This is a genomic window from Streptomyces sp. PL-29 (assembly GCF_058344425.1).
Genome location: NZ_CP136996.1, coordinates 5,200,282 through 5,242,500, shown reverse-complemented (window position 1 = coordinate 5,242,500; position 42,219 = coordinate 5,200,282). Strand labels below are relative to the sequence as shown.

Sequence of the window (42,219 nt, the reverse complement as noted above, 5' to 3'; positions counted from 1 at the left end):
GGGTGCACACACACGAAAGAGCGGGCCAGTCACGGTCGGAATAAGACCGACTGACCACAACGTCCTCGCTGTGTTTAATTGCCTGCCCGCACCCGAAGGCCGAACAGGACTTTTCAAAGGAACCTCATCCACCGAAGTGGACGGGGTATCAACTTCTGGCGTTGATTTTTGGCACGCTGTTGAGTTCTCAAGGAACGGACGCTTCCTTTGTACTCACCCCAGCGATACTCGCTGCGGGCTTTCCTCCGGGCTTTCGTTCTGCTGTCTTGCGTTTCCGACTCTATCAGACTCTTTCGTGTCCGATTTCCTCGGCGCTTTCCAGGTTTCCGCTTTCGCGTTTCCCTTTCCGGCGATTCCAACCTTACCAGACCATTTCCGCGCCTTGCTTCTCGAAAGTTGCAATCGGCTTGGATTGGAATTCTGAGGCCGTTGGAGGGCCTTTCCCTTTCGGGCGGATCAGACCATATCAGGTTTCCCCGGGTCTGATTGCCACCGGCCGCACGACTGGGCCCGGACACACGTGTGTTCCGGGTTGCCTTGCTGGGTGGAGACGTAAACGTACTGGAGCGGGGCCCCCGGATGCAAATCCGGTTGCCCCGCTCCGGTGACGGCGCTACGGCGAGGGCCTGGATCAGACCTCGACGACGACCGGGAGAATCATCGGGCGCCGGCGGTAGCTGTCCGAGACCCACTTGCCCATCGTGCGACGGACGAGCTGCTGGATCTGGTGCGGTTCGGCAACCCCGTCGGCCGCGGCGCGGGCGATGGCTTCCTCGATCTTCGTGACGACCGGGCCGAAGGCCGCGTCGTCGATGCCGGAGCCGCGGGCCTGGATGTTCGGGCCGCTGACCACTTTGCCGGTGGTGCTGTCCACCACGACGTAGACCGAGATGATGCCCTCGTCGCCGAGGATTCGGCGGTCCTTGAGGGAGGACTCGGTGACGTCGCCGACCGAGAGGCCGTCCACGTAGACGTAGCCGGCCTGCACCTTTCCGGAAATACGGGCCTTGCCGTCGACGAGGTCGACGACGACGCCGTCCTCGGCGATGACGATCCGGTCCTTGGGGACGCCCGTCATGGCACCGAGTTCGGCATTGGCACGCAGGTGGCGCCATTCGCCGTGGACCGGCATCAGGTTCCGCGGCTTGCAGATGTTGTAGAAGTACAGCAGCTCGCCGGCCGAGGCGTGGCCCGAGACGTGCACCTTGGCATTGCCCTTGTGGACGACGTTGGCGCCCCAGCGGGTCAGGCCGTTGATCACGCGGTAGACGGCGTTCTCGTTGCCCGGGATCAGGGACGACGCCAGGATCACCGTGTCGCCGGGGACGATCCGGATCTGGTGGTCGCGGTTCGCCATGCGGGACAGCGCCGCCATCGGCTCGCCCTGGGAGCCGGTGCAGACCAGCACGACCTCCTCGGGCGGCAGGTCGTCGAGCGTCTTGACGTCCACGACGAGGCCCGCCGGGACCCGGAGGTATCCCAGGTCGCGGGCGATACCCATGTTGCGGACCATCGAACGGCCGACGAAGGCGACCCGGCGGCCGTACTCGTGGGCGGCGTCGAGGATCTGCTGGATGCGGTGCACGTGGCTGGCGAAGCTGGCCACGATGATCCGGTGGTGGGCGTTGGCGAAGACGTTCCGCAGGACCGTGGAGATCTCGCGCTCCGGCGGGACGAAGCCCGGGACCTCGGCGTTCGTCGAGTCGGACAGCAGGAGGTCGATGCCCTCCTCGCTCAGGCGCGCGAAGGCGTGCAGGTCCGTGAGCCGCTTGTCCAGCGGGAGCTGGTCCATCTTGAAGTCGCCGGTGGCGACGACCAGGCCCGCGCCCGTGCGGATGGCCACGGCCAGCGCGTCCGGGATGGAGTGGTTGACCGCGATGAACTCACAGTCGAAGGGGCCGAGGCCCTCGCGCTCCCCCTCCTTCACCTCAAGGGTGTAGGGGCGGATGCGGTGCTCCTGGAGCTTGGCCTCGATGAGGGCCAGCGTCAGCTTGGAGCCGATCAGCGGGATGTCCGGCTTCTCCCGCAGGAGGTAGGGGACGGCGCCGATGTGGTCTTCGTGGCCGTGGGTGAGGACGATGCCCTCGATGTCGTCGAGGCGGTCCCGGATGGACGAGAAGTCCGGCAGGATCAGGTCGATGCCGGGCTGCTCCTCCTCGGGGAAAAGGACACCGCAGTCGACGATCAGGAGGCGGCCGTCGTACTCGAAGACGGTCATGTTGCGGCCGATCTCGCCGAGGCCACCCAGGGGGGTGACCCTGAGGCCGCCCTTGGGCAGCTTCGGCGGCGGACCGAGTTCCGGATGCGGATGGCTCAAAAGTGTCTCCTCACCACGCACGCCACGTACCCGGAAGGCACGTGGCGCGCATGTCATTCGTGCACTTGCTGTTGTCTGCTCTGTATTTGTTCGGTGGTGCTTATTGAGTTGTGAAGTCTGTTGTCAGAGCTGTACCCCGCCCGCGGCAAGATCGATCTTGAGCTGGGCCGTCTCTTCGTCGGTCAGTTCGATCAGCGGGAGTCGCAGCGGGCCGGCCGGCAGGCCCTGGAGCTTCAGCGCGGCCTTGGTCGTCATCACACCCTGGGTGCGGAACATCCCGGTGAAGACGGGGAGCAGCTTCTGGTGGATCTCGGCAGCCTTCTGGACGTCTCCGGCGAGGTGGGCCTCCAGCATCGCCCGCAGCTCGGGCGTGACCAGGTGGCCCACGACGGAGACGAAGCCGACGGCGCCCACTGACAGGAGCGGCAGGTTCAGCATGTCGTCGCCCGAGTACCAGGCGAGGCCGCTCCGTGCGATCGCCCAGCCGGCCTGGCCGAGGTCGCCCTTGGCGTCCTTGTTGGCCACGATACGGGGGTGCTCGGCCAGCCGGACCAGGGTTTCGGTCTCGATCGGGACACCGCTGCGGCCGGGGATGTCGTAGAGCATGACCGGCAGCTCGGTGGCGTCGGCGATCGCCGTGAAGTGCCGGTAGAGGCCCTCCTGCGGGGGCTTGCTGTAGTACGGGGTCACGGCGAGCAGGCCGTGTGCGCCGGTGCGCTCGGCCTGGCGGGCCAGCTCCAGCGTGTGGCGGGTGTCGTTCGTACCGATGCCGGCGACCACGTGGGCGCGGTCTCCGACGGCTTCGAGGACGGCTCGTACGAGGTCGTTTTTCTCCGCGTCGGTGGTGGTGGGCGACTCGCCGGTGGTGCCGTTGATGATCAGACCGTCGTTGCCTGCGTCCACCAGGTGGACGGCGAGCTGCTGCGCGCCGTCGAGATCGAGAGCGCCATCCGCCGCGAACGGCGTGATCATGGCGGTGAGGACCCGCCCGAAGGGGGTCTGCGGAGTCGAGATCGGAGCCATGGGTAACACGCTACTCGCTGCCATGCTCGCGGTGTCCCCTCGGGGGACGTCAACAGGGTGTTGGACGCCGGCACTGCCTGCTCGGGGGTTCAGGCAGTGCCGGGTCCGTTTGATCAGCCTAGATGAAGTTTACGAAACGTCGCAATACGGACACTTCGGACTTGACTCCGTACATCTGTACGCTGCGGGCACATCGGCCTGCAACGGCCCTTACGGGGCAACGCGACCGTTGCCGTTGTACGCGGCGTACGTCAGCGGCATGAGCCGGGCCCAGTGCTGCTCCATCTTCTCGCCGACCATCTCGATCTCCCGCTGCGGGAAGGACGGGACGGTGGCGAGCTCGTGCTGGGTGCGCAGACCGAGGAAGTGCATCAGCGAGCGCGCGTTGCAGGTGGCGTACATCGAGGAGAACAGGCCGACCGGCAGGACCGAACGGGCCACCTCTCGGGCTACGCCCGCGGCGAGCATCTCCCGGTAGGCCTCGTACGCCTGAACGTACGAGTCCTCCATGACGCGCGCGGTCAGCTCTTGCTGCGCCTGGGTGCCCTCGACGAAGACGTACTTGCCGGGGCGGCCCTCCTGGACGAGCTTGCGCTCGGCGTCGGGGACGTAGAAGACCGGTTCGAGCTCCCTGTAGCGGCCCGACTCCTCGTTGTACGACCAGCCCACGCGGTGCCGCATGAACTCGCGGAAGACGAAGATCGGGGCGCTGATGAAGAAGGTCATCGAGTTGTGCTCGAAGGGGCTGCCGTGACGGTCCCGCATCAGGTAATTGATGAGCCCCTTCGAGCGCTCCGGGTCCTTCTGGAGCTCCTCCAGCGACTGCTCGCCGGCCGTGGAGACGCGAGCCGCCCAGAGCACGTCGGAGTCGGCGGCGGAGTGCTTTACCAGCTCCACCGTCACGTCGCTGCGGAAGCTGGGTTTCAGATCTGAAGCGGCGGTCTCGCTCACCGGGGGTCCTTCCAAACGTGCGTCCTGGGGCGCGCCCACTCTACGGCGCGCCTCGCCGGTCCCCGTGCACGCTCACCTGCCGCCGGTGCACCGGCGCAGCTGACGCGCAGCCACGAATTCCGGTCGATGTCCGCATATCCGGCACGGATTGGGCGGCCCGTACGTCCTACAGGACAGAACGCACCCGCATCGAGCCCGAGGAGATTGCCTCTCATGTTTCGCCGGAGCGAACCCGTCCCGTTCGCCTTCGTCGCCGAGGCCGACCGCTTCCGCAGCAATGTCACTCCACCGCCGCGCGAGCGCCTGGGCAGGGCCCAGTTGACCGCCCGTAGTCTGGTCGGCCTGACCGTGGTCGCGGGGCTCGCCGGCTCGCTGCTCTTCGGGATCCCCGCACTGCAGCCGAACAAGGCCCCGGAGAAGTCGCAGCAGTCGACTGCGTCCGAGGGGCGGTAGCCTCACGGGCACAGCCCTACCGAACGTGCATGTGAGTGAGGTCCAGCCGTGCCCCTGCCCTTCCTGACGGCCGACGGCGTGTCCGACGCGGACGACGACGGCGACGAGGTCCTGGCCCACGCCGACGACGACCGCTGGCAACGCCCCTACCGGCCCGGCCCCTGGCGCGTGGCCATCTCCGCGGTGCTGCTGCTGCTGTCCGCCTTCATGCTCCTGGCCACCATGATCGTCGCCTTCGCCGGCGGCGGCTGGGCCGGCGCGGGCGCGTGCCTGGTCGCCGCACTCGCCGTCCTCGCTTCGGCGCTGCAGATGCTGCGCGTGGGCGTATGGGTCAGCCGTACGGGCCTGCGCAGGGTCGGCTTCTTCGTCACCCGGACGATCGCCTGGAACGCTGTCACCGAGATCCGCACGGTGCAGCAGCCGGTGCGCTGGCTCGGCCTGCCGCGGACCGTTCAGGGGCAGGCACTGACGGTGTCCGCCCGGGGCGTCGAGGAGCCGCCGGTGCTGCTGACCGACCACAGCGCCGACTTCCTGTCACGGGCCGAGGCCTTCGACCGGGCCGCGGACGCGGTCGAAGCCTGGGCCGAGGAGTACCGGCCGGTGCCCGCCTGACCCCGGGTCGCGGGGTACGACGGGACACGCCGCGAAGGGCCCGTACAGGTGTCAGACCTGTACGGGCTTCTTGTCGTGCAGGGCGATCGCCCGCTGCATGGCCTTGCGCGCCCGCGGGGTGTCCCGGGCGTCCTGGTAGGCGACGGCCAGCCGGAACCAGCTGCGCCAGTCCCCCGGCGCGTCCTCGGTCTCGGCCTTGCGGCGTGCGAAGACCTCGTCGGCGGAATCCCGCAGGATCCGGCCGTACTGGTCGCGCTCCAGCTCGTCCACGGGCAGTCCGCCCTCGGCCTCCAGCTCAACGGCCAGCTGGTTGGCCCTGGTGACGAACTGCGTGTTCTTCCACAGGAACCAGACGCCGATGAACGGCAGGATCAGCACGGCCACCCCGAAGGTGACGGTGAGCCAGGTGCCCTGTCGGATCAGCAGCAGTCCCCGGCTGCCGACCAGGACGAAGTAGACGACCAGCACGGCGGCCGTGATGAAATACGTGATCTTCGCGCGCATCGTGAATCAGTCCGGTCAGCCCAGGTCGAGGAAGTTTTCCAGGCCGAAGGTGAGGCCCGGGGTCTGCGCCACGCGGCGCGCGCCGAGCAGGATGCCCGGCATGAAGCTGCTGTGGTGCAGGGAGTCGTGGCGGATGGTCAGGGTTTCGCCCTCGCCGCCGAGGAGGACCTCCTGGTGCGCGAGCAGGCCGCGCAGGCGGACCGCGTGGACCGGTACGCCGTCGACGTCCGCCCCGCGCGCACCGTCGAGGGCGGTGGCCGTGGCGTCGGGCTGCGCGCCCAGGCCGGCCTCGGCACGGGCGGCCGCGATCAGCTGCGCGGTACGGGTCGCCGTACCGGAGGGGGCGTCGGCCTTGTTGGGGTGGTGCAGCTCGACGACCTCGACGGACTCGAAGTAGCGGGCGGCCTGGGCGGCGAACTTCATGGTGAGGACGGCACCGATGGAGAAGTTCGGCGCGATGAGCACACCGGTCTTCGGGGAAGCGGCGAGCCAGGTGTCCAGCCGGGCGAGGCGGTCCTCGGTCCAGCCGGTGGTGCCGACCACCCCGTGGATGCCGTGGCGGACGAGAAACTCAAGGTTGTCCATCACGGAGGCGGGGGTGGTCAGCTCGACCGCGACCTGGGCGCCGGTCTCGGCCAACGTCTGGAGGCTGTCACCGCGGCCGAGCGCCGCAACCAGCTCCATGTCCTCCGCCGCCTCGATGGCCTTGACGGCCTCGGAGCCGATCCGGCCCCCGGCCCCGAGGACTGCCACGCGCAGCTTGCTCATAGTCACTTCCTTACCTGTGTACGGAATCGAGGGGTGTCTTGCCGATCAGGCCGGATCGGGCGCCAGGCCCCGCGAGCCCGGCATGATCGGCGAGGCACCCCCTAGGCGACGACCCCGTCGAGGCGGGCGGCCTGCTTCTCCTTCAGCGGGCCGATGACCGCCAGCGAGGGCCGCTGGGCCAGCACGTCCTGGGCGACCGCGCGGACGTCGTCCGGGGTCACGGCAGCGATCTGGGCGAGCATGTCGTCGACCGACATCTGGTCGCCCCAGCACAGCTCGCTCTTGCCGATCCGGTTCATGAGCGCGCCGGTGTCCTCCAGGCCGAGGACGGTGGAGCCCGAGAGCTGGCCGATGGCCCGCTTGATCTCCTCGTCGCCGATCCCGTCGGCGGCGACCTTGTCGAGCTCGTCGCGGCAGATCCGCAGGACGTCGTGGACCTGGCTGGGCCGGCAGCCCGCGTACACGCCGAAGAGGCCGGTGTCGGCGAAGCCCGAGGTGTACGAGTACACGCTGTAGGCCAGGCCCCGCTTCTCGCGGACCTCCTGGAAGAGGCGGGAGGACATGCCGCCACCGAGGGCGGTGTTCAGCACACCGAGCGCCCAGCGGCGCCCGTCCGTGCGAGCCAGGCCGGGCATGCCGAGGACCACGTGCGCCTGCTCGGTCTTGCGGCTCACCAGGTCGACCCGGCCGGCGGAGCGGATGCGCCGGGTGCCGGTGCGCGGGCCGATCGGCTCCGCGTCGGTGCGGGTCAGGGCGCCGGCCCTCTCGAAGGCGGCGCGGACCTGGCGTACGACCTTGTTGTGGTCGACGTTGCCTGCGGCGGCCACGACCAGGTGGGTCGGGTCGTAGTGCTTCTTGTAGAAGCGGCGGATCCGGTCGGCGCCGAGGGCGTTGATCGTGTCGACGGTGCCCAGGACGGGCCGGCCCAGCGGGGTGTCACCGTACATGGTCTGCGCAAACAGGTCGTGGACCATGTCGCCCGGGTCGTCCTCGGTCATCGCGATCTCTTCGAGGATGACCCCGCGCTCGGCGTCGACGTCCTCCTCGCGGATCAGCGAGCCGGTGAGCATGTCGCAGACCACGTCGATGGCGAGCGGCAGGTCGGTGTCGAGCACCCGTGCGTAGTAGCAGGTGTACTCCTTCGCCGTGAAGGCGTTCATCTCGCCGCCGACCGCATCGATCGCGGAGGAGATGTCGAGGGCGCTGCGCCTGGCGGTGCCCTTGAAGAGGAGGTGCTCCAGGTAGTGCGTGGCGCCGTTCAGCGTGGGCGTCTCGTCGCGGGAGCCGACGTGCGCCCAGATGCCGAAGGTGGCGGAGCGGACGGAGGGCAGCGTCTCGGTGACGACGCGCAGTCCGCCGGGCAGGACGGTGCGGCGCACGGTGCCGATGCCGTTCTGCCCCTTGAGCAGGGTTTGGGTACGGGCGACGGCCCGCCCCTCCGAAGAGGGGCGGGCCGTCACACGGGAACTACGCGACGTCACTTGTCGGAGTCGTCCTTGTCAGCCTCGTCGGCGGCGTCCTCGCCCTCGATCACCGGGATCAGGGAGAGCTTGCCGCGCTGGTCGATCTCGGCGATCTCGACCTGGACCTTGGCGCCGACCCCGAGCACGTCCTCGACGTTCTCCACGCGCTTGCCACCGGCGAGCTTGCGGATCTGCGAGATGTGCAGCAGGCCGTCCTTGCCGGGGAGCAGGGAGACGAAGGCACCGAAGGTGGTGGTCTTGACGACCGTACCCAGGTAGCGCTCGCCGACCTCCGGCATGGTCGGGTTGGCGATGCCGTTGATCGTGGCGCGGGCGGCCTCGGCGGCCGGTCCGTCCGCGGCACCGATGTAGATGGTGCCGTCGTCCTCGATCGTGATCTCGGCGCCGGTGTCCTCCTGGATCTGGTTGATCATCTTGCCCTTGGGGCCGATGACCTCACCGATCTTGTCCACCGGGATCTTGACGGTGATGATCCGCGGGGCGTTCGGGGACATCTCGTCCGGCGTGTCGATCGCTTCCATCATCACGTCGAGGATGTGGAGACGGGCGTCGCGGGCCTGCTTGAGGGCGGCGGCCAGGACGGAGGCCGGGATGCCGTCGAGCTTGGTGTCCAGCTGGAGCGCGGTGACGAACTCCTTGGTGCCGGCGACCTTGAAGTCCATGTCGCCGAAGGCGTCCTCCGCACCGAGGATGTCGGTGAGGGCGACGTAGTGGGTCTTGCCGTCGATCTCCTGGGAGATCAGGCCCATGGCGATACCGGCGACGGGGGCCTTGAGGGGCACACCGGCGTTCAGCAGCGACATGGTGGAGGCGCAGACCGAGCCCATGGACGTCGAGCCGTTGGAGCCGAGGGCCTCGGACACCTGGCGGATCGCGTAGGGGAACTCCTCGCGGGTGGGCAGGACCGGCACGATCGCGCGCTCGGCGAGCGCGCCGTGGCCGATCTCGCGGCGCTTGGGCGAACCGACGCGGCCGGTCTCGCCAACGGAGTACGGCGGGAAGTTGTAGTTGTGCATGTAGCGCTTGCGGGTCACCGGGGAGAGGGTGTCCAGCTGCTGCTCCATGCGGAGCATGTTGAGGGTGGTGACGCCCAGGATCTGGGTCTCGCCACGCTCGAAGAGCGCCGAGCCGTGCACGCGCGGGATGGCCTCGACCTCGGCGGCGAGGGTGCGGATGTCGGTGATCCCGCGGCCGTCGATGCGGACCTTGTCCTTGATGACGCGCTCGCGCACCAGGGCCTTGGTCAGGCTGCGGTAGGCGGCGGAGATCTCCTTCTCGCGGCCCTCGAAGGCCGGGAGGAGCTTCTCGGCGGCGATCTCCTTGACGCGGTCCAGCTCGGCCTCGCGGTCCTGCTTGCCCGCGATGGTCAGCGCCTGGGAGAGCTCGCCCTTGACGGCGGCCGCGAGGGCCTCGTAGACGTCGTCCTGGTAGTCCAGGAAGACCGGGAACTCGCCCTCGGGCTTGGCGGCCTTGGCGGCCAGGTCGGCCTGGGCCTTGCAGAGGACCTTGATGAACGGCTTCGCGGCTTCGAGGCCCGCGGCCACGATCTCCTCGGTCGGCGCCTCGGCGCCGCCCTTGACGAGGGCGATGGTCTTCTCGGTGGCCTCGGCCTCGACCATCATGATCGCGACGTCGCCGTCCTCCAGGGTGCGGCCGGCGACCACCATGTCGAAGACGGCGTCCTCGAGCTCGGTGTGCGTCGGGAACGCCACCCACTGGCCGCGGATCAGCGCGACGCGGACGCCGCCGATCGGGCCGGAGAAGGGCAGGCCGGCGAGCTGCGTGGACGCGGACGCGGCGTTGATCGCGATGACGTCGTACAGGTGGTCCGGGTTGAGCGCCATGACGGTGGCGACGACCTGGATCTCGTTGCGCAGGCCCTTCTTGAAGGACGGGCGCAGCGGGCGGTCGATCAGGCGGCAGGTGAGGATCGCGTCCTCGGAGGGGCGGCCCTCACGGCGGAAGAAGGAGCCGGGGATCTTGCCGGCCGCGTACTGCCGCTCCTCGACGTCCACCGTCAGGGGGAAGAAGTCGAGCTGGTCCTTGGGCTTCTTCGACGCGGTGGTGGCGGACAGCACCATCGTGTCGTCGTCCAGGTAGGCGACGGCGGAGCCGGCGGCCTGGCGGGCCAGGCGGCCCGTCTCGAAGCGGATGGTGCGGGTGCCGAAGGAACCGTTGTCAATGACGGCCTCGGCGTAGTGGGTCTCGTTCTCCACTAGCGTTTTCTCCATTTTCGTCGTCTCCGTCCGCCGCCCGTGTGGCGGAGGACGGTTGCGGAGAAGCGCTCCTGGGGTGCTGGCCGGTCTTCGATCGAAGCACCCGGTCCGTTGCCCGTGCGGGGCATTCCGGGTGCCACTACCGAGGACCGGCGGCGTGGGAGGGCGCTCCTCCTCTTCAGTTGTGCACGTCTCGTCGTCGGACGTACACGTGCGTCCGTTCCAGACTACAAAGGGACCGGTCCGTACCGCACGTACAGCAAAGGGAGCGGCCCCCGGATGTGGGAACCGCTCCCTTCACGGCGTCTTACTTGGCGCCGGCCGCACCGCGGCGGATGCCGAGGCGCTCGACCAGCGTACGGAAGCGCTGGATGTCCTTCTTGGCCAGGTACTGCAGCAGGCGGCGACGCTGGCCGACCAGGATCAGCAGACCACGACGGGAGTGGTGGTCGTGCTTGTGGGTCTTGAGGTGCTCGGTCAGGTCCGAGATGCGGCGGGACAGCATCGCGACCTGGACCTCGGGGGAGCCGGTGTCGCCCTCCTTGGCACCGAACTCGGTGATGATCTGCTTCTTCGTAGCGGCGTCGAGCGGCACGCGTACTCCTCGTTTGGTCTTCGTTGCCACCGAGTGCCCCAGGTCTGAGTCTCTGGGGAGCTTCCGTTACTCGGGAGGCGGGGTCCGCTGAGCGCAGTCCACAGACCCTCCGAGGGGAATCCGGGAGACGCGTACACAAACGGCCGTCACACAGCGTACCAGGCTGCCGCTCCGCCCCGTCTCAGCTGGTGAGAGCCCGGGCCCGGGCGTACACGTCGAGCACGGCAAGGGTCAGCGGCACCAGGCTGAGCAGGACCGCCGCCTCGGTGAGGTCGAGCAGCCTTCCCCAGAAGGGTGACAGGCCCTTGCGGGGGATGACAAGCGCAATTCCCGCGAGGAGGGCGGCGCCGGCGGCGACGGCCGCGGTGAGCCAGATCGTGCGGAGGTCCAGTCCGCTGCGGTCCTGCTCCATCACGAGGGCGTCGAGCAGGGCCTGCGGCGGGTGCAGCGACAGGCCGAGGATCAGCAGCGCGACGGCGGCGAGGCCGGCGGCCAGGGCGCACACGACCTGGGAGGTATAGCGGAAGAGGCGGGCGCGCAGCAGCATGGCGAGCCCGGTGGCCAGGGCCAGCAGGCGGCCCCAGGTGTTGTCGGAGAAGCCCAGGACGGCGGCGGCGCCGATGACGACGGCGGCACAGCCGCCGACGAGGCCGAGCAGCATCTCGTGGCCCCGGCGGGCCTGGGCGGCGATCGCCTCGGCGTCGAGCGGGGCACCCTGCTCGTTGTGGTCCGCGCCGGCCTGGTCGCCGTAAGGCTCGGTGTCGTAGCGGTCCGGGGCCACCGCGTGATCGACGTACTCGTCGACCGCGCTCTGCGGGGCCGCGTAGCCGATGGGCAGGCGGGCGAAGCGCGCGGAGAGGCCGGGGAGGAAGGCGACGAGGCCGATGGCGACGGGCGCGCAGACGGCGGCCGCGTAGGTAGCGGAGGCCTCGGTGGCGATCGCGGCGAAGGTCGCCAGGGTGCCGGTGGCGGCGACGAAGGTGGCCGCGACGAAGGGGGCGTCGCCGCTGGGGGTGAGCGCGACGAGGGCGACGGAGGCGACCAGGACGCAGACGCACCCCAGGAGGAACTGCAGTCGGCCGGGCCCCTGGCCGGTGGCGGGGCCGATGATCCCGGATCCGGCGATCAGCAGGTGCGGGAGGGCTCCGAGGCCGAGGGCGACGGCGGAGAGGCGGTCCCGGTAGACGCGGGCGCGCACCCCGGCCACGGCGGTGAGCAGGATGCCGACGGCGCCGGCGATGACCCCGGGCAGGCCGTGCATGTCGTGGCGGACGGGGTCCGCGTACCAGAGGACGAAGCCCAGCATGACCAGCAGCACGGCGGAGCCGGCGAGACCCGCGGCGCGCAGCATGTCGTCGCTCCAGCGGTGCCGGTCACGGACGACGGCCGAGGCAACGGCGTCGGAGACGTCGTCGAAGACGGCCGGCGGCAGGGACTCGGCGAACGGGCGCAGGCTGAGCACCTCGCCGTCGAGGACCTGCTGGGCGGCGAGGGTGCGGGCGCCGTCCAGGACGGTTCCGGAGCGGCGTACGAGATGGAAGCCGGTGGGGGCGCCGACGGGCTGGGTCTGGCCGGTGAGGCGGAGCAGCTCGGGGTAGACGTCGGCGACGGCGATGTCCTCGGGGAGAGCGACGTCGATGCGGCTGTCGGGGGCCACGACGGTGACCCTGCAGAAACCCGTCGTCCCGGCCGTACTCACCTGCGTGACCCCCTTGGTTGGTGTCCGCGTCCGTACTCGATTCGCGGATGCGCATGCTGCGCGCGACACCCTACCGGGCGTATGAGCGACAGTCGGCAAGTAGGATCACCGTCGCGCTGGGGATACCCCCTGCGCGCCCGGGACTTGGGGGCGCCGGTTGCGACGTCCCGTCCGTTTTCGAGGGATTGATGCTCCGGTGAGCCAGATCGTCGTCAAACGCCCGCCGCGGTCCCTGCCGCCCGAGGTCCCCTCGGAGGAGCTGCGGCTGGAGGCGCCTCCCGAACTTCCGCGCGGGCAGCAGGAGGGCATGCTGATGCAGCTCCTGCCGATGCTCGGCATGGGCTCGTCCGTCGTCTTCTTCTTCATGCCGGGTGCGGCCCCCTTCATGCGCATCATGGGCGTGCTGATGCTGGCGTCGACGGTGGGCATGGTCGTGGCACAGCTGGTGCGCTACCGGCGCGGTACGCAGGGGCAAATGGCCGATGTACGCCGGGACTATCTCAAGTACCTCGCCCAGACGCGCCGTCAGGTGCGGCGGACCGCCCGGGCGCAGCGTGACGCGCAGCTGTACCTGCACCCGTCTCCGGAGCAGTTGTGGTCGGTGGTGGCCGACGGATCGCGGCTGTGGGAGCGGCGGGTCGGCGATCCGGACTTCGGCCAGGCCCGGCTGGGGCTGGGTGCGCAGCGTCTGGCGACCCCTCTGGTGGCGCCCGAGACCGCGCCGGTGGACGAGCTGGAGCCGCTGACGGCGGGCGCGATGCAGCGCTTCCTGAAGGTGCACTCCTCGCTGGACGGGCTGCCGATGGCGGTGTCGATGCGCGCCTTCTACCACGTGGCCGTGTCGGGGGAGCCGGAGTCGGCGCGCGGTGCGGCGCGGGCGATGGTCGCGCAGCTGGCGACGCTGCACTCCCCCGAGGACCTGATGGTGGCCGTGGTGGCCGCGCCCGGTGCGGTGCCCTCGTGGGACTGGACGAAGTGGTTGCCCCACACCCAGCTGCCAGGGCAGGTCGACGGGGCGGGTACGAAGCGGCTGTTCGGCGACGACCTCGCCGAACTGGAGGGGATGCTGGCGTCGCGGCTGGAGGGGCGCCCGCGGTTCAGCCGCGACGTGTCCCCCGTACTGGACCAGCCGCACCTGGTGGTGGTGCTGGACGGGGGCATGGTGCCCCCGGACTCGGTGTTCGCGGCGGCCGAGGGCCTGCAGGGCGTCACCATCGTCGAGGTGGTCGCGGGCGAGCTGGACGAGCCGCGCGGCGGCCTGTCGGTCGTGGTGCGTCCGGGCCGGCTGCTCCTGGAATCGGGCGGCGGCCTCGCGTACGAGGGCGTGCCGGACAGTCTGTCGCTGCCCGCGGCGGAGGCTCTGGCACGGCAGCTGGCGCCGCTGCGCACGGGTGGCGGGGACGACGACGAGCCGCTGCTGGCGAACCTGGACTTCACCGACCTGCTGAACCTGGGTGACGCCGCCGCGGTCGACGTGGCGCGGACCTGGCGGCCGCGGTCCGCCGGCGAGCGGCTGCGCGTGCCGATCGGCGTCGGCGAGGACGGCGCCCCGGTGATGCTGGACCTGAAGGAGGCTGCGCAGGAGGGCATGGGACCGCACGGCCTGTGCGTGGGTGCGACCGGTTCCGGCAAGTCGGAGCTGCTGCGCACGCTGGTGCTGGGTCTGGCGGTCACCCACACCTCGGAGACGCTGAACTTCGTGCTCGCCGACTTCAAGGGCGGTGCGACCTTCACCGGCATGGGCCAGATGCCGCACGTCGCCGCGGTGATCACGAACCTGGCGGACGACCTCACGCTCGTGGACCGCATGGGCGACTCGATCCGCGGCGAGCTGCAGCGCAGGCAGGAACTGCTGCGTTCGGCGGGCAACTACGCGAACATCCACGACTACGAGAAGGCCCGCGCGGCCGGCGCCCCGCTGGAGCCGCTGGCTTCGCTGGTGCTGGTCATCGACGAGTTCAGCGAGCTGCTGACGGCGAAGCCCGACTTCATCGACATGTTCATCCAGATCGGCCGCATCGGCCGTTCGCTGGGTGTCCACCTGCTGCTGGCGTCCCAGCGGCTGGAAGAGGGCAAGCTGCGCGGCCTGGACACGTACCTGTCCTACCGGATCGGTCTGCGGACCTTCTCGGCGGCGGAGTCCCGCACCGCGATCGGCGTGCCGGACGCCTACCACCTGCCGTCGGTGCCCGGTTCGGGCTATCTGAAGTTCGGTACGGACGAGATGGTGCGCTTCAAGGCGGCGTACGTGTCGGGCACCTACCGCTCGGGCGGGCCGGACCTGTCGGTGGGGCAGTTCCCGGTGGAGCGGCGGCCCGCGCTGTTCACGGCGGCGCCGGTGCCGGTGGTGTACGCCGCCCCGGACCCGGCGTACCTGGCGGCGCAGTCGGCGCGCGAGGACGACGCGCTCGCGGACACCGTGCTGGACGTGATCGTGAGCCGGCTGGAGGGACAGGGGGTGCCGGCGCACCAGGTGTGGCTGCCGCCGCTCGACCAGGCTCCGCCGCTGGACCAGCTGCTTCCGGCGCTGGCACCGAGCGCGGAGCGCGGGCTGCACGCGGAGGGCTACACACGGCCGGGCGGGCTGATCGTGCCGCTGGGCCTGATCGACAAGCCGTTCGAGCAGCGGCGCGAGGTGCTGTACCGGGACTTCTCCGGCGCGGCGGGCCACATGATGGTGGTCGGCGGCCCGCAGTCGGGCAAGTCGACGCTGATGCGGACGCTGATCTCCTCCTTCGCTCTGACGCACACCCCGCGCGAGGTGCAGTTCTACGGTTTGGACTTCGGCGGTGGCAGCCTGTCGGGGGTCTCCGACCTGCCGCACGTGGGCGGTATCGCCTCGCGTCTGGACCCGGAGCGGGTGCGGCGCACGGTCGCGGAGGTGGGGGGCATCCTCAACCGCCGCGAGGAGTTCTTCCGCGCGAACAACATCGACTCGATCGCCACCTACCGGCGGCGGCGCGCGGCGGGCGATCTGCCGAACGAGCCGTGGGGCGACGTGTTCCTGATCGTCGACGGCTGGGGCAACTTCCGCGGCGAGTACGAGGTCCTGGAGCAGGTCGTCACGGACATCGCGGCGCGCGGCCTGGGTTACGGCATCCACGTGGTGATCACCGCGGGCCGGTACATGGAGGTACGGGCGGCGCTGAAGGACCAGATGCTCAGTCGGCTGGAGCTGCGGCTCGGCGACACGATGGACTCGGAGTTCGACCGGAAGGTCGCGGCGAACGTCCCCACGGGGATGCCGGGCCGCGGTCAGGTGGCGGAGAAGCTGCACTTCCTGGGCGCGCTCCCGCGGATCGACGGCTCGCACGAGGCCGAAGACCTCTCGGAGGCCACGGCTGCCTTCGTGGAGGCGGTCCGGCAGAACTGGGCGGGGCCGGCGGCTCCCGGCGTACGGCTGCTCCCGCGGCTGCTGCACAGCGACCACCTGCCCAAGGGTGGGGAGTTCCCCGAGCGCGGGATCGCGATCGGCATCGACGAGACCGATCTGGAGCCGGTGTTCGTCGACTTCGAGACCGACCCCTTCCTCCTCGTCTTCGGCGAGAGCGAGTCCGGCAAGACGAACCTGTTGCGGCTCATCGCCAAGCAGATCGCGGAGCGCTACACACCGGACCAGGCTCGGCTGGTCGTGGGCGACTACCGGCGGACCCTGCTCGGGGCGCTGCCGGAGGAGCACCTGCTGGAGTACGCGCCGATGGCGAGCTCCCTGCAGATGCACATGGAGGCGCTGGGCGGGGTGTTCTCGCGGCGGCAACCTCCGCCGGACGTCACCCCGCAGCAGCTGCGCGACCGCAGCTGGTGGACGGGACCGGACGTCTTCATCATCATCGACGACTTCGACCTGGTGGCCACGAGCCAGGGCAATCCGCTCGCGCCGCTGGTGGAGTACCTGCCGTTCGCCCGCGACACGGGGGTGCGCTTCATCATCGCGCGCAGCTCGGCGGGCGCCTCCCGATCGATGTACGAGTCGTTCATGCAACGGATCAAGGAGCTGGGCGCGCAGGGCGTCGTGCTGTCCGGTGATCCGGCCGAGGGCGATCTGGTCGGCACCGTCCGGCCGCGTCCGATGCCGCCGGGCCGGGGCTACTTCGCCTCGCGCCGGAGGGGAACGTCGCTGGTCCAGCTCGGCCGGATGCCGGGCGGCATGTGAGGTCGGGGGAATCCCGGGCGCCGGCCGGATCGGGGGGAAACCCGTCCCGACCGGCGGCGGCTCCCCGATAATCGGCGGGGAAGACCGCTCCACCGAAGGAAGGGCCGCCCATGGGCACTCAGCAGGAGAAGGACGAGCTGTACGCGCTCGACATCAGTGGCGTGGAGTGGGAGGGGCCGCCGGGGACCAGCCCGGACGAGGAGCGGGTGGAGATCGCGCGGCTTCCCGACGGGGCGGTGGCGATGCGGTCTTCGCTGGACCGAGAGACGGTGCTGCGCTACACGGCCGCCGAGTGGGAGGCCTTCGTACTCGGTGCCAGGGACGGCGAGTTCGACCTGGACCGGCACGAGCCCTGAGGCGGCAGGACACGCCGAAGGGGCGCGCCCGGTACGGGTGCGCCCCTTCGGCGTGTCGGGACGCCGGACACCGGCTCCCGCAGGGCTCAGTAGGCCTCGGTGAAGAGGGTCGAGGCCCGCTTGTCGGTGGCCCGGTAGTCGTCCTTGCCGCGCTCGATGAGCTTGGCGACCTTCTCCAGCTCCGCGTGCATGGTGTCGGCCTTGGCCTTGTACTTCTTCTGCAGGGCGACGTACTCCCGGTGCGCCTCACCGTCCCAGGTGTCCGTGACGACCTTCACGGCCTGCTCCATCTCGGCCAGGTCCTTGAGGATGTTCCCGGAGACGACCCGGATGCGGTCCGCCATCTGCTGAACGGTCTCGTACCGGACCCGGGTCCCGTCGTTCGCCGTCATGTTCTTCTCCTTCTCGCTACGGCCTCGTGGATGGGGGGCGTTGATCAGATGCCGTCGAGGCCCGAACGCGGGCCCGAGGCGGACGTCGGCTGGACGGCGTTCTTGAACGCGGCCCGCACCTCCTCGTCCTGCGCGTTGCTGAGGTTCTTGGTCTGCGCCACTGCGTTGTGCAGGACACCGAGGAGCCGGCGGATCTCGTCGTGGCTGTCGTTGAGCGTCGTCTGGGCCGTGATGAAGCCCGAGGCGCCCACACCGGTCCAGCCCGCGCTCACGGTGGCGATGATGTCGGCCAGCTCGCGGGCCTGCTTGGAGACGGCGGTTCCCGTCTCCTGGATCTTGTTCTTCGCCTGGACGACCGGATCGTCCGCAAGTCCGAAGGTGTTCGTGCTCATCGAAGCTCCTCACTTCTCAATTCGCCGGCAGAACCAGCGGATTGCGCAGCGGGGAGGGCGTGCCCGGCGCGGCTGTGAGTCACGCGCTCGGTGCAGTCCCCCTCCGCTTCACGCGATCCCCCGATCACACTCGTGAAGCTGCTGCCACTCTAGTCAGTTCACGAAACTGTCCCAACACCGGTGGTCTGCTTCCTCGGACGAACCATGGCTGTTCACTGCAAACGGCGTCGGCGGCTGCGCGCGTCGCGGACGACGGTCGCCGTGCCCGCGATGACGGCGATCAGGACGGCGCCGATGCCGAGAGCGTACGTGCCGTAGCGCTCCTGCCGTTCCTGGGCCGTCTCGGTGAGCCGGAGGGGTGCGGCCTGCGGCGCCGCCGCCGGAGCCGGGCCGGGGTCCGGGACGGGCGCCTTCGGGGCCTCCTGGTCCTGGCTGAGCGCGCGCACCGGATCCACCACTCCCCAACCGACGTAGTCGTCACGCCCGTTGACGGTGCGCTCGGCCGTGTTCTGGATCTGCCAGACGATCTGCTGGGCGGACCAGTCCCGATGCTCGGCGCGCAGCAGGGCAGCGACCCCGGCGACATAGGGCGCGGAGAAGCTGGTGCCGTTGTCGATGCACTGGCCGAAGCCGGGGACGGTGGAGACCATGTCCACTCCGGGCGCGGCGACCCCGATGAAGTCGCCGGGCTGGGAGAAGGCGGCGCGCTCGTTGTTGCGGTCGGAGGCGCCGACCGCGAGGACGCCGGGGAAGGCGGCCGGATAGGTTTTGCGCTTCTGGCCGCTCAAGCCATCGTTGCCCGCCGAGGCGACGACCACGATGTCGGCGGCGACGGCCTTCTGGACGGACCTGCCGAGCTCGGATTCCGCGGTCAACGGGACGTCGGTGTCCTGCGAGATGTTGATGACCTGGGCGCCCTTGGCCACCGCATGGTCGATCGCCTGACTCAGCGAGAGGGCGTTGCCCTTGCCCTGCCCGTCGTTCTGCCGGATGGGGATGATCGTGGCGTCCGGGGCCAGGCCGACGAAGCCCGTGCCGGCCTGGGGGCGGGCCGCGATCAGCCCGGCGACCTTGGTGCCGTGGCCTACGGTGTCGGTCGTGCCGTCACCGCCCTTGGGATCGACGAAGTCCCTGCCCGCACCGACGTCGACGGCGCCGCTGAGCTGCGGGTTCGCCCGGTCCACACCGGTGTCGATGACGGCCACCCGGACGCTCGCGCCGCTCTTGTCCTTGCCCTTGGTCTGCGCCCAGAGCTCGTCGAGGAGGAGCCGCTGGAGGGCCCAGGGGCGGTCTTCGATCTGCTTCTTCATGGGGAAGGTGCACTCCCCCGCGCCGTCCAGGCGCAGCCCGTACGGGGCGTGCGGCGGGGCGGTGCGGGTCGGGGCGGCCCCGGCCGCAGAGGCGGAGGCGGAGGCGGAGGTCAGGGTGAGGGCGCAGGCCGCGATGAGCAGCGCGCGCCGGGGCTTGCGGTTCTGGGGCATCGGCGGCTTCCTCACGAACCCTGGGGCTGGCGAGCGGAGTTGGTGTCGAGCCGGGGCCCCTTGGAGAGGAACTCCGACCAGGCGATGGGCACCATGGCCGGGGTGACACCGCCGTAGCCCAGCCTGACCTGTGCCTGGCTGGCCTCGGGGCGACCGTCCCCGCCCGCCTTGGACTGGTCGGGGGCGCCGATCCCGGACTGCTCGGCGTCGCTGTCGCCGTTGGCCTGGACGGCGTACCGCAGGCCGGTGTCGGTGACCAGGAAGAGGGAGCCGCCGGCCGTGGTCTGCTTGCCCTGCACCTGGGTGTAGAGCAGGCCCGTGCCGGGGGTGACGTACGCGCTCGTGCCGCTGGCCGTGATGTCGACGGGGTAGCTGGTGCCGGCCCAAGTACTCAGGGTTTGGTTGCCCTGGCCGTCGACCGAGCGCAGGACGTTGCAGACGGTGTCGCGGTTGTTGGACCCGCTCGTCCGGGTGCCTGCGGACGGCGCCGTCCGGTTGATCCGCTCGGTCTTCGCCTGCGGCCACCTGACGTCGCCGGCGAACGGGGTGGCATCCGGGTCGAGGGACTGGAGGTCGACCTCGCGGGCCTTGCCGTGCATGTTGAGGCCGTCGGTCGCCGGCGCCGAGATCAGCAGCCAGGCGACGAAGTCGGAGACCGGCGCGACCTTGCCGGGCAGGACCACATAGTGCTGGGCGCCGGAGCCGGTCTGGGCCTTGAGCACCATGCCGACCTTGTTGTCGGCGGTGGTCAGACCCTTGACGTCGGCGGCGGCTCCCGCCCTGCCGGGCAGGGGCGGGAAGGCCAGGTCGGCACCGGAGTTGAGGGTGCCGAGCCATTCGGGGGTCACCTGCTGCGGGGTGGCTCCGGTGCCGACCAGGGCGTTGGTCATGGTGCCGGCGGCCGGGCCGCCCTCGGGGAACCTGTACTTGGTCCCGCTCGCGTCGACCAGGTACCGCTCCTTGCCGGGGCCGGTGCTCTCCACGTACAGCGACTGGGTGTCCGCGAGCCTGCGCGCGTCGTCCGTCACGGACGCCTCGCGGTCCGCGAGGACGAAGGTGGCGGTCTGGACGCCGCGGCCGTTCCCGCCGGGCTGCTGGCAGACGGCCCAGCGCTTGGCCTTGCCGGCCTCGGACTTGGAGGGGAGCCGGTCGGGGGCGTACGGGATGCCGATGATGGGGCCGCGTGGCGGCGTGCCTGCGTCCAGGACCTTGTCCTCGACCTGGACCACCTTGAACTTCTGCGGGTCCAGCAGGAGTCGGGCCGAGGCCAGGTTCAGCACCGGGTGCAGGCGGGTCTGGTCCTTGCCGTCCACCTTCGTCGTCAAGACCACGTACCGGGTCGTGGAGTCCTTGCCGACGATGACCCTCGTTCCGGGCTCGTCCCAGCCCTTGGGGGCGGTCGGCTTGAACATGCCCCAGGCGCCGAACCCGGCGAGCACGAGGGCTCCGACGATCATCCCCGGCAGGACCGCGCGCAGGGGACGAGGGGCTCCCTCCTCGGTACCCGTGGCGGAGGGCTGGAGGAACGCGGCCACCGTCCGCCGCTTCGCAAAGGTGTACGCGTTGAGCTCATCGCGTCGTGATGCCATGACCGTCTGCTTCTCCCCGCACGGCCCGGCCGGTGAGTACGGTCCCCGGGCCTCGATAGTCGGACCGGGCACCTACTATGCCTCTTGACGGACGGTACGCAGGGGCCGGGTAGGGTGAGGCAGCCGCTCAGGACCTTCCGCACCGGGGTAATCAGGGCTTGTTGGGGTGGATTGGGGAGGTTCCGGGGTTCCGCGACGGGTGTCGCGCAACGCCGGAAGTCGTCAGGTCCGGCCCGTGAGAGGGGAAGTGCGCGAGTGATGGCCACGGCGACGGAGCCGCAGACCGGCGCGCCCGCACCCGCACGAGGTGGGGTGGCACCGCATCCCCGGTCGAGCCCCGGCCGGTTCGGCCCGTTCCGACTGCAACAACTCGTACTGCTCCAGCTCGCGGCGGCCGCGCTGCTCGTGGCGTGGGTGGTCGACCCCCTGCTCCTGGTGCCGGCCGGTGTGCTGGCGCTGGCGCTGGTGGTCCTCGCGGTCGTACGCCGCCACCAGCGCTCCCTGCCGGAGTGGATCGGCGGTGTGCTCGCCCTGCGGGCCCGGCGCCGCCGGGCCGCGGCCTCCACCGTGCCCGCGGGCACCGAGCCGGGGCTGGCCCCACTGGTGGAAGCCGATCCGGCGCTGCGCACGCTGACCTTCAGCGATCGCGACCGGCGGCCCGTCGGCATGGTCGGCGACGGCACCTTCCTGACCGCGGTGGTCCAGGTGGACACCGACGCCACCGCGCTGCGGCCCGAGCGGGCGGCACGACCACTGCCGCTCGGTGCCGTACGGGACGTCCTCGAAGTGGACGGCATCCGACTGGAGTCCGCCCAACTGGTGCAGCACACCCAGCCGGCACCGGCCCCTCACCTGCCGGCGCAGTCGATGGCCGCGCGCAACTACGCCCCACTGCAAGCCCGCACGGGCACCCCGGCGGTGCGGCTGACCTGGATCGCGCTCAAGCTCGACCCGGAACTGTGCCCCGAGGCGGTCGCCGCCCGCGGCGGCGGACTGGCCGGCGCGCAGCGGTGTGTGGCGCGGGTGGCGGACCAGCTGGCGAGCCGGCTGGCCGGGGCCGGGTTCAAGGCCACCGTGCTGACCGAGCAGGAGCTGACGGCAGCTCTGGCCACGTCTTCGTGCGCGAACCCGATGGCGATCACCCAGGCCGGGCGCTCCGCCAGCACCGGGCGGCGCACCGAGGAGACCTCGCGGACCTGGCGCTGCGATGACCGCCGGCACACCACCTACTGGATCGGCCGCTGGCCCCAGTTGGGCGGCGCCGGGGCGGCGGCGCTGCCGCAGTTCGTGGCACTGCTGACGTCCATGCCCGCGCTCGCCACGAACTTCAGCCTGACGATGGCCGCTGCGGAGCGGCAGGGCGTGACGCTGACCGGACACGTACGGGTGACAGGGCGCAGCGACGAGGAACTTGTCGCTGCACGAAGGGAGTTGGAGAGGACGGCGCGGGGCGTGAAGACCGGGCTGGTGCGGCTCGACCGCGAACAGGTGCCGGGGCTGCTGGCTTCGCTGCCGCTGGGAGGCGCGCGATGAGGGGCGGTTTCGGGCTGGTCGGCCCGCGGCGGGAGCGACAGGTGGTGCCCGCAGCGGACCTGGACGCGCTGGCGGTGCCCGTCGGGGACGACGGCGTCGTGATCGGCGTCGACGCCGAGGGACGGTCGGCGGTGCTCGGCATCAACCGGCCGACGCCGTACGAGGTGACCCTGATCGGCGGGCTGTGGACGGCGCAGGTGCTGGCGCTGCGCGCGGCGGCCACCGGTGCGCGCGTCGCCGTGGAGACCGGGCGCGGACAGGTGTGGTCCGGGCTGGCCCGGGCCGCGGGCGGCGGGCAGCAGTGCGTGACCCTGCACGAGGTGGGCCGGATACCGCCGCAGGGCGCGTCCGCGGGCAGCCCGGTGCTGGTGATCCGCGACTGCGGGATGCGGCCGCCGCGCGGTCGCGTGGTGGCCGGCCCCTGGCAGTCGGTACTGACCCTGCTGCCGTACCTGAGCCCGACGGCGCCGAGGCTGCTCCAGCAGGCGTCACTCGTGGGCGTGCAGCGGGTGTCGCCGGACGAGGCGGAGCAGATCGGCCGCCTGATGCAGCTGCCCGCGCAGGCCATTGCGTCGCTGCCGACCCTGGGTGACGGGGTGACCCTGTGGTGCACGCCACGAGACCGGCAGTTCGTGATGACCCAGGGGACCGAGGCGGAGACCGGCCTGTTGGGCGCGGCCCGCCGCATCGACTGACAGGGCGGGCCCCGGGCGACCGCCTGCCCTCCCCGCGGAGCGGGACGCGGCGGACAGGGGTGGCGCACCCCGATTAGGCTGGACGCCGGCGTGGCGTGGGTGGACGCCGGAGCAGTGTTCGACAGACCAGGAGGACCAGTGAGCGGCGATCGGAACGAGAGGCGCGGCGGGACGTGGGACGTCCCGACGGACGATCAGTCCGACGCGGAGCCCGAGATGACGGGCGAGTTCACCATCGACTACACACCACCGGCCTGGTACACGCAGAGCACGGGGTCGGCCGCGCCCGCGCAGGTGCCGGGGCTCCCCGAGGGGAGCGGCTTCGAGCCGCACCGACCGTCGGACCTGGAGTCGCCCTCGACCATGCGGATCGCTCCGCCGGCGCCGCGGACAACGTCCGCCGGTACCGGTACGCCCCCGCCGTTCCCGCTCCCCGGCACGTCCGAGGCTCCGGCACCGGCCGCGGAGCCGCCGTACGCGGCCCCCGAGCCGATCACGGCCCCCGAGCTGCCGTACGCGACACCGGCACCGGCACCGGCGCCCGTCGAGGCAGCCCCCACCCCGCCCGCGCCCCCCGCTCCGGCCCCGACCGCTCCGGCACCGGCCGCTCCGACCCCGGACCCGTACGCCGCCGCACCCGCACCCGCACCGGCGCCCGTCGAGGCAGCGCCCGAGCCGCCCGCGCCCCCCGCTCCGGCACCGACCGCTCCGGCACCGGCCGCTCCGACCCCGGACCCGTACGCCGCCGCACCCGCACCGGCACCAGCCCCCGCCGAGGCAGCGCCCGCGCCGCCCGCGCCCCCCGCTCCGGCCCCGACCGCTCCGGCACCGGCCGCTCCGACCCCGGACCCGTACGCCGCCGCACCCGCACCCGCACCAGCCCCCGCCGAGGCAGCGCCCGCGCCGCCCGCGCCCCCCGCTCCGGCACAGGCACAGGCCCCCGCGCCCGAGCCGTACACGGACCCGGCACCAGTTCCGGCCCCCGTGGAGGCGACTCCTCCGGCGCCCGAGCCCGCGGCGCCGTTCCCGGCGGCCGCGGCCGGGCCCGCCGTGGCAGACGCCGCTGCCTCGGTCCCCGAGGCCCCGGCTCCCTTCCCTGCGTTCGCGGCCCCGGCCGAGGAGGCCGCCCCGGAGCCGGCCGATGCCGTGCCCGCGGCGTTCGCGGCCCCTGCTCCGCCGGCGCCGCCGGCACCTCCGGCCGAGGCCCCGCCGTACCCCGCGCCCGCGCCCGCCGCGGAGCCGGCCATCGCCGCTGCCCCGGTCGAGGGGGAGAGCCCCTTCGGCGCTCCGCCCGGTGAACTGCCCCCGCTGCCGAACGCGTTCGCGCACCAGGGCGGCGCCTACGGCTTCCCGCCGCCAGCGCCCGCGCCGCAGCAGCCCCCGCAGCCCCAGCCCGATCCCCGTAACGCCGGTCAGTGGCCCGTCGGCGGCCCGGGCCAGCAGCCGCCGCAGCCCCAGCCGCACGACCCGCGGTACGCGGCCGGCCCCACCGGCGGCGGCGCGCCGCTCGGCTACACCGCCGCCGTCGAGCTGTCCTCGGACCGGCTGCTGCGCAACAAGCAGAAGCCCAGGAGCAACAACAACGGCGCGGGCGGCGGCCTGTTCCGCTTCGGCGGCAAGGCGGCCGAAGCGGAGCGCCGCCGCAAGCTGGAGCTGATCCGCACCCCGGTCATGTCCTGCTACCGCATCGCCGTCATCAGCCTCAAGGGCGGCGTCGGCAAGACCACGACCACCACCGCCCTCGGCGCCACCCTCGCCACCGAGCGCCAGGACAAGATCCTGGCCATCGACGCGAACCCCGACGCCGGCACGCTCGGCCGCCGTGTCCGGCGCGAGACCGGCGCGACGATCCGGGACCTGGTCCAGGCGATCCCGTACCTGAACTCGTACATGGACATTCGCCGCTTCACCTCGCAGGCGCCCTCCGGCCTGGAGATCATCGCCAACGATGTGGACCCGGCGGTCTCCACGACCTTCAACGACGAGGACTACCGCCGTGTCATCGAGACGCTGGGGCGGCAGTACCCGATCATCCTGACCGATTCGGGCACCGGTCTCCTCTACTCCGCCATGCGCGGCGTCCTGGACCTGGCCGACCAGCTGATCATCATCTCGACCCCGTCCGTGGACGGCGCCAGCAGTGCCAGCACCACCCTCGACTGGCTCTCCGCCCACGGGTACGCGGACCTCGTCTCCCGTTCCATCACCGTCATCTCCGGCGTCCGCGAGACCGCCAAGATGATCAAGACCGAGGACATCGTGCAGCACTTCGAGACCCGCTGCCGAGGTGTCGTCGTGGTGCCGTTCGACGAACACCTCGCGGCCGGCGCCGAGGTCGATCTCGACATGATGCGACCCAAGACCCGTGAGGCGTACTTCAACCTGTCCGCCCTGGTGGCCGAGGACTTCCTGCGGGCCCAGCAGCAGGCGCCGCAGAACCACTGGGGGGCGCCGCAGCAGCCCCAGCAGCCCCACCCCCAGCAGCCGCAGCACCACCAGCCGCAGCCGCCGCCCCAGTCGTACGGACAGCCCCAGGGCCAGCCCCCGTACCAGCAGCCGGCCCCGCAGCCGGGGCCCTACGGCCAGCCGTACCCGCAACAGCCGCAGCCCGGCCAGCCCTGGCAGCAGCCGCCGCGCGACCCGCGGCTGGGCTGACGGCAGCGCCGTTCGGGCCGACCGCTACGGGCGAGGGCCCGTACCGCCCCGGGACAGGTGGCGGTACGGGCCCTCGCCCGTAGCGGCGTCAACGCGTCAGCGCTTGATGTCGTACGCGTCGGTCAGCACCCGTGCCCGCTTGACGTCGTCGGCGATCGCCTCCAGCAGCCCGTCCAGCGACTCGAACTTCGCCATCCCCCGCACGTACGCGAGGAAGTCGACGGCCACGTGCTTTCCGTACAGGTCCAACCCGACCCGGTCGATCGCGTACGCCTCGACCGTCCGCTCGGTCGCGTCGAACTGCACGTTCGTCCCCACCGAGATCGCCGCGGGCATCCGCTCGCCGTCCGCCGTCAGCCAGCCCGCGTAGACCCCGTCAGCCGGGATCGCGGTGTGCGGCTGCGTCTCCACGTTCGCCGTCGGGTAGCCGAGTTCCCGCCCGCGCTGCGCTCCGCGCACCACCACGCCCTCGACCCGGTGCGGACGCCCCAGGACCTCGGCCGCACCGTCCATGTCGCCCTCGGCGACCAGCCGGCGCGCCAGCGTCGACGAGAAGGGCACGCCGCCGCCCGCCTCGCCGCGCTCCACGAGGTCGACGACCTCGACCCGGTAGTCGTACGTGGAACCCAGCTCGCGCAGGAAGTCGACGTTCCCTGCGGCCCGGTGGCCGAAGCGGAAGTTCGGGCCCTCGATCACGGCCAGGGCGTGCAGCTTGTCGACGAGCACCTTCACGATGAAGTCGGCCGGGGACAGCTGCGAGAACTCCGCGGTGAACGGCAGGATCAGCAGCGCGTCCACGCCCAGTCCGGCCATCAGCTCGGCGCGGCGGTCGTAGGGGGCCAGGATCGGCGGGTGGCTGCCGGGGCGGACGACCTCGCTCGGGTGCGGGTCGAAGGTGACGACGACGGACGGGACGCCGAGCTCGCGCGCAGCGGCCACGGCCCGTCCGATGATCAGCTGATGTCCCCGGTGCACGCCGTCGTAGGAGCCGATGGTGACGACGCTGCGTCCCCAGTCCTGGGGGATGTCCTCCAAGCCACGCCACCGCTGCACTGTGACCGCTCCTCGCCCGAACCCGGTTGGTCCTTGAACTGATTGCCGATTGCAGGTCTAAGACTGCCATGCCGGGGGCCGGTGCCACGCATCGGCATCCGGGCCGGACGGGCCCGGCGGGGCCGCCGGACCGTCCTCATGTCACATCCGCGGCGGCCCGGCCGAGCGTCTCCACCGCCCGGCGGGCACCCGGCCCCAGCAGGGCCGCCGCCTCCGTGGCCGCCTGGGCCAGCCAGCGGGCAACGAGCTCCCCGAAGGTCGGCTGGGCCAGGGCCAGCTCCACCGTGCGCCGCTCGAAGACGGCCGGACCGCCGGGAACCCCCAGCAGCTGCCGCCCGGTGCGCCGCAGCAGTTCCCGCGTGCGTTCCTCCGGGCGTACCGCGGCACCGGCCGCGACCGCACCGAGGAAGGCGTCCAGCACCCGCGGGTCCTTCTCCTCCCGCAGCAGTACGGCGGTCAGATCGCCGCGCAGCGCGTGCGAGTGCTCCCCGCCCGGCGCGCCCAGCACGACGGCGAGCTCCGCCCTCACCCCGGCCGGCGCGGTCCGCAGCAGGTCCAGCACGAGCGGGCGCAGCGCGGGGCCGGCTGCAGGCCCCTGCTCCAGCCGCCGGTTCACGAACGCCGCGGCGTGCGGCGCGTCCCCGGGGCTACGGGCCAGGTGCTCCCTCACGAGCTCGGCCGCGCGCCGGGCCAGCCCCGGCGTGTTCAGCTCGGCCAGGGACCGCAGCACCTCGCCGTCGGCGCGGTCCCGCAGGGCGGCGAGTACCGCGTCCTGGTCCGGCAGCACAGGCAGGGCCGCGACCAGCGCGGCTGCGGGCAGCCGGGAGCCGGGCTCGGGGTCGCGGAACGACGCGAGGGCGTCGGGCAGGTAGCGGGCCCGCACCTGCGGGTCGCGCAGCAGCACGGCGAGCGCACTGCCGTGCAGGGTGGCGTCACCGGGGCGGGCGAGTAGCGCCCGGGCCGCGCGGCGCAGCAGCTCCCGGTCGGCGGGGGTGCGGACGTGCGGGGCGGTGGCGAGGCCGTAGGCGGCTGCGGCGACCCTGCGCGAGGGCCGTTCGTCGTGTGCCCAGCGGTCCACCGCCCGGCACAGCGCGGAGGGCTCCTCCTCGGCGAGTACGGCGAGCAACTCGTCGGCGCGCGGGTGCGCGGCGGTGACGAGCGCTTCGGTGAGGTCGTCCGGGGCGAGGTGGCGGTGGGTGTGCAGCAGGGCCTGCGCGGCGGTGGCGACGGTGGCCCCCGGGCGTCCGCGCAGCCGGCGGCCGTCGGCGAACCAGGCGCAGAGCAGCGGCTGGGTCCGCCGGGGATCCCGGACCAGTCGGCGGGCCACGGCGTCGAGGTAGCGGTCGCCGGGGACCGCCTCGGCGGGGTCCGCGGGCAGCAGGCGGCGCAGCAGGTCGAGACGGACCGGCTCGGCCAGCCGGAGCCGGTTCCAGAACCAGCCGTCGTACTCGCCCGGGCCGGCCCGGGCCACGTGCTCGGCGAGGGCGTGCAGAACGGCGAGGTGGGGGTTCGCGTCGGGGAGGCGCAGCAAGGTCTCGCGCAGCAGCCGGTCGGCCCACCAGGCGCGGTCGGCGTCACCGTCGCGGGCGCCGTCGGCCGGGACGTCGGTGCAGCCGCCCAGGGCACGGACCAGCCGGGTGAGTTCCTCGCCCAGCCGGTCCGGGGGAAGGCGGAGCAGGGCTTCCAGGACGGGCCCGATACGGTGCCGGGGCACGGCCGGCCCGGGCCGGGCGGGGCCGTGGACGAGGGTACCGAGCGCTGTGGCGACGTCGAGGTGGCAGGCCTGGATCCAGTCGGACAGTTCCTCGTGGGCGAAGCGGTAGCCGGACCCGGCGGGCTCCAGCAGGCCCTCGGCGAGGACGGCGCAGGCCCAGCCGGTGCGCCGCGGGAACAGTTCCTCGAAGGAGGCGCGGTCCAGTTGCCCCCGCCCGGGTCCCAGGCAGCGGCGGGCGGCTTCGTGCACACGGCCGGCGACGCGGGCGGCGAGCCTTCTGACACCGGGCCCGTGCACGCGGGCGCCCCCGGCGTCGGTGCCTGCGGCGGCGATGCGGACCGCGCTGCGCAGGCACAGCAGGTCCAGGTGGGCGGCGAACACCTCGTCGCGGCCGGGGCGGCCAGCGGTGACCTCGGCGGCGTGAATCCCGGCGAGCAGGTGCAGGGTGAGCGGATGCCGGGCGTCGGCCTCGCCTACGGCGTCGGCGGGGATGCCGAGGCGGGCCAGGGCGGTCTCCGCCTCGGCGGTGGTGAGGTCGCCGAGAAGGAGGGCGGGCGGCAGTCGGCGGGCCGCCCGGGCCGGGACGTGCAGCGACTCGGGCCGGTGGAGGGCGCCGGCCCGCTCCCAGTACTCGGGGCGGGCGGCGACGACCAGGCGGGCCCCGGTTCCGCTCAGCCACGCGTCGGTGGCCTCGGTCCACGACCCGAGCCGGTGGGCGAGCCCGTGCGGCATCTCCTCGGGCGCGTCCAGCACGACGAGCAGGGGCCGACCGGCGCGGGCGACGACCCCGGCGAGCCGCACGGCGACTCCCTCGGGGTCCCCGTTCTCCCCTCCGGTGTCCGGACCCGCCGGACCCGCGCCGTCTCCCGCCGTGTCCGCGCGGCCGGAGTGCGGTTGCCACCGGTTGGCCGAGGTCCCGCCGGAGCCGGACACCGGCCGTCCGTGCCACCCGTCGGGCGGGGATCCCCGGGGGCCGGGCACCGGCCGGCCCCCGGACTCGCCCGGTGTGGACCCGACCGGGTCGGGCGCCGCCCGGCTGCGCCACTCGCCCGACCGGGACCGTTCGTACCGGGGCCCGGGGCCGTCGCCCTCCGGTGCGGCCGGGGCCCGGTCGACGGGACCCTCGGCGGCGACGTGCGACGCCGCCGTGAGGGCGCGTGCCGCCGCATCCGCCAGGGAGGTGTCGTCGGGGGGCAGGTCCGCCCCGCGCAGCCACAGCGTGGGTGCGGGTCGGGGGCCGCGCGCCCGGCGGGCGGCCAGCGCCGCCAGCTCCGTGGTGCGGCCCGTGCCGGGGTGCCCGACGAGGCCCAGCACCCGGCGGTCCCCCGTCGTGAAGGCCTCCAGTTCGGCGGCAATGGCGGGCCGCTCCACCAGCGGGTCGGGCAGGAGAGCGGAGCGCATGGTGGTCGCGGTCAGTTCCAGCGCCCCGGCGAGGTTCAGGTCGGCGCCGCGGCCCGGCACGGCCGCCGCGTTGCGTTCCAGCAGCGCGGCCAACGGGCCCCGCGGGTCGGTGCCGGCCGCGGCCCGCAGCGCCACCGCGAAGCCTCCGCGGCGGTGCTCCGCGCGCAGAGCGGTGCCCAGTACCGCGAGCACCGCCCCGGTGACGGCGTCCAGGACCGGCGCCCCGCAGGCCTCCCCGCCCTGTGCGAGCGCGTCGCGGCCGTCGGTGCCGATCGCCAGCTCCACCGCCGCTCCGGGGGGCACCGCGTACACCCGCAGCCCGCCGGCCGCCGGGTAGGTGACCTGCGCGCCGCCCAGTACCCGCGCCTGCCGCCAGCCTTGCGCCGGCACCCGTACGTAGGTCCCCGGATCGATCGCCTCGCGCTGCGCCACCGGCAGCGGCCGCACCCCGAGTCCGTCCGTGCGGATGAGGGCCAGGGCGACGCCGGGCAGTTCGGTCACGTCGGCCGCGTCGGCCAGCCAGGTCCGCCCCGAGGCCCGCACCATGACCCGGGACAGGCCGTCGACGGCCTCGTGGCTGGTGACGACCGTCCCGCGGTCGTCCGCGACGAACCCGCTGCCTCGTTCGCGCCCCGCCGGATCGCAGATCGTGACGAGTTCCGCCATGGCCGCACCACTCCCCGCACCGCTCCCCCGCTGCACCCCGTGCTCACGACGGTAGGCAGGTCAAGATCGGCAGGAAAGCACGTGCGGCGAACGCGCCCCCTTACGCTCCCTCCATTCACTCCGAGCGCCTGCTCGGACGGGTGAATAGCGGTGTCCGGGTGGATAGAGACCTACCCGAGGGGGGTCGTGGAGCGGTGAGCGGCACGGCACGTGCGCTCACCGCTCCACGTCAACGGATCAGACGAAGACCGCGAGGGACTTCGCCTTCCCGTTCTTGCTCTCGACGAGCCCGAGGAGCTGCCCCTGCGGTCCGAAGACCGCGACGGTACGGCCGTCCCCGTACTCCTCCGGCATGTCGATCCGCACTCCGTTGGCGAGCAGCGACGCCCGCCGGGTGTCCAGGTCCCAGCGCGGGAAGGCCGCCGCGGCCGCCTCCCCGATCGGCATGACGGTCAGCTCCTCCTGGAGCTGGTCCAGGGTCCGGGCGCGGTCGAGCTTGTACGGGCCCACCCGCGTGCGGCGCAGCGCGGTCAGGTGTCCGCCGACGCCGAGGTCGGCGCCGAGGTCGCGGGCGAGGGCCCGGATGTACGTCCCGCTGGAGCAGACCACGGAGACGACGAGGTCGACGACCTTGGTGCCGTCCTCGGCCTCCGCCTCCCGCATGTCGTACACCTGGAACGACGAGATGGTCACCGGCCTGGCCGGGATCTCGAAGTCCTCGCCGTCGCGGGCGCGCTTGTAGGAGCGCACGCCCTTGATCTTGATGGCGCTGACCTTGGACGGGACCTGCATGATCTCGCCCGAGAGCTTGGCGACGCCCGCGTCCACGGCGTCCCGGGTGACCCCGGTGGCGTCCGTGGAGGTGGTGATCTCGCCCTCGGCGTCGTCCGTCAGGGTGTTCTGTCCCAGGCGGATGGTGCCGACGTACTCCTTCTCCGTGAGCGCGAGGTGGCCGAGGAGCTTGGTGGCCTTCTCCACGCCGAGGACCAGGACGCCGGTCGCCATCGGGTCGAGGGTGCCGGCGTGGCCGACGCGGCGGGTCTTGGCGATCCCGCGCATCTTGGCGACCACGTCGTGCGAGGTGAAGCCTGCGGGCTTGTCGACGATGACGAGTCCGCCCCCGGCCTCGGGCCGGGAGGGACCGCCAGGCGTCTTCCCTGCATTGGTGCTCATTCCGCGGCTGCGTCCTCGTCGTCCTCGCCGGGCTTCTTGTACGGGTCGGCGTCGCCGGCGTACTGGGCGCCGGAGGACACCTCCCGCACCTGGGCGTCGGAGGCGCGCGCCTTGTCGAGGAGGTCCTCGATGGTGCGGGCGTTCTCCGGGAGGGCGTCCGCCACGAAGGTCAGGGTGGGCGTGAACTTGGTCCCCGCCGCCCGGCCCACCGCGGAGCGCAGAACGCCCTTGGCGCTCTCCAGGCCCGCCGCCGCACTGGCGCGGTCCTCGTCGTCGCCGTAGACCGTGTAGAAGACCGTGGCCTCCCGCAGGTCGCCGGTGACCCTGGTGTCCGTGATGGTCACGTGCGTACCGAGGCGGGGGTCCTTGACACCGCGCTGCAGCTTCTCCGCCACCACCTCCCGGATGAGGTCCGCCAGCTTCTTCGCCCGCGCATTGTCGGCCACTGGTCCGTCTCCTTCTTTTCTTGCAGACAAGCAATCAGTCTTCATCACCGTGGAGGCGCCGTCGCACGGACAGCAGCTCCACTTCGGGACGTGCCGCGACCAGCCGCTCGCAGCGGTCCAGTACGTCCGAGAGGAACCCCGCGTCCCCACTCACCAGCGCGACCCCTATGCGGGTCCTGCGGTGCAGATCCTGGTCGCCCACCTCTGCCGCGCTCACGGAGAACTTCCGCTGGAGCTCGGCGACGATGGGCCGGACGACGGAGCGTTTCTCCTTCAGCGAGTGGACGTCGCCGAGGAGCAGGTCGAAGGACAGAGTCCCCACGTACATGCAGTTCCGGATGTCCCGCCGGTGCGGGTTCGATGGCCTGCCGGGCCGTCGCCCGGCAGGATCACCCGGCGCTCGTGCGGCCGGGTCACCAGAACCGTACACGCAACGGCCGGGGCCGATCGACGGATATTCCGCCGACCGGCCCCGGTGTTACGCGTTACGACACGGTGCGAACCGCCTCGCGCTTACGCGCGGGGCTTTTCGCGCATCTCGTACGTCGCGATGACGTCGTCGACCTTGATGTCGTTGAAGGAGCCGAGGTTGATACCGCCCTCGAAGCCTTCGCGGATCTCGGTGACGTCGTCCTTGAAGCGGCGCAGACCGGAGATGGTGAGGTTCTCCGCGATGACCTTGCCATCGCGCAGCAGGCGCGCCTTGGTGTTGCGCTTGACCTCGCCGGACCGGATGAGGACACCGGCGATGTTGCCCAGCTTGGACGAGCGGAAGATCTCGCGGACCTCCGCCGTACCGAGCTCGACCTCTTCGTACTCCGGCTTGAGGAGACCCTTCAGGGCCGCCTCGATCTCCTCGATGGCCTGGTAGATCACCGAGTAGTAGCGGACGTCGACGCCCTCGCGGTCCGCCATCTGCGCGGCGCGGCCGGCAGCACGGACGTTGTAGCCGATGACGATGGCGTCGGAGCCCATCGCCAGGGCGATGTCGGACTCGGTGACCGCACCCACACCGCGGTGCAGGACCCGGATGTCGACCTCTTCACCGACGTCGAGCTGGAGCAGCGAGGACTCGAGGGCCTCGACCGCACCGGACGCGTCGCCCTTGATGATGAGGTTGAGTTCCTGGACCAGACCGGCCTTGAGCACGGAGTCGAGGTCCTCGAGGGACACACGGCGCACGCGCTTGGCGAAGTTGGCGTTGCGCTCGCGCGCAGCACGCTTCTCGGCGATCTGGCGGGCCGTGCGGTCCTCGTCGACGACGAGGAAGTTGTCGCCGGCGCCGGGGACGTTGGTGAGACCCAGGACCAGGACGGGGGTCGAGGGACCCGCTTCCTCGACGTTGTTGCCCTTGTCGTCGAGCATGGCGCGCACACGGCCGTAGGCGTCGCCCACGACCATCGTGTCGCCGACGCGGAGGGTACCGCGCTGGACGAGGACGGTGGCGACGGCACCGCGGCCGCGGTCGAGGTGGGACTCGATCGCAATACCCTGAGCGTCCTGCTCCGGGTTGGCGCGCAGGTCGAGCGAGGCGTCGGCGGTGAGGACGACGGCCTCCAGCAGGGAGTCGATGTGCAGACCCTGCTTGGCGGAGATGTCGACGAACATCGTGTCGCCGCCGTACTCCTCGGCGACCAGACCGAACTCGGTGAGCTGACCGCGGACCTTGGTCGGGTCGGCACCCTCGACGTCGATCTTGTTGACCGCGACCACGATCGGGACGCCGGCGGCCTTGGCGTGGTTGAGCGCCTCGATCGTCTGCGGCATGACGCCGTCGTTGGCCGCGACCACGAGGATCGCGATGTCGGTCGACTTGGCACCACGGGCACGCATGGCGGTGAACGCCTCGTGACCCGGGGTGTCGATGAAGGTGATCTTGCGGTCTTCGTCGTTGACCTGGGTGGTGACCTGGTACGCACCGATGTGCTGCGTGATGCCGCCGGCCTCGCCCGCGACGACGTTCGTCTTGCGGATGGCGTCGAGCAGTCGGGTCTTACCGTGGTCGACGTGACCCATGACGGTCACGACCGGCGGACGCGGCAGCAGGTACTCCTCGCCGCCCTCGTCCTCGCCGAACTCGATGTCGAAGGTCTCCAGGAGCTCGCGGTCCTCCTCCTCCGGGCTGACGATCTGAACCTCGTAGTTCATCTCGCCCGCGAGGAGCTGGAGGGTCTCGTCGGAGACGGACTGCGTGGCAGTGACCATCTCGCCGAGGTTCATCATGACCGCGACCAGCGACGCCGGGTTGGCGTTGATCTTCTCCGCGAAGTCGGTCAGGGACGCACCGCGCGACAGGCGAACGGTCTCGCCGTTGCCGCGGGGCAGCATCACGCCGCCCACGGACGGGGCCTGCATGGCCTCGTACTCCTGGCGCCTCTGACGCTTCGACTTGCGGCCTCGACGGGCCGGACCACCGGGACGGCCGAAGGCACCCTGCGTGCCGCCACGGGCACCGGGACCGCCGGGACGACCGCCGAAGCCGGGACGACCGCCGCCGCCGGCGCCGGCCGGGCCACCGCCGAAGCCGCCGCCCGGACGGGGACCGCCGAAGCCGCCGCCCGCGGGACGCGAGCCGGGACCGGCCGGACGGCCGGCGAAGCCGCCGCCGGGACGACCGGCGCCGCCGGGACGGGGACCGCCCGCACCGGGACCACGGCCACCGGGGCCGCCGCCGGGACGGGGACCGGGACCACCGGCAGCGGGACGCTGCGGCATCATGCCCGGGTTCGGACGGTTGCCGCCGGGGGCCGGACGCGGAGCGCCGCCCTGCGGGCGGGGCATGCCGCCCGGGGTCGGACGGGCGCCGCCGGGACCCTGCGGACGCGGAGCGCCGCCGGGGCCGCCCTGCGGACGGGGAGCACCCTGGCCGCCGGCGCCGGGGGCGCCGGGACGCGGGCCGCCGGCCGGACGGGGCGCCTGCGGGCGCGCCATACCGGTGGAGCCACCAGAGGTGAACGGGTTGTTGCCCGGACGGGGACCGGCCGGACGGGCGCCCTGCGGACGCGGGGCCTGGCCGCCGGGGGTCGCGCCGGGGCGCGGGGCACCGGGGGTGGCACCGGACGGGCGCGGGGCACCGGGACGGGCACCGCCCTGACCCGGGGCCGCCGGACGCTGCTGCGCCGGACGGGGACCGGGGGCCGCGGCGGGACGCGCCGGGGCGGCCGGAGCCGCCGGAGGCGCGGAGAACTCGGTCGCCACGGGCGCCGCCGGAGCGGGCTTCGGGGCGGCCGGAGCCTTCGGGCCGGGACGCGGGCCGGGGGAGGCGGGCGTCACGGGGGCTGCGGCCGGGGCCTCGGCAGCGGCCGGCTTGGGGGCCGGTGCGCCGGGCTTCGGGGCAGCGGGACGTGCCGCAGCGGCCGGGGACGGCGCTGCGGGCTTGGCGGGCGCGGCCTTGCGGGGCGCGCCGGGCTTCGCAGCGGACTTGCCGGCGTTGCCGCCGGGCCCCTGCAGTGCGTCAGTCAACTTGCGTACAACCGGCGCCTCGATCGTCGAGGACGCCGAACGGACGAATTCACCGAGTTCTTGGAGCTTGGCCATGACGACCTTGCTCTCCACCCCGAACTCCTTGGCGAGTTCGTATACCCGGACCTTAGCCACTTCGCTCCTTTTAGGTCCGGGTTACGCCGGACCGTCGCTACTTCATGGGCGTACTCATCGCGTACTCATCGAGTGCTCATCGCAATCTCGACCTACTTCCAACTCGCGAGGTACCTGACCGCACGGGGTATCCGTGCCGTACTACTTCTCTACGCTGTGGTCCCGGCTTTCCCGGCCACGGCATTGCGCAGGTTCGCCGTGTCGAGCGCTCCGGCGGACCGGAGGGCCCGGGGGAACGCGCGTCGGCGGACCGCCTGGTCGAGACAGACCACGGCAGGGTGCACGTACGCACCCCGGCCGGGCAGCGTACCGCGAGGATCGGGGACGCATTCGTCCTCGATCGCCACGATCCGCAGCAGATCGCTCTTGGCCGCTCGCTCCCGACACCCCACACAGGTGCGTTCGGGGCATGCGCGGGCTTGCGTCCGGCCAGACACGCCTAAGTCTACCTCCCCGCACCGACCTCTCCCCCGACAAGTATCGGAGGAGAGACCGAACGGACGTTGTGTTGTCCTGATCCGCTGCCCGGGCAGCGGCCGTGTGAACCCTGTCTACCGTCGGGACAGCCCCGGCCGGTAACGGTTTATTCCCCGCTCCGGTCCCGCTCCGCATCCGGGGACGCCTCGGTGTCGGGACGGATGTCGATGCGCCAGCCGGTGAGCCGCGCGGCGAGGCGGGCGTTCTGGCCCTCCTTGCCGATGGCCAGGGACAGCTGGTAATCGGGCACGGTCACCCGGGCGGAGCGGGAGTCCCAGTCGACGACCTCGACCTTGCTCACCCGGGCGGGTGACAGCGCGTTGGCGACCATCTCCGCCGGGTCGTCCGACCAGTCGACGATGTCGATCTTCTCGCCGTGCAGTTCGGCCATCACGTTGCGCACGCGGCTGCCCATCGGGCCGATGCAGGCACCCTTGGGATTCAGGCCCGAACGGGTGGACCGGACGGCGATCTTGGTGCGGTGACCGGCCTCACGGGCGATCGCCGAGATCTCGACGCTGCCGTCGGCGATCTCCGGGACCTCCAGCGAGAACAGCTTCTTCACCAGGTTCGGGTGGGTGCGCGAGAGGGTCACGGACGGACCGCGGACACCCTTCGCCACACGCACGACGTACGCCTTCAGGCGCAGACCGTGCGGGTACTCCTCACCGGGGACCTGTTCCTGCACCGGCAGGATGGCCTCCAGCTTGCCGATGTCGACGAGGACGTTCTTGGGGTCCTTGCCCTGCTGCACGACGCCGGTGATGACGTCGCCCTCACGGCCGGCGAACTCGCCGAAGGTCAGGTCGTCCTCGGCGTCGCGCAGACGCTGGAGGATCACCTGCTTCGCGGTCGTCGCGGCGATGCGGCCGAAGTCCGACGGCGTGTCGTCGAACTCCTTGGGTTCCTGCCCCTCTTCGAGGTCCCTCGGGTCTTCCGTCGCCCACACGACCACGTGACCGTTGGTGCGGTCCAGCACGACGCGGGCGCGGCGGAAGCTCCCCTCGGTGCGGTGGTACGCGATGAGGAGGGCCGACTCGATCGCCTCGACGAGCAGGTCGAAGGAGATCTCCTTCTCCCGGACCAGACCCCGCAGGGCACTCATGTCGATGTCCACGGCTACGCCTCCTCTTCCTTCTTGTCCTTGCGGTTGAACTCGATCTCGACACGCGCCCTGGCGATGTCGGTGAAAGCAATGCGGCGGGCGGTCGCCTTGCGGCCCTTCACGCCCGGTACTTCGAGGTCCATGCCCTCGTCGTCGACGTCGAGGATCCGGGCGACCAGTTCGCCGGCGCCCTTGCCGTCCTCGGCGGACAGCTGGAACTTCACGAGGCGGCCGATGGCCCGTACGTAGTGGCGGTGCTCGGTCAGGGGACGGTCCGCGCCCGGGGAGCTCACCTCGAGGACGTACTCGTCCTCGCCCATCACGTCGGATGCGTCGAGACTGTCGGAGACCTCACGGCTCAGCTCGGCACACGCGTCCAGCTCCACGCCCTCGTCGGAGTCCACGATGATCCGCAGCATCCGGCGCCTGCCCGCGCGCGACAGCTCGATCTCTTCGAGGTCCAGGCCCTTGGCGGCGACGAGCGGCTCCAGCAGTCCGCGCAGCCTGTCGCTCTGGGTGGTGCTCATCCGGGTGACTCCTCGGCCGCGTGTGCTGTTGTGGTTTCCGTCGTGTGTCAGGTCAAAGGGTATCCGGTGTCGGAGGGTGTTGCCGTCCGCCCTGTGCGGAGGGCCCCGGGTACCGTGATCACACCCTGCCCCGCCCCACACCACGAGGACGTCGCCGTGCCCTGGACTCCGCATTCCAGACCTTCGCGCAGGAGCCTGCTCGCCGGTGCCGCCGGCGCGGCGGGTGCCGCGCTGCTGACCGGGTGCACCGACGGCCGCCCGGCGGTCGCCGATCCCGCCGTTTCACTCGAACGGCGGATGCGGGAGGCGGCCGTTCGTGACAGCGCCCGGTTGCTGGAACGTTACGACGCCACCGCCGCCGTCCATCCGGACCTGACCGCGCGGCTCGCTCCGCTGCGCGCCGCCGTCGCCGCGCACGCGTCCGCCCTCTCCCCCGCAGGGGCGGGATCGCCGTCCCCCTCTGCGTCGCCGTCAGGCGGTACGGGGGCCGCCGCGCCCGCGGCAGGGGGTGGGCCGGTGCCCGCGAAGCCCGCCGAGGCCCTGACCGCGCTCGCCGACGCCGAGCGGAGCCTGTCCGAGACACGGACCATCGACCTGGCCGGGGCGCCCGGCGAGCTGGCCCGGCTGCTGGCCTCAGTGGCCGCCTGCGGCGCCGTGCACGTCCACCTGCTGACCTCGGACCCCGGAGCCACACCGTGAAGCACGGACCCTCCCCCACCGGACCCTCCCCCACCGGACCCGCCCCCGTCGGACCCGCCCTGGAGGCCGCCCAGGCGGCCCTCGCCGCCGAGCACGCGGCCGCGTACGGCTATGGGGTGATCGGCGCGCGGACCGCCGGCGCCCGGGCCACGGAGGCCCGGGAGGCGTACGGCGACCACCTCGCGCGGCGTGACGCGCTGGCCCGGACCGTGCGCGAGCTGGGCGGTGCGCCCCGACCCTCGGAGGCCGCGTACGCCCTACCGTTCGAGGTGCGCGATCCCGCCGACGCCGAGCGGCTGGCCGCGGTGATCGAGGACCGGGTGGCCGGCGCGTACTCCGATCTGGTGCGGGCTGCGGAAGGCCCGCTGCGCCGCGAGGCGGCCGACGCGTTGAGCGGCGCGGCGGTCCGCGCGGCACGCTGGCGCGGTGTCGGCGTAGCCTTCCCTGGGCTCGCGGAACGCGCAGAGCGAGCCCTCACCAGCTGAAAGGGACCCCGCACGCATGGCTTTCGAACCGCCGCAGCGGCTTGTACGGGCGCTCGGCGAGACGCCGGAGACGGCGCAGGACACGGACTGGCTGGGGCGGCTGCCCGGGCTCACCGAGGCCGCGCTCTCCCGGCGGGGGGTACGGGCCCAGCGGGTGCAGGCCCCGGGCGGCCGCAGCAGTCTGGTCGTCCTCGTCGCCTACCCGGACGGGACCCCGGCCGCCCTGAAGCTGGCGCCCCCGCACGCCCGGCCCGACCGGGAGCTGGCCGCGCTGGCGCACTGGGGCGGTTTCGGCGCCGTACGCGTCCTCGACACCCGCCACCACCAGGACGACGGGGCCCTGCTGCTGGAGCGGCTGCACGCGGAGGTGTCGCTGCGGTCCCTGCCGGAGGCGAAGGCCCAGCTGGAGGCGACCGGCACGCTGCGCCGGCTGTGGGTGGCGCCGCCCGCCGGGCACGGCTGGGAGTCGGTGGCCGAACGCACCGCGCGGCAGTCGCAGGCCCTGCGGGAGGCCCCGGCGGAGGCCCGCGCACTCGCCGACGCCGCCCTGGCCCTGCGGGAGGAGCTGGTGGCGGCCCCGCCGGAGGAACTGCTGCTGCACGGGAACTTCCGGCAGGGCAAGGTCCTGGCGGGCGAGCGGGCGCCGTGGCTGGCGGTGGGCCCCGACCCGCTGGTCGGCGAGCGGGCGTACGACCTGGCGCGGCTGGTCAGGGACCGGCTGGAGGACCAGGTCGCCTCCTCCGCCGGAGCAGCGGGAGCCCGGCGCCGGGTGAACAAGCTGGCGGACGCGCTGGACGTGGACCGGGACCGGCTGCGGGGCTGGACGCTCTTCCGGGCCGTGGAATCGGGACACCGCGCCCTGGCCGCCGGACGGCGCCGGGACGCGGAACTGCTGCTGGAGTTCGCCGCCTGGTTGTAGCCGGAGACCTCTTTGGGCATACCGTAAAGAGAGCGATATGTCCGGCAGGGGGCCGTCATGGTCGAGGAACTGCTGACAGCGGTGGTCGCCGCAGGCGTGGGCGCCGCCGTCTACCTGGGTGCGGCGGCCCGCGTGGTGAAGCAGTACGAGCGGGGCCTGGTGTTCCGCTTCGGCCGGCTGCGGGAGCAGGTACGACCTCCCGGCTTCACGGTGATCGTTCCCGTGATCGACCGGCTCCGCAAGGTGAACATGCAGATCGTGACGCTGCCGGTGCCCGCACAGGAGGGCATCACCCGGGACAACGTCACCGTGCGGGTGGACGCGGTCGTGTACTTCAAGGTCGTGGACCCGGCGAGCGCCGTCGTGACGGTGGAGGACTACCGCTTCGCCGTGTCCCAGATGGCCCAGACCTCACTGCGGTCGATCATCGGAAAGTCCGACCTGGACGACCTGCTCTCCAACCGGGAGATGCTCAACCAGGGCCTGGAGCTGATGATCGACAGCCCGGCGGTGGGCTGGGGGGTGCAGATCGACCGGGTCGAGATCAAGGACGTGTCGCTGCCGGAGACGATGAAGCGGTCGATGGCGCGGCAGGCGGAGGCCGACCGTGAGCGCCGGGCCCGCGTGATCAACGCGGACGCCGAACTGCAGGCCTCGCACAAGCTCGCCGAGGCAGCGGAGGTGATGTCGGAGCAGCCGGCGGCGCTCCAGCTGCGCCTGCTGCACACGGTCGTCGCGGTCGCCGCCGAGAAGAACTCCACGCTGGTCCTGCCGTTCCCGGTGGAGCTGCTGCGCTTCCTGGAGCGCGCCGCCCCGCCTGCCGTGGCGGCTCCGGCGCGGGCGGAACCGGCCTCGGCCGGCCCGGCTTCCGAAGGCCCCGGGCCGGCCGAGGTCGACACTCCGGAGGCCGAGGACCCGCCGGCCGTCGACCCGGCGGCGGAGAGTCCGGCCCTTGGACCGGCGCGACCCGCACCACCCGCACCACCGGCACGACCGGCACGACCGGCGCAACGGGACGAGCCGCCGCGGCAAGAGGCGGCCGTCCGGCGGGGCGGCCCGCGCGAGGGCGCCGCCTGAGGCCCTCCGGCCCTCGCGAGGAACGGGGAAGGGGAGGAAGGCGTTCGCCCCGCGTGCCCCGGCAGGCGCCCGGAGAGGGCGCTGCCGCGGTGCGGGGCGGTGGGGCCGGGCGTCCCGGCCTCCGTGCAGCCTCCGCTGTGCCGTCGGCCCGGCCGCGGTCCGGCCGCGGTCCGGCGCCGCCCGACCGGGCGTCAGGCCCGTTTGTGCGCCCGCGTGTTCGCCGGAGCGGACGGCTGGTGCCCGGCGCCGGGGTCAGGCCGTGGCCGCCAGCCGGGCGAGGGCATCCGCCAGGGGGAGCTCTTCCCGGGTGCCCGACGCACGGTCCTGGAGCTCGACGACCCCGTCACCGGATCGGCGGCCCGCCACCAGGATCCAGGGCACGCCGATCAGCTCCGCGTCGGTGAGCTTCACGCCCGGGGAGAGGCCCGGACGGTCGTCCAGCAGGACCCGCAGGCCCGATCCCGCCAGGGCCGTCGCCGCCTGCTCGGCCAGCGCGAGCTGCACCGCCTTGCCCGCCGCCACCACGTGGACGTCGGCCGGGGCGACCGCCGCCGGCCAGCACAGTCCGCGCTCGTCCGCGGTTTGTTCGGCCAGGGCCGCCACCGCTCGGGAGACGCCGATGCCGTAGGAGCCCATCGTGACCCGCACCGGCTTGCCCTCGCGGCCCAGCACGTCCAGCCCGAAGGCGTCCGCGTACTTGCGGCCGAGCTGGAAGATGTGGCCGATCTCGATGGCACGGTCCAGGCGGAGGCCGGCTCCGCAGGAGGGGCAGGGGTCGCCCGGCTCCACGACCGCCACGTCCAGGTACTGGTCCACCTCGAAGTCACGTCCGCAGACCACGTTGCGGGCGTGGGTGTCGGGCTTGTTGGCGCCCGTCACCCAGGCCGTGCCCGGCGCGACCCGCGGGTCGGCCAGATAGCGGACCTTCTCCAGGCCCTGCGGGCCCACGTACCCGCGCACGAGGTCGGGCCGGTCCGCGAAGTCCTCTGCCGTGACGAGCTCCACGACCGCG

The 42,219-nt window shown here is 72.3% G+C and carries 34 protein-coding genes (1 of these 34 only partly in view); 11 read left to right on the top strand and 23 right to left on the bottom strand.

Annotated features, from left to right (window positions below; translation table 11 throughout):
- Window positions 1-631: 631 nt before the first annotated feature.
- The 3 genes from R4Z63_RS24240 to thyX all read right to left on the bottom strand — a co-directional run bounded on the left by R4Z63_RS24240 (window position 632) and on the right by thyX (window position 4,291).
- A complete protein-coding gene (locus R4Z63_RS24240) occupies window positions 632-2,317 on the bottom strand; it encodes a ribonuclease J (protein WP_037928580.1) in 1,686 nt (561 codons plus the stop codon).
- 123 nt (window positions 2,318-2,440) lie between these two features.
- Window positions 2,441-3,340: a 4-hydroxy-tetrahydrodipicolinate synthase gene (dapA, locus tag R4Z63_RS24235; protein ID WP_384455027.1), complete on the bottom strand. Its 900-nt coding sequence runs from the start codon at window positions 3,338-3,340 to the stop codon at window positions 2,441-2,443.
- A gap of 210 nt (window positions 3,341-3,550) precedes the next feature.
- Window positions 3,551-4,291, bottom strand: a complete 741-nt coding sequence (thyX, locus tag R4Z63_RS24230; protein ID WP_037928573.1) for an FAD-dependent thymidylate synthase — start codon at window positions 4,289-4,291, stop codon at window positions 3,551-3,553.
- Between the two features lie 213 nt (window positions 4,292-4,504).
- On the opposite strand from thyX, the gene R4Z63_RS24225 reads away from it, so the two are divergent.
- Complete coding sequence (locus tag R4Z63_RS24225) at window positions 4,505-4,744, top strand: hypothetical protein (RefSeq protein WP_037928571.1); 240 nt, start codon at window positions 4,505-4,507, stop codon at window positions 4,742-4,744.
- 48 nt (window positions 4,745-4,792) lie between these two features.
- Entirely contained in the window at window positions 4,793-5,356 is a 564-nt protein-coding gene (locus R4Z63_RS24220) for an SCO5741 family PH domain-containing membrane protein (protein WP_384455023.1), read from the top strand.
- Between the two features lie 51 nt (window positions 5,357-5,407).
- Here the strand turns inward: R4Z63_RS24220 and R4Z63_RS24215 are convergent, their stop codons facing one another.
- The 6 genes from R4Z63_RS24215 to eccD form a co-directional block, all read right to left on the bottom strand.
- Window positions 5,408-5,860: a tetratricopeptide repeat protein gene (locus tag R4Z63_RS24215; protein WP_384455020.1), complete on the bottom strand. Its 453-nt coding sequence runs from the start codon at window positions 5,858-5,860 to the stop codon at window positions 5,408-5,410.
- 15 nt (window positions 5,861-5,875) lie between these two features.
- Window positions 5,876-6,628: a 4-hydroxy-tetrahydrodipicolinate reductase gene (gene dapB / locus R4Z63_RS24210; protein ID WP_384455017.1), complete on the bottom strand. Its 753-nt coding sequence runs from the start codon at window positions 6,626-6,628 to the stop codon at window positions 5,876-5,878.
- A 101-nt stretch (window positions 6,629-6,729) separates the two neighbouring features.
- Window positions 6,730-8,109 (bottom strand): M16 family metallopeptidase, encoded by a 1,380-nt coding sequence (locus R4Z63_RS24205; protein ID WP_037928558.1) that lies wholly within the window; start codon window positions 8,107-8,109, stop codon window positions 6,730-6,732.
- Window positions 8,106-10,328, bottom strand: coding sequence for a polyribonucleotide nucleotidyltransferase (locus tag R4Z63_RS24200; RefSeq protein WP_037928555.1), 2,223 nt, complete (start codon window positions 10,326-10,328; stop codon window positions 8,106-8,108). Before R4Z63_RS24200 ends, R4Z63_RS24205 begins: the two co-directional genes overlap by 4 nt.
- Window positions 10,329-10,635: 307 nt before the next feature.
- The gene (gene rpsO / locus R4Z63_RS24195) at window positions 10,636-10,923 is read right to left on the bottom strand and encodes a 30S ribosomal protein S15 (RefSeq protein WP_030011220.1); all 288 of its coding nucleotides are present in this window, start codon (window positions 10,921-10,923) and stop codon (window positions 10,636-10,638) included.
- A 181-nt stretch (window positions 10,924-11,104) separates the two neighbouring features.
- Window positions 11,105-12,622: a type VII secretion integral membrane protein EccD gene (eccD, locus tag R4Z63_RS24190; protein WP_384455013.1), complete on the bottom strand. Its 1,518-nt coding sequence runs from the start codon at window positions 12,620-12,622 to the stop codon at window positions 11,105-11,107.
- A 196-nt stretch (window positions 12,623-12,818) separates the two neighbouring features.
- Between eccD and eccCa the strand changes: the two genes are divergently transcribed.
- Together eccCa and R4Z63_RS24180 are read left to right on the top strand one after the other, a co-directional pair.
- Window positions 12,819-16,775 (top strand): type VII secretion protein EccCa, encoded by a 3,957-nt coding sequence (eccCa, locus tag R4Z63_RS24185; RefSeq protein ID WP_384455010.1) that lies wholly within the window; start codon window positions 12,819-12,821, stop codon window positions 16,773-16,775.
- A gap of 110 nt (window positions 16,776-16,885) precedes the next feature.
- Entirely contained in the window at window positions 16,886-17,131 is a 246-nt protein-coding gene (locus R4Z63_RS24180) for a DUF397 domain-containing protein (protein WP_030651192.1), read from the top strand.
- An 86-nt stretch (window positions 17,132-17,217) separates the two neighbouring features.
- Here the strand turns inward: R4Z63_RS24180 and R4Z63_RS24175 are convergent, their stop codons facing one another.
- From R4Z63_RS24175 to eccB, 4 genes are all read right to left on the bottom strand, one after another.
- Window positions 17,218-17,523: a WXG100 family type VII secretion target gene (locus R4Z63_RS24175; protein ID WP_037928546.1), complete on the bottom strand. Its 306-nt coding sequence runs from the start codon at window positions 17,521-17,523 to the stop codon at window positions 17,218-17,220.
- Window positions 17,524-17,567: 44 nt separating this feature from the next.
- Window positions 17,568-17,915 (bottom strand): WXG100 family type VII secretion target, encoded by a 348-nt coding sequence (locus tag R4Z63_RS24170; RefSeq protein ID WP_030027130.1) that lies wholly within the window; start codon window positions 17,913-17,915, stop codon window positions 17,568-17,570.
- Between the two features lie 212 nt (window positions 17,916-18,127).
- Window positions 18,128-19,396 (bottom strand): type VII secretion-associated serine protease mycosin, encoded by a 1,269-nt coding sequence (mycP, locus tag R4Z63_RS24165; RefSeq protein ID WP_384455005.1) that lies wholly within the window; start codon window positions 19,394-19,396, stop codon window positions 18,128-18,130.
- 11 nt (window positions 19,397-19,407) lie between these two features.
- On the bottom strand, window positions 19,408-20,985 hold the full coding sequence (gene eccB, locus R4Z63_RS24160) for a type VII secretion protein EccB (protein WP_384455002.1): 1,578 nt from the start codon (window positions 20,983-20,985) through the stop codon (window positions 19,408-19,410).
- A gap of 258 nt (window positions 20,986-21,243) precedes the next feature.
- Between eccB and eccE the strand changes: the two genes are divergently transcribed.
- The 3 genes from eccE (at window position 21,244) to R4Z63_RS24145 (ending at window position 25,868) form a co-directional block, all read left to right on the top strand.
- On the top strand, window positions 21,244-22,518 hold the full coding sequence (gene eccE, locus R4Z63_RS24155) for a type VII secretion protein EccE (RefSeq protein WP_052031274.1): 1,275 nt from the start codon (window positions 21,244-21,246) through the stop codon (window positions 22,516-22,518).
- A complete protein-coding gene (locus R4Z63_RS24150; protein WP_037928538.1) occupies window positions 22,515-23,213 on the top strand; it encodes a hypothetical protein in 699 nt (232 codons plus the stop codon). The genes eccE and R4Z63_RS24150 overlap by 4 nt, the downstream gene beginning before the upstream one ends.
- A 138-nt stretch (window positions 23,214-23,351) precedes the next feature.
- Window positions 23,352-25,868 carry an SCO5717 family growth-regulating ATPase gene (locus tag R4Z63_RS24145; RefSeq protein ID WP_491522587.1) on the top strand — a complete coding sequence of 839 codons (2,517 nt, stop codon included), beginning with the start codon at window positions 23,352-23,354 and terminating at the stop codon, window positions 25,866-25,868.
- A gap of 96 nt (window positions 25,869-25,964) precedes the next feature.
- Here R4Z63_RS24145 and R4Z63_RS24140 read toward each other — a convergent pair whose 3' ends face one another.
- From R4Z63_RS24140 to rimP, 9 genes are all read right to left on the bottom strand, one after another.
- The gene (locus R4Z63_RS24140) at window positions 25,965-26,921 is read right to left on the bottom strand and encodes a bifunctional riboflavin kinase/FAD synthetase (RefSeq protein WP_078557022.1); all 957 of its coding nucleotides are present in this window, start codon (window positions 26,919-26,921) and stop codon (window positions 25,965-25,967) included.
- Window positions 26,922-27,057: 136 nt separating this feature from the next.
- Window positions 27,058-30,702: a serine protease gene (locus tag R4Z63_RS24135; RefSeq protein WP_384449866.1), complete on the bottom strand. Its 3,645-nt coding sequence runs from the start codon at window positions 30,700-30,702 to the stop codon at window positions 27,058-27,060.
- A 237-nt stretch (window positions 30,703-30,939) separates the two neighbouring features.
- Complete coding sequence (truB, locus tag R4Z63_RS24130) at window positions 30,940-31,875, bottom strand: tRNA pseudouridine(55) synthase TruB (protein ID WP_037928521.1); 936 nt, start codon at window positions 31,873-31,875, stop codon at window positions 30,940-30,942.
- The gene (rbfA, locus tag R4Z63_RS24125; RefSeq protein ID WP_037928518.1) at window positions 31,872-32,321 is read right to left on the bottom strand and encodes a 30S ribosome-binding factor RbfA; all 450 of its coding nucleotides are present in this window, start codon (window positions 32,319-32,321) and stop codon (window positions 31,872-31,874) included. Before rbfA ends, truB begins: the two co-directional genes overlap by 4 nt.
- 34 nt (window positions 32,322-32,355) lie before the next feature.
- The gene (locus R4Z63_RS24120) at window positions 32,356-32,649 is read right to left on the bottom strand and encodes a DUF503 domain-containing protein (protein ID WP_037928515.1); all 294 of its coding nucleotides are present in this window, start codon (window positions 32,647-32,649) and stop codon (window positions 32,356-32,358) included.
- Between the two features lie 185 nt (window positions 32,650-32,834).
- A complete protein-coding gene (gene infB, locus R4Z63_RS24115) occupies window positions 32,835-35,918 on the bottom strand; it encodes a translation initiation factor IF-2 (protein ID WP_384449871.1) in 3,084 nt (1,027 codons plus the stop codon).
- A gap of 149 nt (window positions 35,919-36,067) precedes the next feature.
- Window positions 36,068-36,355, bottom strand: a complete 288-nt coding sequence (locus tag R4Z63_RS24110; protein ID WP_030844383.1) for a YlxR family protein — start codon at window positions 36,353-36,355, stop codon at window positions 36,068-36,070.
- A gap of 146 nt (window positions 36,356-36,501) precedes the next feature.
- Window positions 36,502-37,512 (bottom strand): transcription termination factor NusA, encoded by a 1,011-nt coding sequence (nusA, locus tag R4Z63_RS24105; RefSeq protein ID WP_384449875.1) that lies wholly within the window; start codon window positions 37,510-37,512, stop codon window positions 36,502-36,504.
- A gap of 2 nt (window positions 37,513-37,514) precedes the next feature.
- Window positions 37,515-38,027, bottom strand: a complete 513-nt coding sequence (gene rimP / locus R4Z63_RS24100) for a ribosome maturation factor RimP (RefSeq protein WP_037928507.1) — start codon at window positions 38,025-38,027, stop codon at window positions 37,515-37,517.
- 156 nt (window positions 38,028-38,183) lie between these two features.
- On the opposite strand from rimP, the gene R4Z63_RS24095 reads away from it, so the two are divergent.
- The 4 genes from R4Z63_RS24095 to R4Z63_RS24080 are packed head-to-tail and all read left to right on the top strand — an operon-like array spanning window position 38,184 to window position 41,207.
- Entirely contained in the window at window positions 38,184-38,726 is a 543-nt protein-coding gene (locus R4Z63_RS24095; RefSeq protein WP_384449878.1) for a hypothetical protein, read from the top strand.
- Window positions 38,723-39,211, top strand: coding sequence for a ferritin-like domain-containing protein (locus tag R4Z63_RS24090; RefSeq protein WP_384449881.1), 489 nt, complete (start codon window positions 38,723-38,725; stop codon window positions 39,209-39,211). The genes R4Z63_RS24095 and R4Z63_RS24090 overlap by 4 nt, the downstream gene beginning before the upstream one ends.
- 16 nt (window positions 39,212-39,227) lie before the next feature.
- Window positions 39,228-40,130, top strand: a complete 903-nt coding sequence (locus R4Z63_RS24085) for an aminoglycoside phosphotransferase family protein (protein WP_384449884.1) — start codon at window positions 39,228-39,230, stop codon at window positions 40,128-40,130.
- 57 nt (window positions 40,131-40,187) lie between these two features.
- On the top strand, window positions 40,188-41,207 hold the full coding sequence (locus R4Z63_RS24080; RefSeq protein ID WP_386504983.1) for a slipin family protein: 1,020 nt from the start codon (window positions 40,188-40,190) through the stop codon (window positions 41,205-41,207).
- A 252-nt stretch (window positions 41,208-41,459) separates the two neighbouring features.
- On the opposite strand, the gene R4Z63_RS24075 is transcribed toward R4Z63_RS24080, so the two are convergent.
- Window positions 41,460-42,219, bottom strand: partial view of a proline--tRNA ligase gene (locus tag R4Z63_RS24075; protein ID WP_384449890.1) — the 3' end only. The gene runs 944 nt beyond the window's last position; the window shows 760 of its 1,704 coding nt (coding positions 945-1,704); its start codon lies off the right edge, out of view — the gene reads right to left on this strand; the stop codon is at window positions 41,460-41,462.

Excerpts from the sequence above, each read along its gene's own strand:
- R4Z63_RS24215 (WP_384455020.1), bottom strand. The coding sequence starts at position 5,860 with ATGCGCGCGAAGATCACGTATTTCATCACGGCCGCCGTGCTGGTCGTC.
- R4Z63_RS24225 (WP_037928571.1), top strand. The coding sequence starts at position 4,505 with ATGTTTCGCCGGAGCGAACCCGTCCCGTTCGCCTTCGTCGCCGAGGCC.
- eccB (WP_384455002.1), bottom strand. The coding sequence starts at position 20,985 with ATGGCATCACGACGCGATGAGCTCAACGCGTACACCTTTGCGAAGCGG.
- R4Z63_RS24175 (WP_037928546.1), bottom strand. The coding sequence starts at position 17,523 with ATGACGGCGAACGACGGGACCCGGGTCCGGTACGAGACCGTTCAGCAG.
- truB (WP_037928521.1), bottom strand. The coding sequence starts at position 31,875 with ATGAGCACCAATGCAGGGAAGACGCCTGGCGGTCCCTCCCGGCCCGAG.
- R4Z63_RS24150 (WP_037928538.1), top strand. The coding sequence starts at position 22,515 with ATGAGGGGCGGTTTCGGGCTGGTCGGCCCGCGGCGGGAGCGACAGGTG.
- mycP (WP_384455005.1), bottom strand. The coding sequence starts at position 19,396 with ATGCCCCAGAACCGCAAGCCCCGGCGCGCGCTGCTCATCGCGGCCTGC.
- dapA (WP_384455027.1), bottom strand. The coding sequence starts at position 3,340 with ATGGCTCCGATCTCGACTCCGCAGACCCCCTTCGGGCGGGTCCTCACC.
- R4Z63_RS24135 (WP_384449866.1), bottom strand. The coding sequence starts at position 30,702 with ATGGCGGAACTCGTCACGATCTGCGATCCGGCGGGGCGCGAACGAGGC.
- R4Z63_RS24080 (WP_386504983.1), top strand. The coding sequence starts at position 40,188 with ATGGTCGAGGAACTGCTGACAGCGGTGGTCGCCGCAGGCGTGGGCGCC.
- eccE (WP_052031274.1), top strand. The coding sequence starts at position 21,244 with ATGGCCACGGCGACGGAGCCGCAGACCGGCGCGCCCGCACCCGCACGA.
- R4Z63_RS24085 (WP_384449884.1), top strand. The coding sequence starts at position 39,228 with ATGGCTTTCGAACCGCCGCAGCGGCTTGTACGGGCGCTCGGCGAGACG.
- rimP (WP_037928507.1), bottom strand. The coding sequence starts at position 38,027 with ATGAGCACCACCCAGAGCGACAGGCTGCGCGGACTGCTGGAGCCGCTC.
- R4Z63_RS24170 (WP_030027130.1), bottom strand. The coding sequence starts at position 17,915 with ATGAGCACGAACACCTTCGGACTTGCGGACGATCCGGTCGTCCAGGCG.
- R4Z63_RS24120 (WP_037928515.1), bottom strand. The coding sequence starts at position 32,649 with ATGTACGTGGGGACTCTGTCCTTCGACCTGCTCCTCGGCGACGTCCAC.
- dapB (WP_384455017.1), bottom strand. The coding sequence starts at position 6,628 with ATGAGCAAGCTGCGCGTGGCAGTCCTCGGGGCCGGGGGCCGGATCGGC.
- R4Z63_RS24180 (WP_030651192.1), top strand. The coding sequence starts at position 16,886 with ATGGGCACTCAGCAGGAGAAGGACGAGCTGTACGCGCTCGACATCAGT.